Source organism: Micromonospora musae, assembly GCF_003626545.1.
Classification (GTDB): Bacteria; Actinomycetota; Actinomycetes; order Mycobacteriales; family Micromonosporaceae; genus Micromonospora; species Micromonospora musae.
The window spans coordinates 623,926-681,596 of sequence record NZ_RAZS01000001.1; the positions used below are offsets into that span (position 1 = coordinate 623,926).

At 72.1% G+C, this 57,671-nt stretch carries 47 protein-coding genes, 1 tRNA gene and 1 pseudogene (1 of these 49 running past the window's edge); 21 read left to right on the top strand and 28 right to left on the bottom strand.

Annotated features, from left to right (window positions below):
* Positions 1–83, bottom strand: the 5' end (the start) of a protein-coding gene (locus D7147_RS02940; protein ID WP_120673664.1) for an HAD family hydrolase. Its footprint begins 508 nt before the window's first position; only the first 83 of its 591 coding nucleotides appear in the window; it begins with the start codon at positions 81–83; the stop codon falls past the left edge of the window.
* Positions 84–357: 274 nt separating this feature from the next.
* Between D7147_RS02940 and D7147_RS02945 the strand changes: the two genes are divergently transcribed.
* Positions 358–1,581, top strand: coding sequence for a hypothetical protein (locus D7147_RS02945; RefSeq protein ID WP_147434672.1), 1,224 nt, complete (start codon positions 358–360; stop codon positions 1,579–1,581).
* A gap of 231 nt (positions 1,582–1,812) precedes the next feature.
* A complete protein-coding gene (locus tag D7147_RS02950; RefSeq protein WP_120673666.1) occupies positions 1,813–2,082 on the top strand; it encodes a hypothetical protein in 270 nt (89 codons plus the stop codon).
* 395 nt (positions 2,083–2,477) lie between these two features.
* Here D7147_RS02950 and D7147_RS02955 read toward each other — a convergent pair whose 3' ends face one another.
* Together D7147_RS02955 and D7147_RS02960 are read right to left on the bottom strand one after the other, a co-directional pair.
* Positions 2,478–2,987: a hypothetical protein gene (locus tag D7147_RS02955; protein WP_120689343.1), complete on the bottom strand. Its 510-nt coding sequence runs from the start codon at positions 2,985–2,987 to the stop codon at positions 2,478–2,480.
* Positions 2,988–3,162: 175 nt separating this feature from the next.
* A tRNA-Thr gene (locus D7147_RS02960) sits at positions 3,163–3,236 on the bottom strand.
* A gap of 144 nt (positions 3,237–3,380) precedes the next feature.
* Here D7147_RS02960 and D7147_RS02965 point away from each other — a divergent pair.
* Positions 3,381–5,240 (top strand): metallophosphoesterase family protein, encoded by a 1,860-nt coding sequence (locus D7147_RS02965; RefSeq protein ID WP_407663300.1) that lies wholly within the window; start codon positions 3,381–3,383, stop codon positions 5,238–5,240.
* Positions 5,241–5,413: 173 nt separating this feature from the next.
* Here the strand turns inward: D7147_RS02965 and D7147_RS02970 are convergent, their stop codons facing one another.
* From D7147_RS02970 to tmk, 6 genes are all read right to left on the bottom strand, one after another.
* A complete protein-coding gene (locus tag D7147_RS02970; RefSeq protein WP_120673668.1) occupies positions 5,414–6,253 on the bottom strand; it encodes a PSP1 domain-containing protein in 840 nt (279 codons plus the stop codon).
* Positions 6,254–6,540: 287 nt separating this feature from the next.
* Positions 6,541–7,227: a hypothetical protein gene (locus tag D7147_RS02975; protein ID WP_120673975.1), complete on the bottom strand. Its 687-nt coding sequence runs from the start codon at positions 7,225–7,227 to the stop codon at positions 6,541–6,543.
* Positions 7,227–7,532 carry a hypothetical protein gene (locus D7147_RS02980; protein WP_120673669.1) on the bottom strand — a complete coding sequence of 102 codons (306 nt, stop codon included), beginning with the start codon at positions 7,530–7,532 and terminating at the stop codon, positions 7,227–7,229. The genes D7147_RS02975 and D7147_RS02980 overlap by 1 nt, the downstream gene beginning before the upstream one ends.
* Position 7,533: 1 nt before the next feature.
* Positions 7,534–7,863 (bottom strand): YbaB/EbfC family nucleoid-associated protein, encoded by a 330-nt coding sequence (locus D7147_RS02985; RefSeq protein WP_120673670.1) that lies wholly within the window; start codon positions 7,861–7,863, stop codon positions 7,534–7,536.
* A gap of 145 nt (positions 7,864–8,008) precedes the next feature.
* Complete coding sequence (locus tag D7147_RS02990; RefSeq protein ID WP_120673671.1) at positions 8,009–9,268, bottom strand: DNA polymerase III subunit delta'; 1,260 nt, start codon at positions 9,266–9,268, stop codon at positions 8,009–8,011.
* Positions 9,268–11,592 (bottom strand): dTMP kinase, encoded by a 2,325-nt coding sequence (gene tmk / locus D7147_RS02995; protein ID WP_267900747.1) that lies wholly within the window; start codon positions 11,590–11,592, stop codon positions 9,268–9,270. The genes D7147_RS02990 and tmk overlap by 1 nt, the downstream gene beginning before the upstream one ends.
* A 147-nt stretch (positions 11,593–11,739) precedes the next feature.
* On the opposite strand from tmk, the gene D7147_RS03000 reads away from it, so the two are divergent.
* Positions 11,740–12,948, top strand: a complete 1,209-nt coding sequence (locus tag D7147_RS03000; RefSeq protein ID WP_120673672.1) for an amino acid deaminase/aldolase — start codon at positions 11,740–11,742, stop codon at positions 12,946–12,948.
* Between the two features lie 128 nt (positions 12,949–13,076).
* Here D7147_RS03000 and D7147_RS03005 read toward each other — a convergent pair whose 3' ends face one another.
* Positions 13,077–13,652, bottom strand: coding sequence for a TetR family transcriptional regulator (locus tag D7147_RS03005; protein WP_120673673.1), 576 nt, complete (start codon positions 13,650–13,652; stop codon positions 13,077–13,079).
* Between the two features lie 225 nt (positions 13,653–13,877).
* On the opposite strand from D7147_RS03005, the gene D7147_RS03010 reads away from it, so the two are divergent.
* Positions 13,878–15,191, top strand: coding sequence for a D-arabinono-1,4-lactone oxidase (locus D7147_RS03010; protein ID WP_120673674.1), 1,314 nt, complete (start codon positions 13,878–13,880; stop codon positions 15,189–15,191).
* Between the two features lie 109 nt (positions 15,192–15,300).
* A complete protein-coding gene (locus D7147_RS03015) occupies positions 15,301–16,311 on the top strand; it encodes a DUF559 domain-containing protein (RefSeq protein WP_233562885.1) in 1,011 nt (336 codons plus the stop codon).
* Between the two features lie 61 nt (positions 16,312–16,372).
* On the opposite strand, the gene topA is transcribed toward D7147_RS03015, so the two are convergent.
* From topA to D7147_RS03045, 6 genes are all read right to left on the bottom strand, one after another.
* Positions 16,373–19,204, bottom strand: a complete 2,832-nt coding sequence (gene topA, locus D7147_RS03020; protein ID WP_120673675.1) for a type I DNA topoisomerase — start codon at positions 19,202–19,204, stop codon at positions 16,373–16,375.
* Positions 19,205–19,502: 298 nt separating this feature from the next.
* Entirely contained in the window at positions 19,503–20,159 is a 657-nt protein-coding gene (locus D7147_RS03025) for a hypothetical protein (RefSeq protein ID WP_233564997.1), read from the bottom strand.
* Between the two features lie 137 nt (positions 20,160–20,296).
* The gene (locus D7147_RS03030; RefSeq protein ID WP_120673677.1) at positions 20,297–20,839 is read right to left on the bottom strand and encodes a hypothetical protein; all 543 of its coding nucleotides are present in this window, start codon (positions 20,837–20,839) and stop codon (positions 20,297–20,299) included.
* A gap of 92 nt (positions 20,840–20,931) precedes the next feature.
* Positions 20,932–23,292, bottom strand: a complete 2,361-nt coding sequence (locus D7147_RS03035) for a sodium-translocating pyrophosphatase (protein ID WP_120673678.1) — start codon at positions 23,290–23,292, stop codon at positions 20,932–20,934.
* Positions 23,293–23,603: 311 nt separating this feature from the next.
* Positions 23,604–24,041 (bottom strand): ATP-binding protein, encoded by a 438-nt coding sequence (locus D7147_RS03040; RefSeq protein ID WP_120673679.1) that lies wholly within the window; start codon positions 24,039–24,041, stop codon positions 23,604–23,606.
* Positions 24,038–24,394: an STAS domain-containing protein gene (locus D7147_RS03045; protein ID WP_120673680.1), complete on the bottom strand. Its 357-nt coding sequence runs from the start codon at positions 24,392–24,394 to the stop codon at positions 24,038–24,040. The genes D7147_RS03040 and D7147_RS03045 overlap by 4 nt, the downstream gene beginning before the upstream one ends.
* Positions 24,395–24,562: 168 nt before the next feature.
* Here D7147_RS03045 and D7147_RS03050 point away from each other — a divergent pair, with 168 nt between their 5' ends.
* A complete protein-coding gene (locus D7147_RS03050) occupies positions 24,563–26,947 on the top strand; it encodes a DEAD/DEAH box helicase (RefSeq protein ID WP_120673978.1) in 2,385 nt (794 codons plus the stop codon).
* A 205-nt stretch (positions 26,948–27,152) separates the two neighbouring features.
* Entirely contained in the window at positions 27,153–27,731 is a 579-nt protein-coding gene (locus D7147_RS03055; RefSeq protein ID WP_120673681.1) for an LURP-one-related/scramblase family protein, read from the top strand.
* Positions 27,732–27,929: 198 nt separating this feature from the next.
* Here the strand turns inward: D7147_RS03055 and D7147_RS03060 are convergent, their stop codons facing one another.
* From D7147_RS03060 to ssd, 7 genes and pseudogenes are all read right to left on the bottom strand, one after another.
* Positions 27,930–28,298: an Rv3654c family TadE-like protein gene (locus D7147_RS03060; protein WP_233562916.1), complete on the bottom strand. Its 369-nt coding sequence runs from the start codon at positions 28,296–28,298 to the stop codon at positions 27,930–27,932.
* Between the two features lie 275 nt (positions 28,299–28,573).
* Positions 28,574–28,945, bottom strand: coding sequence for a TadE family type IV pilus minor pilin (locus D7147_RS03065; protein ID WP_120673682.1), 372 nt, complete (start codon positions 28,943–28,945; stop codon positions 28,574–28,576).
* Positions 28,942–29,070: a DUF4244 domain-containing protein gene (locus D7147_RS03070; RefSeq protein WP_208418639.1), complete on the bottom strand. Its 129-nt coding sequence runs from the start codon at positions 29,068–29,070 to the stop codon at positions 28,942–28,944. Before D7147_RS03070 ends, D7147_RS03065 begins: the two co-directional genes overlap by 4 nt.
* A 64-nt stretch (positions 29,071–29,134) precedes the next feature.
* Positions 29,135–29,980 (bottom strand): type II secretion system F family protein, encoded by an 846-nt coding sequence (locus D7147_RS03075; RefSeq protein ID WP_407663301.1) that lies wholly within the window; start codon positions 29,978–29,980, stop codon positions 29,135–29,137.
* Positions 29,980–30,759: pseudogene (locus D7147_RS03080) on the bottom strand (hypothetical protein); the annotation flags it as partial. The pseudogene D7147_RS03080 and the gene D7147_RS03075, both read right to left, overlap by 1 nt.
* A gap of 611 nt (positions 30,760–31,370) precedes the next feature.
* On the bottom strand, positions 31,371–32,579 hold the full coding sequence (locus D7147_RS03085; protein WP_120673683.1) for a TadA family conjugal transfer-associated ATPase: 1,209 nt from the start codon (positions 32,577–32,579) through the stop codon (positions 31,371–31,373).
* Positions 32,576–33,676, bottom strand: a complete 1,101-nt coding sequence (gene ssd, locus D7147_RS03090) for a septum site-determining protein Ssd (RefSeq protein ID WP_120673684.1) — start codon at positions 33,674–33,676, stop codon at positions 32,576–32,578. Before ssd ends, D7147_RS03085 begins: the two co-directional genes overlap by 4 nt.
* Positions 33,677–33,926: 250 nt before the next feature.
* Here ssd and D7147_RS33480 point away from each other — a divergent pair, with 250 nt between their 5' ends.
* From D7147_RS33480 to D7147_RS03125, 7 genes are all read left to right on the top strand, one after another.
* The gene (locus tag D7147_RS33480) at positions 33,927–34,136 is read left to right on the top strand and encodes a SigE family RNA polymerase sigma factor (RefSeq protein WP_199734056.1); all 210 of its coding nucleotides are present in this window, start codon (positions 33,927–33,929) and stop codon (positions 34,134–34,136) included.
* 293 nt (positions 34,137–34,429) lie between these two features.
* A complete protein-coding gene (locus tag D7147_RS03100; RefSeq protein ID WP_120673685.1) occupies positions 34,430–34,846 on the top strand; it encodes a hypothetical protein in 417 nt (138 codons plus the stop codon).
* A 65-nt stretch (positions 34,847–34,911) separates the two neighbouring features.
* Positions 34,912–35,079: a hypothetical protein gene (locus D7147_RS03105; RefSeq protein ID WP_199716633.1), complete on the top strand. Its 168-nt coding sequence runs from the start codon at positions 34,912–34,914 to the stop codon at positions 35,077–35,079.
* 350 nt (positions 35,080–35,429) lie between these two features.
* Complete coding sequence (locus D7147_RS03110; RefSeq protein WP_120673687.1) at positions 35,430–36,236, top strand: HAD family hydrolase; 807 nt, start codon at positions 35,430–35,432, stop codon at positions 36,234–36,236.
* A gap of 408 nt (positions 36,237–36,644) precedes the next feature.
* On the top strand, positions 36,645–37,583 hold the full coding sequence (locus D7147_RS03115; RefSeq protein ID WP_120673688.1) for an SRPBCC family protein: 939 nt from the start codon (positions 36,645–36,647) through the stop codon (positions 37,581–37,583).
* On the top strand, positions 37,580–38,944 hold the full coding sequence (locus D7147_RS03120; protein WP_120673689.1) for a methyltransferase: 1,365 nt from the start codon (positions 37,580–37,582) through the stop codon (positions 38,942–38,944). The genes D7147_RS03115 and D7147_RS03120 overlap by 4 nt, the downstream gene beginning before the upstream one ends.
* Positions 38,839–39,471, top strand: a complete 633-nt coding sequence (locus D7147_RS03125; protein WP_120673690.1) for a TetR/AcrR family transcriptional regulator — start codon at positions 38,839–38,841, stop codon at positions 39,469–39,471. The genes D7147_RS03120 and D7147_RS03125 overlap by 106 nt, the downstream gene beginning before the upstream one ends.
* A 19-nt stretch (positions 39,472–39,490) precedes the next feature.
* Here the strand turns inward: D7147_RS03125 and D7147_RS03130 are convergent, their stop codons facing one another.
* On the bottom strand, positions 39,491–40,237 hold the full coding sequence (locus tag D7147_RS03130) for a Fic family protein (protein ID WP_120673691.1): 747 nt from the start codon (positions 40,235–40,237) through the stop codon (positions 39,491–39,493).
* 222 nt (positions 40,238–40,459) lie between these two features.
* Between D7147_RS03130 and acs the strand changes: the two genes are divergently transcribed.
* The 5 genes from acs (at position 40,460) to D7147_RS03155 (ending at position 52,017) form a co-directional block, all read left to right on the top strand.
* Positions 40,460–42,451, top strand: coding sequence for an acetate--CoA ligase (gene acs, locus D7147_RS03135; RefSeq protein WP_120673692.1), 1,992 nt, complete (start codon positions 40,460–40,462; stop codon positions 42,449–42,451).
* Between the two features lie 266 nt (positions 42,452–42,717).
* Complete coding sequence (locus tag D7147_RS03140; RefSeq protein ID WP_120673693.1) at positions 42,718–45,510, top strand: immune inhibitor A domain-containing protein; 2,793 nt, start codon at positions 42,718–42,720, stop codon at positions 45,508–45,510.
* Positions 45,511–45,891: 381 nt separating this feature from the next.
* The gene (locus D7147_RS03145; RefSeq protein WP_199734057.1) at positions 45,892–48,198 is read left to right on the top strand and encodes an immune inhibitor A domain-containing protein; all 2,307 of its coding nucleotides are present in this window, start codon (positions 45,892–45,894) and stop codon (positions 48,196–48,198) included.
* Positions 48,199–48,518: 320 nt separating this feature from the next.
* A complete protein-coding gene (locus D7147_RS03150) occupies positions 48,519–50,915 on the top strand; it encodes an immune inhibitor A domain-containing protein (RefSeq protein WP_120673695.1) in 2,397 nt (798 codons plus the stop codon).
* Positions 50,916–51,084: 169 nt separating this feature from the next.
* On the top strand, positions 51,085–52,017 hold the full coding sequence (locus tag D7147_RS03155) for an alpha/beta fold hydrolase (protein ID WP_120673696.1): 933 nt from the start codon (positions 51,085–51,087) through the stop codon (positions 52,015–52,017).
* A 13-nt stretch (positions 52,018–52,030) separates the two neighbouring features.
* On the opposite strand, the gene D7147_RS03160 is transcribed toward D7147_RS03155, so the two are convergent.
* Positions 52,031–52,396, bottom strand: a complete 366-nt coding sequence (locus tag D7147_RS03160) for a hypothetical protein (protein ID WP_120673697.1) — start codon at positions 52,394–52,396, stop codon at positions 52,031–52,033.
* Positions 52,393–55,335 (bottom strand): SseB family protein, encoded by a 2,943-nt coding sequence (locus tag D7147_RS03165; protein ID WP_233562886.1) that lies wholly within the window; start codon positions 55,333–55,335, stop codon positions 52,393–52,395. The genes D7147_RS03160 and D7147_RS03165 overlap by 4 nt, the downstream gene beginning before the upstream one ends.
* A 151-nt stretch (positions 55,336–55,486) precedes the next feature.
* Here D7147_RS03165 and mycP point away from each other — a divergent pair, with 151 nt between their 5' ends.
* On the top strand, positions 55,487–56,752 hold the full coding sequence (gene mycP, locus D7147_RS03170; RefSeq protein WP_120673698.1) for a type VII secretion-associated serine protease mycosin: 1,266 nt from the start codon (positions 55,487–55,489) through the stop codon (positions 56,750–56,752).
* Positions 56,753–56,874: 122 nt separating this feature from the next.
* On the opposite strand, the gene D7147_RS03175 is transcribed toward mycP, so the two are convergent.
* Positions 56,875–57,168 (bottom strand): WXG100 family type VII secretion target, encoded by a 294-nt coding sequence (locus D7147_RS03175; RefSeq protein WP_120673699.1) that lies wholly within the window; start codon positions 57,166–57,168, stop codon positions 56,875–56,877.
* Positions 57,169–57,200: 32 nt separating this feature from the next.
* Positions 57,201–57,521: a WXG100 family type VII secretion target gene (locus D7147_RS03180; RefSeq protein ID WP_120673700.1), complete on the bottom strand. Its 321-nt coding sequence runs from the start codon at positions 57,519–57,521 to the stop codon at positions 57,201–57,203.
* Between the last annotated feature and the right edge of the window lie 150 nt (positions 57,522–57,671).

The following is a 57,671-nucleotide window of genomic DNA, read 5'->3' on the forward strand; positions in this document are numbered from 1 at the left end:
TGCAGCGGCATGGAGTCGGCGATGGTGCCGTCGCAGTCGAAGAGGTACGCCCGGTACTCACCGGCAGGCAGGGGCAGGATCACCCGTAGCAGGGTAGACGGCTTCGCTCTCGCCGGATTCGCAACTCGGCTCGGGGCTACACATTTCGCGCTTGTTCCCGGCCGCCTCCACCGCTTGGTCCTGGCTCTGACCGGTCAGATTTCTGACTGTGGACGGGGTGGCCCGGCCTCGGCCGCCAGTCGTGTTCGAAACTGTCCTGGATCTCCGTAAAGCCCGAAAATTCTCGGGGCGCGACGAGCCTCGGCTCGCCGCTACGATGCATCCTCCTGGGCACGTCGCACCGGGCGGAGGGCGCGGATGCTTGCAGCCAAGAGAACGGTGAGGACAAAGACGACCATCTGGCGCTACAAATTGTGGCGTTACAGGCTCACCACGGTGGGGCTGGTTCTAGCCTCGTTCGGCTTGGCGACATCTCTGGGAGACCCGTCCCGGCCAGTCAGCGTGGTCGCCGGCCTTGCCGGCGCTACTCTCTCCCTGATGGAGATCCGAGCCAACCGCCGCCGCTCGAGAGAGGTACGGTTCCAGCCGAGAAAGGGCGACACCTACCGGGATGTGATCAGTCATTCAGCCGACCTCGGACCAAGCGTGGAGAGCGCGCGCGACGTGGGTATTCTGCTGTCCCGCGAAAACATCGAACTGCGAAAGCGCCCCATCCGGGCCATTGTCCGGACTCCCGATTACAGGCTTCCACGTGATCTGAGGACATGGTCGCTCGACTACCTGAATTACCGCGCGAAGACCGGAAGGATCTATAACGACAGCGTGCTCTGTCTGGCGTCGGACATTCTGAGCGACGACGTCGTCAAGCTGAGAGCAGGACGCTACTTCGACTTCATGTGCAGCAACCTCCTCGCTCCACTGGACATCTGGGAGGTCGGGCGAAAGAGCCCTGCCCTTCGTGGGCGGGACCTCATCCTCGACGCTGAAGGCCGGCTGGTTCCCTTCAAGCGCAGTCGCCTTGCGAACCATATCGGCGTGTCGACGCTGGCTCTCACCACTGACGGGCAGTTGCTCCTCGTCGCGCAGACGGACGACAACATCGGCAGTCCTGGCTTGCTGGCTCCATCCGGTTCAGGGGCACTCGAGCCCAGGGACGTACCCCGCGACACGGACGACTACACGATCCAGCAGGTCGTGATCAACGGGGCCGAGCGCGAGTTGCGGGAAGAGTGCCACCTGACCGCACGGGAAATAGAAGAGAGTTCTCTCGTCGGCCACGGTAGGTGGGTCAGCCGGGGAGCGATGCCGGAGTTCTGCGCCGTAACCCTTCTTAACCTTTCGGGCGATCAGATGCTCGACCGGTCACCACGGCGGGTAGAGCAGTCGTACGTCCATGAATTCATGCCAGTCAGCCTCGCCCCGCTACGGCTTTGGGATCCCAACCGACCGCTAGAGATGCTGCCGCATCATCGGCAGGCGGTTTCCTGGCCCCTCGCACTCGGGCTCGCTTGTCTAGCGGAGTGCATCAAGGACGAGTCGTGGTCGCTGCGCAAGGCCGTGTTGGCGCGACTGGAGGGGTAGTCCGCTTCGCGCACAGCGTCGACCTACGCATTACGAGATCAAGATGCCCGTCCCGCCGAACTGCGCATCTGGCGGTCTAGCAGCGGAAACGCCTCTCGACATCTCACACCACTCCCCCGCCGTCCGTCGACCCTCTTGCGGACCAGATGCGGACTGCTCGCCTGCTGTCGACCAGCGTCGGTCGCTGCTCTCCGTCGAGTGGGCGCGGCCCGAGCCAGCTACGGTCGTCGCGTGAACGTGGTCAACGTGGTTCAGAAGTTCGGGGCGGACGACTTCCTCGAACGTTCCTGGGAGTTGCCTTCGGAAATGATCGAGCCGCTACGAGAGCACGTCAACGTCGGAGAAGATGGCTGGATCATCGATGCATGGCCCATGACGAAGCAGATCGCGGCCATCGTTCAGCCACGGGTGACCGAGCACATCGATGTCGCCTCAGGTGCCTGGTTCGTTGAATCGTGGTGCGGCCCTGAACAAGTACAGCTTCCCTGCCTCAGCCTCTAGCCTGCTAGCGGATCCCCCATGACACACCGCAGGCCCCTGCCTTGCAAAGATCAAGACTGCTGTCGGCCCGCGTCGCCTACTGCCGCTGATCTGCTCGACCTGTCGGCTGTCGCCGCTCATCACCTATGACTGACGGCCGGCTTGGCTGTACGGATGGCTGTACGGTCGCCATGGATCACCGAAGGCAACGGGGAGCGAGGATGGCCGACCCAGCTCGTGCGGTCGCTTTGGCGGCGTTGTCAGACCTGTGGGATCAGGGATGTCCCATCGCCTCACCCGATGACCGCGAGCGCCTCGTTGACGTCGGCCTACGCCGGTTGCGCAGCTTCCATCGACGGCACCCTCGTATTCGTCAGCCATCGCACGAGGCCAGGATTCGCGACCTGGTGCGCGGGTTAGTCGAGGCAGTCGAGCCGGAACCGCGGTTCGGCCTGGCGCCAGATGCTGATGAATTCTGACCGGGCGACGCTCAGCCGCATTTCCTCACCAACCGGCGGTGCCCACGGTGGCGGCTCACCCCACTCAGATCGAGGTCGAGTGCTGAAGGTGAACAGCACGGCAGACTGGCTCATCTCCACGGACATGTCCAGGTGGTCGAAGGTGTCCCCAAGGTGTAGCCGGCCCCGCCCCCGCTTGCTGCGGTGTTCGGCGATCTGGCACAGGCGGGAGAGATTCGCAATGTGCGGGTACAACGCAGTTGTGCTGGCGTCTCCGATCGGGATGCCCTCGATGTAGAGCTGGAACACGCCGAACCTCTTGTCGCGGCTAGTCGGCGTGAACTCCACCCGAAACGTGTCAGCGGTGCCTGCGCCCACCGTTGGAAAGAGCGACTCGCGGTCGTCGTCGTTCGTTCGAGCCATCGGGCGGATGTTACGGGTTGCGTCGTCAACCTGCAGATGGGCCACGGCCTGCCGTGTACGCCGGCCTCTTCGGTGACGACCTGGACGCGGTCGCCAACCGGCTGGACGAGGCGGTCGCCGCGCGGGATGCGGACTATTTGCGGACTGGCACGGCCGGCGGCGAGGTTGTCGACCTTGGAAAACGGCGAAGCCCAGGCCGATGACCTGGGCTTCCATACCGAGCCGCCTGACGGAATCGAACCGTCGACCTACGCATTACGAGTGCGTCGCTCTAGCCGACTGAGCTAAGGCGGCAACGATCGCCAAGTGTACGGCACCGGCCCGCCCCGGCCGAATCCGATACCCCGCTCGTCGCCTCGCCGTCACAACCCGGGCAAGGAGCGCGAAAGCGTCGTTGGCCGGACAGCGCTCTCGTTGTGGCCGGACTACGCTGCGGCGGTGACTGACGATCACGCCCGCCCCGACGACTCGGATCTTCCCCTCCACGGCCGGCGGGACGCCGCCGGCGCCGACGACCGGAGCGCCGGTAAGCAGAGCCCCGGTGAGCAGGACGCTGTTGAGCAGAGTTCCGGTGAGCGGACCGCCGCAGCACCGGCCGCCGGGGAGCCGGCCGGGGAGCGGGCGGCCCGCCGCCCCCGGACCACCGATCCGCTGGAGCTGGGCTTCACCCCGCGCAAGCCCGTCCCGTGGCTCGCGCCGTTCCTGCTGATCAGCACCGGTATCCGTACGCTCCTCGCGATGCTCTTCGGCGCGTACCTGGACAAGCGGGAGCTGCAGAACTCCCTGGAGTCCCGCATCGAACGGCAGGTCGGGCCGGACGGTGGGCTCTGGCTGGACTACGTGGCGGACCTTGGCGACGGCTTCAACGCCACCTACTCGGTCGCGTACCTGCTCGCCCAGCCGGAGCTGGAGGTCGACGGGCATCGGCTGCCGCGCGCGCAGACGCTCGTGATGGGCGGCGACCAGGTCTACCCGTCGGCGGCCTTCGAGGCGTACGAGGACCGGTGCAAGGGCCCCTACCAGGCCGCCCTGCCCATCACCCCGCCCGAGCAGCCCACCCTCTTCGCGGTTCCCGGCAACCACGACTGGTACGACGGGTTGACGGCGTTCCTGCGGCTCTTCGTCCGCTCCCGCGATCGGCACTTCGGCGGGTGGGGCACCGGCCAGTCCCGGTCGTACTTCGCGGTCGAGCTGCCCGGCGACTGGTGGCTGCTGGGCCTGGACGACCAGTCCGGCTCGTACCTGGACGACCCGCAGCTCGCCTACTTCGACGCGGTGGCGCAGAAGCTGGGCCCGCAGCACCGGGTGATCCTGGCGGTGCCGGCGCCGACCTGGGTCAAGGCCGCCGACCACCCCACGGCGTACGACTCGATCGACTACTTCATCCGTACGATCGTCGCGCCGACCGGGGCTCAGGTACGGCTCCTGATCTCCGGCGACCTGCACCACTACGCCCGGTACGCCGGCCCGGACCGGCAGCTCGTCACCTGCGGCAGCGGCGGCGCGTACCTCTACCCGACGCACAAGCTGCCCGAGCGGATCGAGGTGCCCCCGAAGGACACCCTGGCGCGGCGGGCCAGTGTCTCCCGCCCGTACGAGCTGGCGGCGCGCTACCCCGAGGCGGCCCGCAGCCGCCGATACGGCTGGGGGATCTTCCCCCGGCTGCCGCTGCGCAACCCGGGCTTCACCACCCTGCTCGGCACCCTGCACACCCTGCTGATGCTCGCCATGTCCGGCGTGGCGGCGAACCGGGTCGGTACGACCGAGCAGCGGCTGTTCAGTGTGCCGCTGGTGCTGATGCTGCTGGTGACGCTGCTCGGGGCCGCGTTCTTCGCGAAGCCGCCGAGCGCCAGCGGCAAACGGCACGCCCGGCACTGGATCCTCGGCGTCGGGCACGGGCTGGCCCACCTGGCGTTGGGCGCGGGCGGCACGTGGGTCTGGCTGCAGCTGCCCTTCGCCGACTGGCCGTGGCCGCTGCCGGTGGTCGCCGCCGCGGTGGTCTACGGCCCGATCAGCGGGCTGGTGGCCAGCCAGCTGGTGGCGGCGTACCTGCTGATCGCCGGGGCGTTCGGGGTGAACCTCAACGAGCTCTTCGCCGGTCAGGGCATCGAGGACTCGAAGGCGTTCCTGCGGATCCGGATCGACCCGGACGGCGCGCTCACCATCTATCCGATCGCCGTGGACCGGGTCGCCCGCGACTGGCAGGTGAACCCCGACGAGACCCCCACGGCCTCCTGGCTCACCCCCAAGACACCCCTGACCCCCCGCCTGGCCGAACCCCCCATCCACATCCCCTAACCCACCCACCCACCGGCCCCCCGCTCCCACTCCCACCCCGAAGTTGATCAAGAGCTTTGCGTCATGCAGGAACCGGATTCTGACGCAAAGCTCTTGATCAACGGGAGAGCCGCCGACGGGGGAGAAGCCGGCGGCGGGGGACGCCGGCGGGGGAGATCCCCCGCGGCGGGGGGCTAAATGGTGTAGTGCTGGTCGTGGGCCTGGCGGGGGGCGCAGACCGACGCGCGGGAGCAGGAGCAGCGGGAGCCGTCGGCGTCCAGCCGGACCGTCACCGAGTCGCGCGGAACGCTGTGGCCCACCACCCGACCGTCACCCTCCGGTGTGGAGACCCGCGCGCCGACCGCCGGCGCCGATTCCTGGAACCGCTGGTACAGCGGGTGCTCGTACTTCAGGCAGCACATCAGTCGTCCGCACGCCCCGGAGATGCGCAGCGGATTGAGCGGCAGATCCTGGTCCTTCGCCATCCGGATGGTGACCGGCTCGAAGTCGGTGAGGAAGGTCGCGCAGCAGAGGTCCCGCCCGCAGGAGCCGATTCCCCCCTGCACCCGGGCCGAGTCCCGGGCCGAGAGCTGGCGCAGCTCCACCCGGCAGTGCAGGGTCGCCCCGAGATCGCGGACCAGCGAGCGGAAGTCCACCCGGTGCGGGGCGGTGAAGTAGACGGTGGTGCGCTCCCCGCCCGCCTCGGCGGAGCCGAGCACATGGTCGACGGCCACCACCTTCATCGGCAGCCCGTGCGCCCGGATCAGCCGCTTCGCGGCCACCTTCGCCTCGGCCTTGCGGCGGCGCAGCGCCTCGTCACGGCGGAGGTCGTCCTCGCCGGCCACCCCGGCCAGCTTGGGGAAGCCGTCCGTCTCCTCGCTGACCCACTGCGCGGCCCAGACGCACTCCGCCACCTCGGGCCCGTCGTCCGTGGGCACCAGCACCTTGTCACCGACCTGCGGGCGCAGCTCGCCCGGGTCGAGGTAGTAGAGCCGCCCGTACCGGTTGAAACTGACCGCGCAGAGCATGCCCATGCCCCCACCCTACGACGAACCGGCGCCCCGCGTCGGGGCCACCGTCGCCGCCCGGCTACACCGTGCAGTCATCCACCGCCGTCGAATCGAATGACTCGACGCCCAACCCGTCGTGCCGTTGACCCTCGCCCGGACGGTTGAATCCGCGCCACGACGGGCGACAAACGACCGGCGGGCGCGTTGAGTGGAGACCAGACCTGCGGGGGGTGCAGGGGGAAGACCACGGCGTCGCCGACGGCAGCGGGCTCGGCCCGATGCCCGAACGCGACGCCGTGGACTGTCCGGGGTCACCACCCGACGCGGGTGGTCCCGTCGTAGCGGGGGCGGCCCACCACCGAGGGACGCCACGTCGACTCGGCGAGACTCGGCCCCCACTGCCGCAGCAGCGTCTCCGCCCCGTCGTACGCGACGCAGAGCACCGCCAGCACCCGCGCGGCGATCTCCGCCGCCTCCATGACGCGCGGACCGGCGGAACCCGGTCGGGCTGCCGCCCCGCTCAGCACGGAGGTCGCGGCGACCACCGCCACCGCCTCGGCCGAGCGGAGCACGTCGGCCAGCGCCCGGGCCAGCGCGAGCCGGCTGCCCTCGATCCAGTCGGCGAGCGCGTCGGCGTAGCCGGCCGTGGACTCCAGCCGCCCGACGAGGCTCTCCGGCCCCTCGTCGAGGTGGTGCAGGAGCGCCGCCCGCGACTGCCCGTACGCCTCGGCGGCCGACCCGGACCAGAGCACCGGATCGGTCAGCGTGGTGGAGACGTCGTCGTAGCCGCGTACCAGCCGTCGCACCCCGTGACCCGCATCGGCGAGCGGCGCGGGGCGCAGTTCCAGGAAGTGGCGTACCGCCTCGCCGGGGAGCACCTGCATCCGGCGCAGCAGCGGCCAGACCCGATGCTCCTCGGGAGCGCCGGCGGCGAGCAGCGTGTCCACCCGGCGCAGCAGGTCGAGCCCCGGTTCGGCGAGGCGGTCCAGGGCGTCCATCACGCCTCCCCGGCCAGCCGCCGCCGGACCCCCCGGTCGACGTCGACGTAGTGGTCGGCGGCCTCGCGTACGGCTGACGCGGCGGCGGTGAGCCGCCCGGCGGCCACCCGGGCCTCCCGGGACCGGCTGTCGGTGGCCGCCGTCCACTGCCGGTGCAACGCCCGGCCGATCTCGCCCGGCCGACCCGGCGCGTCGGCACCGAACGCGGCCTGCGGCGGGTCGTTCGCGGTGACGGTGTGGGAGAGCGTGGTGAGGGCGGCGGTGGCCTCGTCGAGGCGGGCGGCCAGAGCGCGCAGAGCGTCCATCTCAGGCCCCCGCGAGCGGCCGGTAGGCGGCGAAGGTCTCGTTGTGCAGCTTCTCCCGGGCCCACTCGGCCGCGTCTGCGGCGGCGGTGACGGCGGCCTGCACCGAGTTGGCGACGTCACGGGGGTTGCGGGCGTGCAGCGGACCGAGGAAGCGGACGTCGGTGATCCGGCCACCGGCGGTCACCACGACCTCGACCAGCCCGTCGGGCGAGCGCACGGTGACCTCCACGGTCGACACCGCCTGGTCGAACTCGGCCTGGAGTGACTCGATGCGCCGGTAGCGGCGCACCGCCTCCTCGATCCAAGCCTCGTCGATCTCCCCCCGTGGCATCGGCGGACCCCTCCCCCGGCTCATCCTCACTGAGCGTGGCTTCCCCGTCACCACGGCATTCCCGGGACCGTACCGCATGGAAATCGCACCTGTCGATGCCCTGTGGACGAGCGGTCCGGCGGGCGGGATCGGTGCCGGCTGCCGGTCAGCCCTTCCAGAGGGCGAGCATCATGGCCTCGACCGCGATCCGGGGCTTCACGTTCGCCTCGATGGCGGTGCGGCAGGCGAGCACCGCCTCCAGCCGGCGCAGCGCCCCCTCGGCGTCCCACTTCTGCGCGGCCGCGGCGGCCACCTCGGCGGTGTCGGTGTGCACCGGCGCGACCGACGCGCGCAGCGCCATGGTGAGCGCGTCCCGGTAGAAGCCGGCCAGGTCGACCAGCGCCCGGTCCAGCGCGTCCCGCTGGGCCCGGGTCGCCCGCGACTTCTGGCGCTTCTCCAGCTCCTTGAGCTGCCCGGCGGAGCCCCGGATGGCGCCGGCCGCGCCCCGGCCGGTACCGCCCGCGCCGAGCGCCGTCTCCAGGGCCGCCCGCTCGGCGGCGTCGGCCTCCGCCACGGACGCCTCGGCCTCCGCCTCGGCGGCTTCGATCAACGCGGACGCCGCGTCGAACGCCGCACCGACCGCGGTGAGCCGGCGCGGGACCGCCAGCACGGCGTCGCGCCGCTTGCGGGCCTCCGGGTCGCGGGCCAGCCGCCGGGCCCGGCCCACGTGCCCCTGGGCGGCGGCCGCCGCCCACTGGGCCACGTCCGGGGCGACACCGTCCCGGCGGACCAGCACCTCGGCCACCGCGGCGGGCGACGGCTGCCGCAGCGGTACGACCCGACACCGCGACCGGATCGTCACCGAGACGTCGTCCGGGTGGGTGGACGGGGCGCAGAGCAGGAAGACCGTACGCGGGGGCGGCTCCTCGATCGCTTTGAGCAGCGCGTTGCCGGCCGCCTCGGTGAGCCGGTCGGCGTCCTCGATGATCACCACCTGCCAGCGCCCGCCGGACGGGGTGCTGGCGGCCCGCAGCACGAGCGCCCGCATCTCGCCGACGCCGATGGAGAGCCCCTCCGGCACCACCAGCCGGACGTCCGCGTGGGTGCCCGCCATCGTGGTGTGGCAGCCGGGGCACTCGCCGCAGCCCGTGCCGTACGCGCACTGCAGGGCGGCCGCGAAGGCGCGCGCCGCGACCGAACGCCCGGAGCCGGGCGGCCCGGTGAAGATCCAGGCGTGGGTCATTCCGGCGCCCGGGTCGGCGGCGGGGGCGGCCCCGTCGGCCGGGGTGCCGCCGTCGACGGCCTCCGCCGGCACGAGCGTCCGCTCGGCGCCGTGCCGCAGCACGGCGGCCGCCGCCGCGGCGGCCCGGCGCAGCGTGCCGACCGCCTCGTCCTGGCCGACCAGGTCGGCGAAGACGTCCGGCATCAGGTCCGTTGCTCCATCGTCACCAGCTCCTCGTCGGATAACTCCGGTTGCACCGAGGTGTCCGGCCCCTGCGCCCGGCGCGGGTGCACGATCCCGGCCGGGTCGCCGAGCAGCTCGTCGATCCGCTGCGCCACCAGCCCGGCGATCTCCTTCAGCGGCCGGCCGGCGTCGAGCACCAGGTAGCGCTTCGGGTCGGCGGCGGCGAGGTCGAGGAACGCGTACCGGACCCGCTCGTGGAAGGCGACGGACTCGGCCTCCAGCCGGTCGGCGGACTCGCCGCGCGCCGCCACCCGGGAGAGCCCGGTGCGCGGGTCGACGTCGAGCAGCACCACCAGGTCCGGCTTGAGCCCTCCGGTGGCCCAGGAGGAGAGCCAGGAGACCTCGTCGACCGGGAGCGTGCGGCCCGCCCCCTGGTAGGCCAGGGAGGAGTCGACGTACCGGTCGCTGATCACCACCCCGCCCCGGGTCAGCGCCGGGCGGACCACCGTGGCCACGTGGTGGGCGCGGTCGGCGGCGTAGAGCAGCGCCTCGGCGCGCGGCGACGGGGCCTCGCCCTCGGTGGTGTCGAGCAGCAGCGACCGGATCCGCTCACCCACCGGGGTGGCGCCCGGCTCGCGGGTGACCACCACGTCGCGGCCCTGCGTGCGCAGCCGGTCGGCGAGGAGGGCGAGCTGGGTGGACTTGCCGGCGCCCTCGCCGCCCTCGAAGACCACGAAGAGCCCGTTGGAGACGAACGGCTCGGCGGGCATGAGCGGACGACCCCGGATCGAGCCCCAGAGGTCGGCCAGGACGGGTACGCCCTTCTTGTCATCCATCTGCCCGAACGCGCTGATGCCGGCGAAGATGCCGGCCGCACCGGCGGCGAGCAGCAGCAGCCGGGTGGAGGAGATCGAGAGGCCCAGGTCGGCGATCTCCAGCTTGCGGGAGCCGCCGACACCGGCGAGCAGGCTGCTCAGCGCGATCGCCAGGATGAGCACCAGCCGGGTACCGATCTGCACGACCGCGAAGACCCGTCCGCGTACCTCGTCGGCGATCTCCCCGCCGAGCAGCGTGGTGCCGGCCAGGAAGGCCATCCCCGCGCCGGCGCCGACCAGGATCGCGCCGACGATCGCCATCGACAGGTGGATGGCGAAGGCGAGGGTCATCACCGCCGCGCTGGCCAGCACGATGCTCATGCCGAACCAACGGCGCCGGGACATCTCCTTGACGATCATCGGGCCGAGCCCGATACCGAGCGCCAGGCCGATGAAGATGGCGCCGAAGAGCAGGAAGAAGGCGGCGTCACCGGCGCCGAGCGAGTTGGCGAAGAAGCGGGCGGTGCCGATCACGATGCCGCCACCGGCGAACGCGCCGAAGATGCCGAGCACCAGGCCCCGGACCAGCCGGGTCTGGGAGATGAACCGCCAGCCCTCGACGAACTGCCGGGTCATGCTCTGCTCGGCGTGCTCGTGCTTGCCACCCCGGGTCTGGCTGATCTCCTTGATCCCGAACGCCACCACCACGGCGGTGGCGAGCCGGGAGAAGGAGTTGAACCAGAGCGCCAGCTGGGCGGGCTCCGCCCAGCCGGGGACCTCACCGCCGGTCGCCGCCCGCACGCTGCGGTCGAGCCCCGCGATGGCGAGCGCCGCGAAGACCGGGGTCAGGCCGTACGTGGTGATGAGGGTGAGCTGGTTGGCCGTCTCCAGCCGGGCGCGCGGGATCAGGTTGGGTACCGCGGCCTCCTTGGCCGGGATCCACATCAGGGTGATCGACTCGATCAGGAAGGTCGCGATCGCCGCCCAGGTGACCACCAGGCCGCCGCTGGCCCCGGTGAGGGCGTACAGCGGGATCGAGGCGAAGAGCACGAAGCGCAGCAGGTCGCAGATGACCATGGTCCAGCGCCTGTCGAACCGGTCGGCGAAGACGCCGGCGAGCGGCCCGAGCACCAGCGCCGGCAGCAGCCGTACGGCGATCACCCCACCGAACGCGGCGCCCTGCGCCGTGCTGCCCTGCACCTGCGCGGCGGCGAAGACGGAGGTGGCCAGGAGGCCGAGCCAGTCGCCGAAGGAGGCGACGCCGAGCACGAGCCAGAGCCGGCGGAACGGCCGGATACGCAGCACCGAGCGGATCGCGCTGTAGCCGGATCGGTCGGTCTGGGGCGGGGTGCCCGGTTGGCTCGCGGCGCCGCCGACCTGCCCCTCGGCGCTGCCGAGCGGAGCGGTGGGACTCTCGGCCGGGCCCTGCGGGCCGTCGGGCTGGCTGGCGGACGGCGACACGCCGGGCGACTCGCCGTTGTTCTGGCTTTCGATGGCCGTACCTCCACGTGCCGGCCCATCGCTGGGCATCCCCGGTGGAACACTCTAGACCCGGTGGGCAGCGGTCCCACCCTGACATTCTCCTGCTCGCCGAGCCTAGGCCGCCGGGGGTATCACCCGCAGCCGGGCGTACGCGAGGCTATTTCGCATTGACCGTCGGACAGTTAGCGTGCACACGTGGCCATCGAAAGCGACAAACTTCGCGAGCGCCTGGAACGGGCGACCGCCCACCTGGATCCGCCGTACGCCGTGGTCGACCTGGCCGCCTTCGACGCCAACGCGGTCGAGCTGGTCGGCCTCGCCGCCGGCAAGCCGATCCGGCTCGCCAGCAAGTCGGTACGCAGCCGCGAGTTGATCGCGCGAGCCCTGGCCCGGCCGGGCTGGCGGGGCGTGATGGCGTTCACCCTGCCCGAGGCGATCTGGCTGGTCCGGGCCGGTCTCAGCGACGACGTGCTGGTGGCGTACCCGAGCGCCGACCGGGGCGCGCTCGCCGCGCTGACCGCCGACCCCGGCCTCGCCGCGGCGATCACCTTGATGATCGACAGCACCGACCAGCTCGACCTGGTCGACGACGTGCGTGCCGCCGACCGCCGGCCCGATCTTCGGGTCTGCCTCGAACTGGACGCCTCCTGGCGGCCGATGGGCGGGCGGGTGCACGTCGGCGTGCGGCGCTCCCCGCTGCACGGCGCGGCGGCGGCCGGCGCGTTCGCCGCCACGGTCGCCGGGCGCGCCGGGTTCCGGCTGGTCGGCCTCATGGCGTACGAGGCGCAGATCGCCGGCCTCGGCGACACGCCGCCCGGGCAGGCGCTGCTCGGCCAGGCGATCCGCCTGGCCCAGCGCGGCTCGTACCGGGAACTGCTCGCCCGTCGGGGCGCGGCGGTGGCGGCCGTACGCGAGCACGCCGACCTGGAATTCGTCAACGGCGGCGGCACCGGGAGCGTGGCCGCGACCAGCGCCGACCCCGCGGTCACCGAGGTCACCGCGGGATCGGGTCTCTACGGTCCGACGCTCTTCGACGCGTACCGCGCCTGGCGCCCCACCCCGGCGGCCTACTTCGCCTGCTCGGTGGTGCGTCGACCCGCACCCGGCCTGGTCACCGTGCTCGGCGGCGGCTGGATCGCCTCCGGTCCGGCCGCGGCCAGCCGACTGCCCCGTCCGGTCCTACCGGCCGGCCTGAAAATGCTCGGCGCCGAGGGCGCGGGCGAGGTGCAGACGCCGCTCGCCGGCGCCGCGGCTGCCGCGCTCCGCGTCGGCGACCGGGTGTGGTTCCGGCACGCCAAGGCCGGTGAGCTCGGCGAACACGTCAACGAGCTGCACCTGGTCGACGGGGACACGGTCGTCGCGACGGTGCCCACCTACCGGGGCGAGGGGCACGCCTTCCTCTGACGCGGCTCAGCACGCCGGGTCGTGCGCCGCGCGTGCGGGATCCGCCGCACGCGCGGTCGAGCCGGCAGGACGGCACGGCCGCCCGGTCGGCCACGTCGGTCCGGGACCGATCGGGCCGACCGGGCGGTTCAGCCGGCCCGGGCGCCGTCGGTCGCGGCGTCGACCTGCCGGTGCAGGTACTCCCGGATCAGTGCCTTCGCCTCGGCCAGCACCCGGTCGTCCCCCTCGGTGGTACGACGGAACGCGAGCTTGATGAGCGCGTCGGCCGTCTCCACGGCGACTTCCAGGTGGAAGCGGAGCTCGGGGACGTCGGTGAGCCCGAAGCGCTCGGTGAGCACCCGGGCCAACTGGTCCGCGATCACCCCGTTGTTGTCCCGCTGCTCATCGAGCAGGTGCAGGTCGACCACGTCGCCGAAGTGCAGGGTACGGAAGCCCGGAACGGTGCGGTGCATCGTGATGTACTCGTCGATGCTCGCGTCGACGCCGTCCCACCAGTGGGTCAGGTCGTCCGAGGCGAACCGCTCGTCGAGCCGCTGGAGGTAGGACTCCATCGTGCGCAGGGTCAGCGCCTGCACGATTGCCCGCTTGTCCGGGAAGAACTGGTAAACCGACCCGATCGCCACCTCGGCACGCTCGGCGAGCAAGGTCGTGGTCAGCCCCTCGTACCCCACCTCGTCGACGAGTTCGGCGCAGGCGTCCAGCATCCGCTGGACTCGCGCGACACTTCGACCCTGCACCGGTACGCGCCGCAGCGGCCCGGTCGTGGCAGCTGGTGTGGACACTCGGCGCCACCCCCCTTCGACGGATGAACATATCTGCACGTCACTAGATCGTGACTACCGGTACAACGAGCGGACCTCAGTTGCGGTATTTACCAGCGACAACGTTCCTGATATGAAGTCACTTCATATTCACATCGAGGAGCGCGCATGGCCGGCACCGCACCGTCCACCGTCCCCTGGTCCAACTGGGCCGGCAACCAACGCGGTGCCGCCATCATCCTGCGCCCCGGCTCCGTGGCAGACGTCGTCGATACCGTTCTCGCCACCCGGGACGCCGGCGGACGGCTCCGGGTCGCGGGCAGCGGCCACTCGTTCACCCCGATCGCCCTCGCCGACGACCGGCGGCTGGAAATGTCGGCGCTGGACACCGGCGTACGGGTGGACGCCGAGCGGCGGCTCGTCACCGTGCCCGCGGGAATGACGCTGCACGCTTTGAACGACCTGCTCGCCCGGCACGGCCTCGCGCTGCCCAACCTCGGCGACATCGACGCGCAGACCGTCGCCGGGGCGATCTCCACGGGAACCCACGGCACCGGCGCCGGGTACGGCTGCCTCGCCACCTTCGTCGAGGCGATCACCCTGGTCACCGGCGCCGGCGAGGTGCTGCACTGCTCGGCCGAGGAGAACCCGGACGTCCTCGCCGCCGCCCGGGTCTCGCTCGGTGCGCTCGGCGTACTGGTCGAGGTGACGCTGCGCGTCGTGGACGCGTTCGTGCTGCACGCGCACGAGCGACCGGCGCCCCTGGACGACGTACTGGCCAGGCTGCCGGAACTCGTCGAGGCGCACGACCACGTCGAGTTCTACTGGTTCCCGTACACGGCCAGGGTGCAGGTCAAGGCGAACGACCGGGTGCCCGCCGACGATCGGCCGCTGTCGCGGCTGCGCGGCTGGCTGGACGACGAGTTCCTCTCCAACACCGTCTTCGCGGGCGCCTGCCGGGTCGGCCGGGCCGTGCCGGCCCTCGCCCCGACGATCTCCGCGATCTCCGCGCGGGCCCTCACCGAGCGCCGCTACACCGGGCGATCCGACGCCGTCTTCTGCACCTCGCGCCGGGTCCGCTTCGTGGAGATGGAGTACGGGTTGCCCCGTGCCGCACTCGGCGAGGCGCTCCACGCACTACGGCGGATCGTCGACGGGCTGCCGTTCAAGGTGCTCTTCCCGGTCGAGGTGCGCTTCACCGCCGCCGACGACATCTGGCTCTCCCACGGGTACGGCCGCGATTCCGCCTACGTCGCCATCCACCAGTACGTCGGCATGCCGTACGAGCCGTACTTCACCGCCTTCGAACGCGTCGCCGAAGAGCTGGGCGGCCGGCCACACTGGGGCAAACTGCACTGGCGCGACGCGGAGTCGCTCGCTCCCGCGTACCCCCGCTGGGCCGACTTCCGCGCCGTCCGCGACCGCCTCGACCCCGACCGGGTCTTCACCAATCCCCACCTGACCCGCGTCCTGGGCGCCTAACCCCGCGATCTTGGAACGAAAACGCCCCTATCGCGGCAGATTCGCACCAAGATCCACGCGCTGTCCACAGGGGCCCAGGCAGGTCGGGGGATTACGGCATGGTGGGGAGGTGGAGGGGCGTGAGCTACCGGGACAGGGCCGAGGTCGATGGGGCCGAAGCGGGTGGGCGGCGCTGCGCCGAGCTCTGCCGGCGGACGACGCCGATGACCTGACCTGGCTGCTGTTCCACCAGGATGATGTGATCCGCCTCGACCAGGCGCGCTGCCACCTTTCGCCGAGCGCGATCCGGCACCGGGTCGATACAGGTCGCTGGCGGCAGGTGCACCGCGCCATCTACGTCACCCACAGCGGTCCGGTCGGTCCCGAGCAGTTCCGGTGGATCGCCGTGCTCGCCGCAGGACCGGCCGCACTGCTCGGAGGGCTCAGCGCGGCACAGGCATGGGGTCTGCGCCGGTACGAGAGCGGGACCGTGCACCTGCTGACACCTGCCACGCACCGGGCCCGCTCGCTGCCCTCCGGCGTCCGCCTGCACCGCACCACCGTGCTGAGCGAGGAGGATGTCCTCCAGGTGGGGCTGCCGCCCCGCACTCTGCCGACGCGTTCATTGGTGGACGCCGCTCAATGGGCGGCCTCCGACGAGGAGGCCCGCGCGATCGTCGCCGCGGGTTTCCAGCAACGGCTGGTCGCCGGCGATGATCTCCACCGGGTCCTCGACCGGCTGCCACGCGCCCGCCGTCGTCGGCTCATCATGCGGACGGCATCGGACGCCGGCGGCGGCGCCCACTCCCTGGCCGAGCTGGATTTCCTCGGGCTCGTCCGGCGGGCCGGCCTGCCCGAGCCGTCGCGTCAGGTGGTCAGGTACGACTCGGCCGGACGGCGCAGATACCTCGATGCCTGGTTCGAAGAGTGGCGTGTCCACGTCGAGATCGACGGCGGACAACATCACGACCCGCGCGCCGCGTGGGCCGACATGCGCCGGCAGAACGACCTCTGGCTCGACGGTGACCGCGTGCTCCGCTTTCCGGCGTGGGCGATCCGTGCGCAACCCGAGGAGGTCATCCGCCAGATTCGAGCCGCGCTTCGCGCCGCCGGCTGGCCCGACCTGCCCCGACACGAGTGATCTTGGCACGAATCCGCCGCGATAGGGACACATTCGCACCAAGATCTGCTCGGGTCTGGGGTCAGTCGGTGGGGGTGGTGGCCTTGCGGGGGGCCGCCTTCTTGGCGGGGGTGGCCTTGGCGGTCGCGGTCTTCTTCGCCGCCGTCGACTTGGTGGCCGCCGCGGTCTTCTTCGCCGCGGTGGTCTTCTTCGCCGCCGTCGTCTTCTTCGCCGTGGTCTTCTTGGCGGCCGCCTTCTTGCGCGGCGCCGGGCCCTTCGCCCGCTTCTCGGCGAGCATCTGGGAGGCCTCCTCGAGGCTGAGCGCCTCAGGCGTCTGCCCGCGCCGCAGCGACGCGTTGACCTCCCCGTCGGTCACGTACGGGCCGAACCGGCCGTCCTTGATGACCAGCAGCTTCTCGGTCGCCGGGTCCGCCCCCATTTCACGCAGCGGAGGCGCGGCGGCCCGCCGCTGGCGCGTCTTCGGGGCGGCCAGCAGGGCCAGCGCCTCGTCCAGCGTGACGGTGAACATCTTGTCCTCGGAGTCCAGCGACCGGAACTCCTCGCCCTGCTTGACGTACGGGCCGTAGCGGCCGTTGTTGGCGAAGACCTCGACGCCGTCCGGGGCGACGCCGACCAGACGGGGCAGGCTGAGCAGCTTCAACGCCTCGTCGAAGGTGAGCGAGTCGGGCGTCTGCGAGCGCAGCAGCGACGACTTGCGCTCGCCGCTGGCCACGTACGGGCCGAACCGGCCGGACTTGAGCAGGATCGGCTCGCCGGTGGACGGGTCGTCGCCGAGCTTGCGCTCACCGCCGCCACCGAGGAAGAGCTCGTGCACCTTCTCCGGGGTCAGCTCGTCCGGCGCCAGGCCCTCGGGGATCGGCGCCCGGTCCCCGTGCGCGGTGCCCTCCTCGCCCTCCGCAGGTGCGACCGCCTCCTCGCCCGGAGTTCGCCGCTCGAGGTACGGGCCGTACCGGCCGACCCGGACGACCACGTCGCGGCCCTCGTCGTCGGCGAAGAGCGGTATCGAGTTGACGCTACGGGCGTCGATCTCGCTGAGGTTCTCGGTGACCAGCTTCTTCAGGCCGCCCGCGTGGGCGATCGTCTGGTCGCCGGTGCCGTTGGTGCCGCCGAAGTAGAACGAGGTGAGGAAGTCGACGGCGGCGTGGTCTCCGCCGGCGATCTCGTCCAGCTCGTTCTCCATGCTGGCGGTGAAGTCGTAGTCGATGAGGCGCGGGTAGTGCCGCTCCATCAGCCCGATCACCGCGAACGCCAGAAAGGTCGGGATCATCGCCTGGCCGCGCTTGTTGACGTAGCCGCGATCCTGGATGGTCTGCATGATCGACGCGTACGTCGACGGGCGCCCGATGCCCAGCTCCTCCAGCGCCTTGACCAGCGAGGCCTCGGTGTAGCGGGCTGGCGGCTGGGTGTGGTGCCCCTGCGCGGCCAGCTCGTCGGCGGTCAGCGCCTGGTCCTTGACCAGGGTCGGCAGGCGACGCTCGGCATCCTCGGCCTCGGCGTTCTCGTCGTCGCTCGACTCGACGTACGCCCGCAGGAAGCCCGGGTCGGTGATGGTCTTACCGGTCGCGCCGAAGTCGGCTTCCTCGCCGGTGTTGGAGAGGGCACGGATCCGCACCGACACGCTGGAGCCGACCGCGTCGGTCATCTGCGAGGCGATGGTGCGTCGCCAGATCAGCTCGTAGAGCTTGAACTCCTCGGCCGACAGCTCCTTGGCCACCTCGCCCGGGGTGCGGAAGTTGTCGCCCGCGGGGCGGATCGCCTCGTGCGCCTCCTGGGCGTTCTTCACCTTGCCGGTGTAGCGACGCGGCTCCGGCGGCACGCTGCGCTCGCCGTAGAGCTCGACGATCTGCCGACGGGCCGCCGTGATGGCGGTCTCCGACAGGTTCACCGAGTCGGTACGCATATAGGTGATGTAGCCGTTCTCGTAGAGCCGCTGCGCGGTGCGCATCGTCTGCTGGGACGAGAACCGCATCTTGCGGGCTGCCTCCTGCTGGAGCGTGGAGGTGATGAACGGCGCGTACGGGCGGCGGCGGTAGGGCTTCTCCTCGACCCGGGTGACCGTGAACGGGCGGTCCTGCAGCCGGGCCGCCAGGCCCCGGGCGCCGCTCTCGTCCAGGTGCACCACGCCCGCGCCGGGCTTGACCCGGCCGGTGGTCGGCTCGAAGTCCTTACCGGTGGCGATCCGGTCGCCGTTGAGGGCGATCAGCGTGGCGTGGAACGTACGGGGGCCCTCGCCGGCGTTCGCCACCGCGAGCGTGGCCAGGATGTCCCAGTACTCGGCGGTGCGGAACGCCATCCGCTGCCGCTCCCGCTCGACCACGATCCGGGTCGCCACCGACTGCACCCGGCCCGCCGAGAGCTTCGGCATGACCTTCTTCCACAGCACGGGAGAGACCTCGTAGCCGTAGAGGCGGTCGAGGATGCGCCGGGCCTCCTGCGCGTCGACCAGGTCGCGGTCGATCTCGCGCGGGTTCGCCACCGCCGCCTGGATGGCCGGCTTGGTGATCTCGTGGAAGACCATCCGCTTGACCGGCACCTTGGGCTTGAGCGTCTCCACCAGGTGCCAGGCGATCGCCTCGCCCTCGCGGTCCTCATCCGTGGCCAGGAAGATCTCGTCGACCTCCTTGGCCAGCTTGGTCAGCTTGCTGATCTGCTGCTTGCGGTCGGCCGAGACCACGTAGAGGGCGTGGAAGCCGTTGTCGACGTCCACCCCGAGCCGCGCCCACGGCTCGCCCTTGTACTTGGCCGGTACGTCGGCGGCGTTGCGCGGAAGGTCCCGGACATGGCCGAAGCTCGCCTCCACGACGTACCCCGGGCCGAGGTAGCCCGAGATCGTCTTGGCCTTCGCCGGTGACTCGACGATGACCAGACGGGTGGTTCCCGCGTTGCTCGGCACGTCTCTCCCTGACCTAACTCCTGCTCGTGACCGCTCGGTACCCGTTTCAGGCCGTGTTCGACCTGCCAGACCCCGGCGGTCCGGATGTCCAACGTAACGCGCCGTCCGCGTTTCGGGTTTCGCGGGCGGCAAACCACCCCGGCGTGGGGTGGATGTGCCGGACGGCGCCACCGTACACCGTGGGTAGGGCCCCGAGCGGGTCACTGTGATGATGGCGGGCCTTCGATCAAGGCCCCAACTGCCGGTTTTATTCCGATATCTTCGCGCCGCCTGTCCGCCACCGGACAGCCCGGTCCGGTCAGGGCCAGGCCGTGGGCGGGGTGGCGCTCGGACGATCCCCCACCAGCTCGGCGAGGCGGCGCAACCGGTGCCGGCCACTGATCAGGTACGCGGGCCCGCTCGCCCCGGAGTCGAGCAGCTCCCCGGCGAGGCCGACCGCCGCGAGCGCCGCGCCGACGGGTTCCCACCACTGCCGGTCCGCTGCGCCCAGGTGCAGCCGGCACCCGGGCGGGTCGACCTCACCCGCCGCCGCCAGCCAGAGCCGCAGCCGCCGCCCGTTGAGATGGAAACCGGCCGGCGGCCGCTTCGCCACCCCCCGTGTCCACGCCACCGCGAGCGGCTTGAGCGCCCGGGTGTACGAGGTGCGTACCGCGTGCCGCTCGTCCTCGGTCGGCTCCCAGCTCGCCGAGAGTCCCCGCTGGGCCAGCTCGGCCACCAGCACGTGCACCCGCCACGGCGCATCCACCACGATCGAGAGCCGGGCGGTGCCCCCCATCCGGACCACCTCGCCGGGACCGGCGAGCAGGCCGGCGAGGTCGGCCACGGCCGGCTCGACCGTCTCCGCGCCGAAGAAGACCAGTTGCCGCCCCGCCTCGTCGACGCTCCCGCGTGCGGGACGGGCCGCCGCACCTGCGGTGGCCGCCCGCCCGGGGTCCCCGTCGGCCGCAGCGGCCATCGGATCGCTCGCCCCGACGCCGGGACCGCCGGCCGCCCCCGCGGAGGGCGATCTCCGGCGGCGGCTCGGTGCTGCCGGTTCGGGCACCGGGAAGAGCGTCGGGAGCTGCTGCGCTCCCGACGGTTCGCCGAGCCCGTCTAGCGACACTCCGGCACCTCGTCGAAGGCTTGTCTCAACTCCTCCGAGTTGAGACGGCTCGTGTCCAGCGTGCTCGCGTCGTACTCCTTGTTGAGCGTCTCCACCGCGGCCCGCACGCCGTCGTAGAAGGTGGTGGGCTCGCCGGTGCTCAACCCTCCGACGGTGTCCGCCGCACGGCCGTAGGCGTCACGCATCTGCCCCAGGGCCGTGCGGAAGCCGACGGAGATCTCCTCGCCGTGCTCGGCCTCCGGCACACCGGCCTCCTCGACCTTCCGCCGGGCCGTCTCGCTCGCCTTCTCGGCCCCGTCGAAGAGGCGGACCAGGTTCTCCTTCGCCTGAGCGGGAGTGGTCTGCGCCGTCATCTGCTGGTCGGTGCTGCTGGTCAGCCTGCTGATCTCCGACCGCCACGGGGCGAGCGCGGAGCAGACCGAGGACGCCCACGCCCGGGGGCTGGGACCGCCACCGCACCCGCCGACCACCAGGACGAGCGTGGCCAGGACCACCGTGAGCTTTCCGGCGGCAGTCGCCCGGCACGTACGCATGCGTTGCAGCGTACGGCCTCCGTCGAACGCAGGCACCGTTCAGGTTTGCGTTCGGCCCCGGCCGGCGACGGACGCCGACCGGGGCCAGTCGATCAGGCCGGAACCGTCTCCGACCGCTGGTCGGCGCTGCCCGAGCCGGTGCCGTCGCCGGCGTCCGTGTCGGACATCGCCACCCCCTTGCGCTTGCTGACGAACACGGCCCCGACGATGACCAGCGCGGCCACCACCGCGATGGAGATCCGCAGGCCGGTGTTCTTGTCGTCACCGATGCTCCAGGCCACCACGGCCGGCGCGATCAGCAGCGAGACCAGGTTCATCACCTTGATCAGCGGGTTGATCGCGGGGCCGGCGGTGTCCTTGAACGGGTCGCCGACGGTGTCGCCGATGACGGTGGCGGCGTGCGACTCGGAGCCCTTGCCCCCGTACGCGCCGTCCTCGACCAGCTTCTTGGCGTTGTCCCAGGCGCCACCAGAGTTGGACAGGAAGACCGCCATCAGGGTGCCCGCCCCGATAGCGCCGGCGAGGTACGACGCGAGCGCCCCCGGGCCGAGGCCGAAGCCGACCGCGATCGGCGCGAGGATGGCGAGCAGGCCGGGGGTCATCAGCTCGCGCTGGGCGTCCCGGGTGCAGATGTCGACGACCTTGCCGTACTCCGGCCGCTGGGTGCGGTCCATGATGCCGGGCAGCTCACGGAACTGCCGGCGGACCTCCATGACGACCGCGCCGGCCGAGCGGGAGACCGCGTTGATGGCCAGCCCGGAGAAGAGGAAGACCACCGCCGCACCGATGATCAGGCCGACGAGGTTCCGCGGGTTCGCCACGTTCAGCGAGTTCAGGATCTCCGACCCGACGTCGCCCACTCCGGCGTCCGCGTACGCGGTGCGCAGCGTGTCGGTGTACGAGCCGAAGAGCGCGGTCGCCGCGAGCACAGCGGTGGCGATCGCGATGCCCTTGGTGATCGCCTTGGTGGTGTTGCCCACCGCGTCCAGCTCGGTCAGCGTCCGGGCGCCGTGCTCGTCGATGTCGCCGGACATCTCCGCCACGCCCTGGGCGTTGTCGGAGATCGGGCCGAAGGTGTCCATCGCGACGATCACGCCGACCGTGGTGAGCAGACCGGTGCCGGCCAGCGCCACCGCGAAGAGGGAGAGCGTGATGGAGCTGCCGCCGAGCAGGAAGGCGCCGAAGACGCCCGCGCCGATCAGCAGCGCCGAGTAGACCGCCGACTCCAGGCCGACGCTGATGCCGGCGAGGATGACGGTGGCCGGACCGGTCTGCGAGCTCTTGCCGATGTCCTGCACCGGGCGCTTGTTGGTCTCGGTGAAGTAGCCGGTGAGCGCCTGGATCGCGGCGGCCAGCACGATACCGATGACCACCGCGCCGATGGCGACCATCCGCGGGTTCTCGCTGACGTCGGTGAGGCCGCCCTCCAGCTCGGCGAAGGTCGCCGGCAGGTACGCGTACGCGGCGATCGCCACCAGCACCGCCGAGATCACCGCGGAGAGGTAGAAGGCCCGGTTGATCGCGGTCAGACCGTTGCGGTCGGAGGTGCGCAGCCGGGTGATGAAGACACCGATGATCGCGACGAGCACGCCGATCGTGGAGATGATCAGCGGGAAGACCAGCCCGTCCTCGCCGAACGCGGCCCGGCCGAGGATGAGCGCGGCGACCAGGGTCACCGCGTACGACTCGAAGAGGTCGGCGGCCATGCCGGCGCAGTCACCGACGTTGTCGCCCACGTTGTCGGCGATGGTCGCGGCGTTGCGCGGGTCGTCCTCGGGGATGCCCTGCTCGACCTTGCCGACCAGGTCGGCGCCGACGTCGGCGGCCTTGGTGAAGATGCCACCGCCGACCCGCATGAACATGGCGAGCAGCGCGGCACCGAAGCCGAAGCCCTCCAGCACGGTCGGGGCGTCGCCGCGGAAGACCATGACGACCAGCGCCGCACCGAAGAGGCCGAGGCCGACGGTGAGGAAGCCGACCACGCCACCGGTCCGGAAGGCGATCTTCATGGCCGCCTCGCGGCCCCCCTGCCGCTCCCGGGCGGCGGCCGCGACCCGCAGGTTGGCGCGGGTGGCGAGCCACATGCCGGCGCCGCCGATGAACGCGCTGAAGAGCGCGCCGACCACGAAGAAGGCCGACCGGCCGATCTTCACGGCGAGCTCGCTGCCGTCGGTGTCGTGCACCGGCAGCAGGAAGAGCAGTACGACGGCGATGACGACGAAGATCGCCAGGGTGCGGAACTGCCGGAGCAGATACGCCGACGCGCCCTCCTGGACCGCGCCGGAGATCTCCTGCATGTTGGCGGTGCCCTTGCCGGCCGCCAGGACCGCCCTGGTCAGGGCGGCGGCGAAGACGAGCGCCACCAACGCGATCACCGCGGCGATGACGACGTACGTGACGTTGGCTCCGGTAAGGGAAAGCCCGCCGCCCTCGGCGGCCAAGGTCTCGGACATCTGTGTCCTCCTGTACCGAACACGCACCGGTCGGTGGAGACGCACCACCCGGCGCCTGAATGCGGACTCGCAAGCACTCGCCGACCCCACCGAACGGAGCAGCGACGAACACCAGTTCCCGCTGGCTGCGGGATGGATCACTTGCTGACAACCCGGGTACTGTAGCCCTCCGCAGTGTCCGAGGTCACACCGAGGGTCCACCCCGTGTCGATGATCTTCGTCGCTGTGTTATGAGGAAGAATCTGATATAGGAGCTGGTCCATACCGAACAGGCCGCGCCCGATCGGGCGCGGCCTGTGTGGACGGTGGAGTCAGCGGCCTACCGGCCAGACCATGCGCACCTCGGTGCCGATACCCTCGTCGACCGGACGGACCTGAAGGTCCTCCACGAAACCGGCGAGCAGGGCGAAACCCACACCGGTGGTGAGCGCCTCGTCGGTGAGAGACTCGTCGGCCAGCTCGTCCGGGGGCAGCGCGGCGAGCCCGATGCCCGCCTCGATCGGCGCCCGGTCGACGACCCGCACGGCGTACTGCCCGGAGTCGGACATCTCCATCAGCACCGGCTCGCGCAGGCCGTACTGACGGTGCAGGGCGACGGCGCGGGTGCACGCCTCACCGATGGCGAGACGTACCTCGTCGAGCAGGTCCTCGCGGACCCCGGCCCGGCGGGCGACCGCGACGCCCACCAGGCGGGCGGTGCGCACGTGCACCGGCGCCGGGGAGAAGGAGAGACGAACCGTCGCCATCACGCTCCGGCACCCGTCGAATCGGCGGCGATCGCCGCGTCGACCGTCGGATGCAGCGGGAAGACCTGGTCGAGCGCGGTGATCCGGAAGATCTTGAGCAGCGGCTCCTTGTCGCAGACCAGAGCGAAGCTACCGCCCGCCGCGCGCAGCCGCTTCAACGCGCCGACCAGCACCCCGAGGCCGGTCGAGTCGAGGAAATCCACCCGTCCGAGATCCACCACCACGCGCCGGGCGCCGCCGTCGATCAGTTCGAGGAGCCGTTCACGCAACCGGGGGGCGGTGTAGACGTCCACCTCACCACCGACCTCGAGCACCGTGTGCTCCCCCACGGCCCGGGTCGCCAGCGACAGCTCCATCTGTCCTCCTCGCAAGAGCCGTAAACTCTTCTGGGCATCTAACCACTACCGCCGCAAGACGCAGCGGTCACCGGCGGGCCTCCCCCATACCCCGGCCCCCGGCTTTTCATCTCCGAACACCAGTGCGAAAGTTCTCCAGTGACCCACGACAGCTTCAGCTCGGCGCGGCTGGCGCCGCGCCATGACCTGGAGCCGTCGACCCCCGCCACCGTAGCCGCGGGTCCCGGCCCCCGGCACGCGCCGGCCGAGCTGCTGGCCCGGCTGCGCGCCCGCGCCGACACCGACCCGGTCACCCACGTGGAGCGGGTACCGGCCCGGGCGGGCGTGCCGGCGCCGTGGCCGCAGTGGGTGCCGGAGGAGCTGCGGGCCGCGTTCGCCGGGCGCGGGGTGACCGCGCCCTGGCGGCACCAGGCCGAGGCGGCCGCCCTGGCGTACGACGGTCAGCACGTCGTCGTGGCCACCGGCACCGCGTCCGGCAAGTCCCTGGCGTACCAGATGCCGGCGCTCGCCACCCTGCTCGCGGACCCCCGGGCCACCGTGCTCTACCTGGCCCCGACCAAGGCGCTCGCCGCCGACCAGCTGCGCGCCATCGCCGAGCTGGAGCTGGAGGGGGTACGCCCCGCCTGCTACGACGGGGACACTCCGCGCGCCGAACGGGAGTGGATCCGGCGACACTCCCGGTTCGTGCTGACCAACCCGGACATGCTGCACCACGGCATCCTCCCCGGGCACGGCCAGTGGTCGGGCTTCCTGCGCCGGCTGACCTACGTCGTGATCGACGAGTGCCACACCTACCGGGGCGTGTTCGGCTCCCACGTCGCCCACGTGCTGCGCCGGCTGCGGAGACTGAGCGGCGCACCCGGCCGGGGCTCCGCCGGCTCGCGGACCAGCCCCGTCTTCGTGCTCGCCTCCGCGACCTCGGGTGACCCGGCGACGGCGGCGCAGCGGCTCACCGGCCTGCCCGTGGCCGCCGTCACCGAGGACACCTCACCCCGCGGCGGGGTGACCTTCGCGCTCTGGGAGCCACCGTTGCTGCCCTCGGCCGACACCTCGTCCGACGCGGTCGACCTCGCCCCCGTACGCCGGTCGGCGCTGCGGGAGACCGCCGACCTGCTCGCCGACACGGTCGCCGCGGGCGTACGCAGCCTCGCCTTCGTCCGCTCCCGCCGGGGCGCCGAGGTGGTGGCCGCGAACACCCGGCGCGCCCTCGACGAGGCGGTACCCGGCCTGGGCGACCGGGTCGCCGCCTACCGCGGCGGCTACCTGCGCGAGGAGCGGCGGGAGTTGGAGCGGGCGCTGCTCCACGGTGACCTGCTCGGGCTGGCCTCGACCAACGCGCTGGAGCTCGGCGTCGACCTGGTCGGTCTCGACGCGGTGCTGATCTGCGGCTACCCCGGTACCCGGGCCTCGCTCTGGCAGCAGGCGGGGCGGGCCGGACGCTCCGGGCAGGAGGCGCTCGCCGTGCTGGTGGCCCGGGACGACCCGCTCGACACCTACCTGGTGCACCACCCGGAGGCGGTCTTCGGGCGGCCGGTGGAGGCGACCGTGCTCGACCCGGCCAACCCGTACGTCCTCGCGCCGCAGCTCGCCTGCGCCGCGGTGGAGGCCCCGCTCACCCCGGCCGACCTGGCGCTCTTCGGCGACGGGGCGAAGGAGGCCGTCGACGAGCTCGTCGCGACCGGCGCGCTGCGGCAGCGCCCGACCGGCTGGTACTGGCGGCACCGCGAACGGCCTCAGGTGGACCTGCGGGGCGAGGGCGGTGCGCCGGTCGCCGTGGTGGAGGCGGCCACCGGGCGACTGCTCGGCACGGTGGACGGCGGCTCGTCGCACTTCCTGCTCCACCCCGGCGCGGTCTACCTGCACCAGGGCGTCTCGTACGTGGTGGACGAGCTGGACCTGGCCGACGGGTGCGCGCTCGTGCACGTCGAGGAGCCGGACTGGTCCACGCACGCCCGGGACGTCACCGACGTCTCGGTGGTGTCGGTGCGTTCGTACGTCGACGCCGGACCGGTCGGGATGTTCCTCGGCGAGGTGGACGTGACCAGCCAGGTGGTCTCCTACCAGCGACGGCGGATCGCCACCGGCGAGGTGATCGACACTCGGCCGCTGGACCTGCCGGCCCGTGAGCTGCGTACGGTCGCCGTCTGGTTCACGCTCTCGCCGGAGTCGTTGGCCGCGGCCGGCGTCGACCCGGGGGACGTGCCCGGGGGGCTGCACGCCGCCGAGCACGCGGCGATCGGGCTGCTGCCACTGATCGCCACCTGCGACCGCTGGGACATCGGCGGGCTCTCCACCGCGCTGCACCCGGACACCGAGGCACCGACCGTCTTCGTCTACGACGGACACCCGGGCGGGGCGGGCTTCGCCGAGCGCGCGTACGGCACGGCGGCGACCTGGCTCCGGGCCACCCGGGACGCGATCGCCGAGTGCGCGTGCGAGACCGGCTGCCCGTCGTGCGTGCAGTCCCCGAAGTGCGGCAACGGCAACAACCCGCTCTCGAAGGCGGACGCCGTCCGGGTGCTGGACGTGGTGCTGGCCAACCTGCCGTCCTGACCACCCGCTGGCCGACAGGGCCGCCGGGTCCGGGCCGGCACGGCCGCCGAGCGGGACGGGTCGGCAGGTCCGAGTACGGGCGGTGGTCGGCTCTTGCCGCAGCGTACGGGCCACGGCTGAGCGGCCGGAGGGCGGGCGATCGGGGAGGGTGCGGGGTGTTGTGGTGTGCAACACTCCGGCGTCCCTAAACAAGGAGAACACGAAAATGCAGCCCGACATGTTGCAGGCTCAGCAGCGTTTCCACATCCGCCAGCGGGTGCGGCTGATGGTCAACCAATACGAGGTCCTCGCGGTGGCGCCGGACGGCTCGGAGGGGCAGCTGCTGGCTTTCGCCCAGCAGAAGCGGCTCGCCTTCAAGGAGCAGGTCACCCTCTACACGGACGACTCGAAGCAGCAGCCCGTCCTCGGCTTCAAGGCCCGCCAGGCCCTCGACCTCGGCGCCACGTACGACGTCACCGATGCGACCGGCAACCCGGTCGGCCTGTTCCGCAAGAACTTCGCGCAGTCCCTGCTGCGTTCCACGTGGCACGTCGAGCAGGCCGGCCTGCCGGCGGTCACCGGCCAGGAGCGCAGCCTGCCGGTGGCGCTGCTGCGGCGCTTCGTCGACTCGCTCTCCTGGCTGCCGTACCACTTCGACTTCACCGCCGACGGTCAGCCCGTCTTCTCCGTGGTGAAGAAGTGGGGCCTGCGGGACCGGTACGTGGTCGAGATCCAGCACCCGCAGATCGACCGGCGGCTCGTCATCGCCATGGCCATCGCCCTGGACGCGCTCCAGGCCCGCTGAGCCCGGCACCGCCCCGGTGAGGCCGCCGGTCAGGCAGCGTCATCGGGGCGCGGCCCGCGCCCTGGCCGTGGCGGCTGACGTCGAGCGCTCAACCTCGCAGCCGGCCGGCCGGGGAGCTGGCCGTGGCGACCCACGCCGAGCGCTCAGCCGCGCAGCGGGCCGGCCCGGGCGCCGGCCGTGGCAACCGACGTCGAGCGCTCAGCCGCGCAGCGGGCCGGCCCGGGCGCTGGCCGTGGCGACTCGGGTCAGGCCGGGCAGCACGGTGACGCTGACCTCGGCGGTGACCAGCACGTCGAGGTCGTCGAGCCGGCAGACCAGCAAGCGTCCGCCGTTGCGCCCCGCGATCTCGGCCGCCGCCGAACACGCCGCCTCGTCGCCGTCGAGCGCTCGCCCGGCACCGGCCAGCGCGCCGAAGTCCGCCGCCACCGCCGCCTGCTGACGCGCCGCCCGAGCCGCGCCCACCGCCGCGCCGAACATCCCGGCCAGGACGAGCGCCAGACCGACCACGAGCAGGCACACGCTTGCCCCGCCCCGCTCCCGGTGCGGCTCCTCGACCGACCGACACAGCCGGTGCGGCTCCTTGACCGGCCGGCACGCGCGGCCGCTGGACGCGCCGCGCGTCACGCGATCGGCGCCCGCGTCCGCCTTTCGGCCCGGGCCCAGACCGCGTCGCACACCGCCGCACATCCGGGAGTCGGCACCCACGCCCTTTCCACGCCAGGGACCGGGGCCCCCGCGATCGGCGCCGGCCGCCGGCCCGCGCCTCGCGGGGATCACGAGGGGTCCGCCTCCGCGATGCCGGTGTTCCGCGCCGGTGACGTTCGGCCGCTGGTCGGGGCAGCTCACGACGGGGCCGCTTCGGCCGCACCGGGCTCGATCGCGGCCACCGCGGTCGCGGTCACGGTGATCCGGGGCAGCCGAGCGCCGAGCGCGCGGACCGGCGCCCGGACGGTCACCTGCACCCGCCCGCCGCCGATGGTGACGGTGAACTCCGATCCTGCGGGAGCTGCCCGGGCCCCGGCGGCGGGACCGTCCTCGCCGCGGGAGGCGGCCAGGGCCGCCTCCCGCGCCGCGTGCAGGCAACCGGCTCGGGTGCTGACCGCGTCGACGGCCGTCAGCCCGGCGAGTAGGAGCAACAGCAGCGCCGGCAGGCCGGCCGCCAGTTCGGCGGTGAACGAACCCCGGTCACGGCCGGCCAGCCGGCGCCGGATCACTTGAGCGCCCGGTCGATGACGGCCGTCAACGCGGACTGGACGTTCCCAGACGTCAGGACCTTCAGCAGGATGCCTGCGAAGGCGACCGCCGCCAGCGTGCCGACGGCGTACTCGGCGGTGTTCATCCCGGCGTCCCCGCGCAGGCGGGCCAGCAGTTTGCGCACGTTCGTACCCCTTCCTCGATGTTTCTCAGAGCACGTCGCCGAGAACGGCGACGATCACCGGCACCAGGCCGGCGAGAATGAAAGCCGGCAGGAAGCAGAGCCCCAGCGGCAGCACGATGAGCACGCCTGCCCGCCGGGCCGACGCCTCGGCGGCGGTGGCCCGGTCGGCGCGCAGGTCGTCGGCGAGCCGGGTCAGCGCGCCGGCCAGCGCCGCACCGCTGTTCGACGACCGGTACGCGGCAGCGGCCACCCGCTCCGCGCCGGGCACCCCGTCGAGCGCCGACCACGCCTCCTCCGGTCCACCGCCGAGCAGCAGCGTCCGGCCGACCCTTCCGAGTCGAGTCGCGAGCGGGCCGTCCAACGCCTCGGCGACCGCGAGCACCGACCTGTCCACGGGTGCCCCCGCACGCATCGCCGCGGCCAGCAGATCCGCAGCGAGTGGCAGGTCGGCTGCCTCCCGGAGCCGACGGTTGCGGTCGGCGGGCGGCTCGATCCGTCGTAGCAGCCGATCCAGCAGGATCGTGGCCGGCACGGAGGCGAGCAGACCGAGCCAGTTGCCCGCGACCACGACGACCGCCAGACCGCCCAGCACCGAGGCCAGCCGGATCAGGTCGGGACGCCGTCCCCGTTCGGAGCCGGCACCGTCGCCCGCCGGACCGCCCGCGCTCACCGTGCTGCCCCCGGAAGACCGCGCCGGGCGGCCGAACCCGAGCCACCACCGACGCGCCCCCGACTCGTCGTGCGGCAGAGCTGACCCGGGCGGGCGGGAGTCGCGGAGCGCCCGCAGCCGGTCCAGCGGCCGGCGGCCCGTCGTCGCGGCGAGCAGGGCCGCCGCGGCCAGGAGAGCGGCGGCCAGGACGGCCCGAGACATCAGGCACCCCGGGCCGGTGCGGCGCTGAGCCGTTCGGCCCAGAAGAGCCCAGCGGCTTGGAGCGCGACGGCGAGCACCGTACAGGCGCCCCCGATCGGCGTGCGCAGGAGCACGTGGACCGGGTCGACGCCGATGCCGTACCCGAGCCCGATGCCGCCGAGCGGAAGTGCTGCCAGCAGCCAGGCGGTGGCTCGTGCCCCCGCCGCCTGCGCGGCCGCAGCGGCGAGCCCTCGATCGGTCGACCGGGCGTCGGCCTCGATCCGCTCGACCAGGTCGGCGAGCGGCGCGCCGGTCCGGTCGGCGAGCCGCACGGCGGCCGACGCGAGCCGGTGAAGACGGTCCGGCCCGTCGGGCTGCTCCGCGGGGTCGCTCAACGGCGGGACCGGAAGCCCGGCCCGCAGATCGGCGGCGAACCCGCAGAGCTGATCCAGTCGCCGCCGGCGAGCCTGCTCGACGTGCCGGGTGGCACTCCACCGAATGGCCGCGCGCATGCCCAGAAGTGCGTACCCCGCCAGCGCCACGGCGGCGACCGGGCCGCCGAGCAGGCCGCCCAGACCGGCACCGGCCAGCCCGGTCAGGAGCAGCGTGCGCCGAGGTGCCCGACCCAGCACGCGACCCCAACGGGGACCGCCGCTCAACGGTGTCGCCCCCGGTTGGCGTTGGAGGGTGACGCTCGGCTCCGGAGTCCCGCCCAGCCCCGCGGGACCCCTCGCGTCCCGTCTGGCGGGCGGGCTCGACGGCCCGGGCGCCCGTCCCGGCCCGGGGCCCTGCCGGGTGGGGCGGGACCCGCGGGGGGCCACATCCCGGCCGGGCGGCCACCCCGCGCTGCCGCCGTGGCCGGTTGCCCGCTCGCGGCGACCCGACCCGACCGGTGACGCCTGGCCCGGTTGATGCGGACGGCGGGCGGAGCGCCGGCCGGCCGTCTCCTGCGCGGCGTCGGTGGGGACTGTCACCGGGCTCGGCTCGGTGTCGAAGCCCGACCATCCGCTGGGCACGCCAGGTCGGTCGCCGCTGGCCGGCTGGCCGGGCGGGGCAGCGTCCGCGTCGTCCGGCGAGCGCCGGGGCGACCCGGCCGGCTGCGACCGCACCACGGACGGCACGGCATCGGCGGTGCGACTTGCCCCGGCCGTCCCGTCACGCTGCGGAACGACGCCGCCCGGTCCCGTGCGCTGCCCGGGTCGGGCGTTCAGCGAACCGGGAGGGTCGTCGGAAGTGTTCCCGAGTTCGGTGACCCAGGCGATGAGCGCCTCGTCCGCCGAGCGGCGTGCCCGACGTCCCGCGCCGCCGATCGTGGACACCACCGCGCGGCGGCGGGCCCGGGCGCCGCGCAGCGGCCAACCGACCAGGACGGCCGCCACCAGCAGCGCCAGCGTCGACCAGAGCGCCGGGCTCATGCCGGCCCCGCCGATCCGGGCCAGGGCTCGCTGAGGATCGGCGGCACCGGCACGTCCCGCTCGCGCAGCAGCGTGGCGAGCGCCCGGGCGGCCGGGCCCGCGCCACGTCCACGCGCCCAGGCGGGCACCACCGTGATCAACCGGTCCGGTTCCCCGGGCAGTAGCAGACAGACCGACTCCAGCACCCGACCGCGGTCACTGCGGCGCACCTGCAGGAGCACCTGCAGCGCGGCGGCGACCTGGGCGTGCAGCGCGGCACGCGGCAGCCCACCGAGCATTCCCAGCGCCTCCAGGCGGGCCGGCACGTCGGTCGGGGCGTTGGCGTGCAGCGTCCCCGCACCACCGTCGTGGCCGGTGTTCAGAGCGGCGAGCAGATCCACCACCTCGCCGCCTCGGCACTCACCGACGACCAGCCGGTCGGGTCGCATCCGCAGCGCCTGCCGGACCAGGTCGGCCAGGCCGACCACCCCGGATCCCTCCACATTGGCGGTTCGCGCCTGCAGCCCGACCACGTGCGGATGCCTCGGCCGCAGCTCGGCGGCGTCCTCCACCAGCACGATCCGTTCCGTCGCTGGTACGAGCCCGAGCAGAGTGTTGAGCAGGGTCGTCTTGCCCGACCCCGTGCCTCCGGTCACCAGGTAGGCGAGCCGGGCCGCCACCACGGCGGAGAGCACGGGCGCGACCGATCGGGGCACGGTGCCGTGCTGCACCAGCTCGTCCAGGGTGAAGGGCCGCTGCCGGAAGGTGCGCAGCGACAGGTACGGCCCGTCCGTCGCCACCGGAGGCAGGACGGCGTGCAGCCGGGTGCCGTCGGCGAGCCGGGCATCCGCGTACGGGGAGCCGTCGTCCAGCCGCCGGCCGGCGCTCGCGGTGAGCCGCTGCGCCAACCGCCGTACGTCGTCGACCGAGCCGAGCGGGACCGCCACCTGATGCAGGCCCTGCCCCCGGTCGACCCACACCCGGACGCCGTTGACCAGCACGTCGGTCACCTCCGGGTCGGCCAGCAGCGGGGCGAGCGGACCGGCGCCGACGAGCTCGTCGCGTACCCGGTCGGCCATCCGCAGCACCGCCGTGTCACCGAGGACGGCGGCGGTGGGCTCGGCGCGGACGGCGGAGACGATCGCGGCCGGGGTGACCGGGGTCGCGGAGGAGGCCATCCGCTGCCGCACCCGGGCGGGGAGACCGCCGTCCGACCGGCCGCTCACGCCGCACCGGCCGTGGGCGCGCCGGTGAGCTCGGCGACGATGCGCTGGCAGAGGGTGGCCAGCGGCCCCCGCCCGGTGGCGGCCGGTGCCTCTCCCCGCTCCAGCCCCCGCACGATGGCGGGCTCGGGTCGGAGCGTGCCGGCCAGCGGAAGTCCGAGTGCCCGCGCCACCTCACCGGCCCGCAGCCGCCCGGGGGCCGGCCCGCGCACGATGACCGAGAGGTCGGTGCAGTGCAGGGCGGCGGCCGCCGCGACCCGGGACGCCGCCGCGATGGCGCGCAGCTCCGCCGGGACGACCAGGTAGGCCCGGTCGGCGGCCTGCAGGGCGAGGACGGCCGCGTCGTCGAGCTGCCGGGGCAGGTCGACGGCGACGAAGTCGCGGCCGCGCCGGGCGGCGTCGAGGGTGGCCGCCATCGCCGGGGCCGGCAGGGCGAGCAGGTCACCCCGATCCCAGGAGAGCACCACCAGGTCGCCGCGGCGGGGCAAAGCCCGGACCAACGCGGGGGCGTCCACCCGGCCGTCGGCGTCGGTGAGCGACGGCCAGCGGAGCCCGTCCAGCTGCTCCCAGCCGAGGACCAGGTCGAGCCCGCCGCCGAGCGGGTCGGCGTCCACCAGCAGCGTCCGCAGTCGGGTACGGGCCGCGGTGACGGCGAGCCCCCCGGCCAGGATGCTCGCCCCGGCGCCGCCCCGGCCGCCGAGCACGGCGACGATCCGGGCGGCGGCTCCCGGTGGGTCGGCGCCGTGTTCGGCGAAGCGGTCCACCAGCCACGGCTCGGCCGCGGGCAGGGTGGCGACGTGCTCGGCGCCGATCAGCTCGGCCACCTGCCAGCCGGGATCGAGCTCACCGGCGCGGCCCACCAGGACCAGGTGTTGGCGCTGCGGCAGGCGGGCCCGGAGGCAGGGCTGTGCCTGGTCGACGCCGACCAGCACGAGCGGCGCCGGCAGCCAGCGGGTGCGCGCGGCAGCCGGATCGGGGGCGAGGTCCACCTCGGCACCACCGGCGGCGGCGAGCCGGAGCAGGTCGTCGAGGAGTACGCCGTCACCGGTAACGACCAGCGGGCGCCGGCCGGGTGACGGGACGGAGGTACGGGGTGGCATCGCGGCCTCCAGCGGTCAGGGCTCGAAGTGCTGCCCGAGACGTTGCTCGCGATCCGGGCCGCCGGCCGCCCCACGGCGGTCGGCTGTGGACAACTGCGCCGGCTGTGGACAACGCCCGCCCCGGCAATGGATCTGCTAAATGAAGTCGCGCCCGGCCCAGGCGGCGTCCGCAGCCGACGGCGACGGCGACGGCCGAGCGGTGTCACATCCTTCGGCGCTCGTGACGTTCCATGGGGCAGGAGGTACGAGAGTGGAGAGCTTCGACGAGGTGATGGCCGCTCGGCTGCCGGCGCTGTCCCGCTACGCGGCCGTGCTGACCGGCGACCGGGACCTCGCGCAGGACGTGGTGCAGGACGCGTTGATCAGCGGAGCGAACCGCCGGCGGGCGCTCGCGCTGGTCGCCGCCCTCCCCCTCGCCCTCGTCATCTTCGTCGGATTCGCGCTGGCCGGCCGCTTCTGAGCACGGCGACACGACACGCCCCGCGTGGCGCAACCCGTAGAGGGGCGACCCCGTCGGGAGCTGCGGTCTCGCGCTGTCGAGTGGACCTTCGCTGATCGATGTCGGCGATTGGCGTTGGAGTGAACGATCTCCTGTTCTGTGCCGGCGTTCGCTGCTCGTCGCCGCGCGCCTCGATGACTACTTGCTGACTTTGAGCCTTGATGACGTAATGATTCTCGCGAGGTACCGGGGCCCCGGTCGACAGGTACGAGGGCTCAGACACGAGGCCGGCGTGGACGTGGAGGAGCGGGAACATGACGACGCATTTCCAATCAGTACCGTCCGGCGCACAACTAACCCTGCTCGGCGGCCCGCTCCTGGCGGCGGCGACGGTCGGCACCTGGCTCGCCTGGCTGAGCTGGAACACCGGCTACCGGACCGACCCGGAGACCGGCGCGGTCAGCGGCCCGTACGCGGTGTGGCAGGTAGCCGGGTGCGTGCTCACGCTCGCCGTGATCGCCGCCGCCGGCGGCTGGTGGCTCAGCCCCTGGCTGGTCGCGCCGGTGATGGCGGTCGCCTTCACGGTTCCCTGGGCCGTGCAGGCTGCGTCGAGCGATGACAGCGGGCTGTGGGGGGTAGGCGCGATGTTGGTGCTGGTAGGCACGGCGGCCGGCAGCGGGGTGGTCAGCCTGGGTACCCGCCTGCTCCGCCTGCGACTGACCGGGGCGTGACCCAGCAGTACCTACCCGCACACCACTCCTGCCGCGAGTGCCGCCGTGGCCCTTCGTTAGATGTCATGGGCCACGAGCAGGCGTCAACGACGCTCAACCGTTACACGCACACCCCGGACGACTACGCCGTCCGGGTCCTGGATGCCTTCACGTTGCCTGCTGACGATCTGCTGACTCCTGCAGAGGGAACAAACTCGGAAAGCACCCTCGACGAGGACGAGGAGGGGCTGTGACCTGGGCCGCAGCGCTTGACCCACAAAGGGACGACCCCCGTCGGGGGGAGACGGGGGTCGTCGGGAGGTTCGGCTCCGGGGGGGTCGAGCCGAACCAACTCAGCGGTCACGGGGGGTGCAACCGCTGAGGGTCTGCCTACTGTCGGATATGAGCACTCGTCGTGCGGACAAGTCTGCCTGAGCGGACCTGTTACGTCGAGTGGTGTTCACTCCACTCCCCGCGAATTTGTTTTCGCAGAGTGTGATCGCGGTCACGGTGCGCAGAGGTGACCGGGTCCGGCCGCCGATCTGGCGATCATTGGACCCCGGGCACCCGCCGACCATAGACCATCGGACTAGACTTTCGCGCCGTGGGCCGAGGTGCCGCTTTTTTCGATCTGGACAAGACCGTCATCGCCAAGTCGAGCGCGCTGGCGTTCGGCCGTCCGTTCTACCGGGACGGGCTGATCACACGTCGTGACGTGGTCAAGTCGGCGTACGCGCAGCTGATGTTCCGGCTGGGCGGCACCGACGAGCAGACCATGGCTCGCACCCGGGACTACCTGGCGACACTGTGCAAGGGCTGGCCGGTGGAGCAGGTCCGCCAGATCGTCGCGGAGACACTGCACGAGCTGATCAATCCGTACGTGTACGCCGAGGCGGCTGCGCTCATCGAGGAGCATCAGGCGGCCGGGCGGGACGTGGTGCTGGTCTCCGCCTCCGGCGAGGAGATGGTCCGCCCGATCGGTGAACTGCTCGGGATTACCGACGTGATCGCCACCAGGATGACGGTGGAGGACGGCCGGTACAGCGGCGAGGTCGAGTTCTACGCGGCCGGCCCGAGCAAGGTCGAGGGCGTGAACCGGCTCGCCGAGGAGCGGGGCTACGACCTGGCCGACTCGTACGCCTACTCCGACTCGTACAGTGACCGGCCGCTGCTGGAGTGCGTCGGTCATCCCACCGCGGTGAACCCGGACCGGCAGCTGCGCCGGCTCGCCACCGAGAACGCCTGGCCGGTGCTGGAGTTCCGCCACCCGATTCCGCTGGGCCGGCGGCTGCGCGAGCGTCCGGCGGTGCCGGTGGCCGCGGCGGCGCTCGGCGTCGGCGTCGGGGTGGCGATCGGCATCGCCTGGTACGGGCGACACCGGCGCACCCGGGCGGACTCCACCGCCACCTGACTCGACCCCCTTCCGCCACCCGGGCGGTCAGGTCACGAAGACCGCACCACTGTCATGCCGGGCACCCGACCGCGCCACTTCCGGCCCGGCACCTCCACCGCGGGCTCACACCTACCGGCTCCTCCACCGCGCGACCGCCGGCCAGCCGGCGCACCCAGCGCTGACGGCCGCCGCCAGGCGTGCTGCGCATGCCGTGCGGAACAGACCGGAAGGCCCTGAGTCCATCGCGACCCGTCGCGGCGCAACCTCACCCGTCCGGCACCGAGCCGTGCAATCCACGGCCCCGGCCACGAAGGCCTGACCGCGCCCGGCCCACAGCCGGCTGCGCCGCCGTCAACCCACTTGAGCACTCGCTCAAATCTCCCTATGCTTCCGTCTTGAGCGAGTGCTCAAACACGGGGAGGAAACATGCCGGAGCAGGACGAGCCGAAGCCGGAGCAGGACGAGCCGAAGCCGGAGCAGGACGAGCCGAAGCCGGAAAGAACGATCGCCAACTGGATCCTGGCCGGTCTGATCACGGCCTTCGGCCTGATGGTCTTCACGGTGGCGGTACGCGACGGCCACGCCGACAGCGCCCTGCTCTTCGTCGCGCTCCCGGTGATCCTGGCCGCGGCGCTCGCCCTCACCCCCGGGCGCACGTCCCACGGCCGGGTCTTCGGCGTCACCACCATCGCGCTACTGCTGGCCGCTGTGGCGCTGCACGAGGGCGCGATCTGCGTCTTACTCGCCGCGCCGCTGGTCTACGCGGTGGCCCACGGCAGCACCGCACTCATCCGGGCGGTCCGTCGCTCCTCACGGACGTACGCCGTGATCGCCGTACCGCTGCTGCTCCTGCCCGGCCTGGAAGGTAGCGGGATCGGGCCGCGGATCGACCCCGTCCAGTCCGTCGAGGTGACCCGCGTCGTCGGCCTGCCGCCCGAGGAGGTGGCGGCCCGCATCGCGGCCGGGCCGCGACCGGCCGCCATCCGGTCCGCATCTCTGCGGCTGCTCGGCGTTCCGACACCCGGGCACGTCGTCGGCGACGGCGTGGAGCCAGGAGATCGCTGGGCCTTCGGATACCACGGCAGCGCGCATGGCCCGGGCGGCCACCTGCTCGCCGAGGTCGAGGTCAACGAGCCTGGACACCTCGGCTTCCGCTTCGTGGAAGACACCTCGATCACCGGCCGCTGGCTGACGTGGCAGCACGCCGACCTGCGCTGGCAGCCCGCCGGATCCGACCGTACGCAGATCCGCGTCACCGTGCGGTACGAGCGTGGTCTCGACCCGTCCTGGTACTTCGGTCCCCTGCAGAACGCGTTGCTCGGTGAGGGCGTGGAGCACCTGCTCGACATGATGACGCTGCGATGACGGCTGCCCGTTATCTCGCCCTGGCGGTACCGCTGCTGGCGGTGCTCGCAGCCGCAGGGTTCGAGCGTGGTCGCGACGCCCGAGCCGCCGCTCTGCTGGCCTTCGTGGTCAGCATGATCGGGATCGCCGCCCTCAACGACGCCGCCCGGCTGGCCGGCTGGTTCGCCTTCGCCCCGGTCGGCGGCGCCTGGCGCGGAATGCCGGTCGACCTGTGGATCGGCTGGGCTGCCCTGTGGGGCCCACTGCCCGTTCTGCTGCGCCGGGTGCTCCCGCTGCCGCTCACGCTCGGCCTGCTGCTCTGGCTCGACGCGGTCGCGATGCCCGCGCTGACGCCACTGGTCCGGCTCGGACCGCACTGGCTGGTCGGCGAGGCGGTCGGCCTGATCGCCGTCGCCCTGCCGGCGCAGCTGCTCGGCAGGTTCAGCGCCGATCGCCGCCACCTGCGTACGCGGACGCTGCTCCAGGTCGGTCTCTTCAGCGCGATGCTGCTGTGGTTCCTACCCACGCTGGCCTTCGAGCTGGGCGGCGGGTCGTGGGCCCGGCTCAGCGCGATGCCCATGCCCCTGTTGCTGCTGGTCGCCCAGGTTGGACTGCTGGTCGCCGCACCGGCACTCGCGGCGGTGCGCGAATTCGCGGCCCGGGGCGGCGGCACGCCCTACCCGTGGGACCCGCCCCGCCGGCTCGTCACCACCGGCCCCTACGCCTACCTGGCGAACCCCATGCAGCTCGGCGCGGTGACGCTCGTCCTGGTCGTCGCCGCGGCCACCCGAAGCCCGGCGCTCGTGGCCGTGGCGGTGACCGCGGTCGCCTTCAGCGCGGCCGTGGCCCGGCCACACGAGGAACACGACCTCGCGAGGCGGTACGGCCTGCGTTGGCGGGACTATCGGCGGCAGGTGCACGACTGGTGGCCGCGCTGGCGACCGTATGCCACCGGCGCTTCCGCGGTCCTCTGGCTCGATGACGACTGCGGCCCCTGCGCGGCGGTCTGGCGCTTCCTCGACCGCCGGGCCCCGGTGAACCTCACCATCGCACCCGCGGCGGAGCACCCGCAGGTGCTGTGGCGGGCCGGGTACGCGGGCGGCGACGGCCACACGGATCGGGGGGTGGCCGCCGTCGCCCGCGCACTCGAACACGTCAACCTGGGCTGGGCCCTGGTGGGCTGGACGCTGCGACTGCCGGGGATCACCTGGCTGGCACAGCTGGTCAGCGATGCGATGATCGCACCGCCCCATCCGGCGAGTCGGCGAGGAGAGCGATGTCCGACACCAAGCAACGGCTGCTCGACGGGACGATCACCGCGATCCGCCAGTACGGCATCGCCGGTGTGTCGGCCCGTACCATCGCCGCGGCCGCCGGGGTGAACCAGGCGCTCGTCTTCTACCACTTCGGCACCGTGGACGACCTGCTCACGGCCGCCTGCCGGGCGAGTACCGCCGAGCGGGTGCGGCACTGGTCGGCCAGCCTGGAGCAGGTCCGCTCCCTCCGGGAGCTGCTCGCGGTCGGGCGCGAGCTGCACGAGCAGGAACGGGAACTGGGCAACGTCTCGATCCTGGCCCAGATGCTGGCCGGCGCACAGGGCGACGAACGGCTCGCCGCGCCCACGGCGGCGTCGCTCCAGCTCTGGGTGGACGCAATCAAGATCGTCCTGCTCCGGCTCCTCGACGGGTCCCCGTTCGCGGAGGTCGCCGACGTGCCCGGGCTGGCCCGGGCCGTGTCCGCCGCGTTCATCGGCCTGGAGCTCTACGACGGGGTGGACCGCGCGGGCGCCGACCAGGCGCTGTCCGCGCTCGACCAGCTCGCCGTGCTCATCGAGGTCGTCGACGACCTCGGTCCGATCGCCCGGCGAGCGCTACAGGGCAGGATCAACCGGGCCACGCGACGGAGCTGACGGCCGGATCGCCTCCTTCTCAGGACGCCGCCAGCACCTCGTCGCCGATCCGGGTGAGTTCGTCCGCGGCCACCTCGACCGCCGTCATGTAGTGCCGCAACCAGGAACGGAGCCCGTCCGGGGTGCCGGTGGCGAAGGCCCCGGCCGAGCCGACGTACTCGGGTTCCCGTTCGTGATGGCCGACGTCCACGGCGAGCAGGCCGCGCGGGTCGGTGCCGCTCGCCAGCAGCACCAGTCGGGCCGCGCCGCGGGCGACCACGCCGGACGGGCCGGCGAACGGCCGCAGCGCCAGCAGTTCGCCGTGCACCACGGCCGCGAGCACCAACGGGGAGACCCGGGTGCCGCCGGCCACGAGCGCCGCGAGGTTGTCCAGGCGGGCGGCGACCACGGCATCGGCCACCGGCCGTCCCAGCTCCGGTTCGGGTACGAGGTCGCGGGCGGCGAGGACGTGCAGTCTCGCCAGTGCCTGCCGGGGCGCCTTCGGCCAGAGCTCGGTCAGCCCGGGCAGCGCCCCGGCGACCCGCAGCGCGCCCTGGAGCACCGGGTCGGTGACCGTACCGGCGCGGACCGCCTCGCGGTCGTACGCGTACCCCTCGAGGGCGGCGCTGGCCACCGCGGACCGGAGGCTCACCTCGCCGGTGACCTGTCCCCCGTGCCGGCGCAGCGCGCGGTGCCGCAACGCCTCGTCGAACCGTTCCCGGGCCCGCTGCGCGGCGGGGGCGACGTCGGCGAGTTCGAGCAGCGGAGCGAGCGGGTCGGTGGTCACCCCGTCACGCTAGCGACCCCGGTGGGGGCGACGGCGGCCAACCGCCGCCGGGGCGAGCGACACCACCGGAGACGGACGCGCCGGGCACACCCACGGGTGCAGTTGGGCGCGCGACGTGGGCCGTTGGGCGCGGGGGCGGACTCCCGGCGGTCGCCTCGCCTGGCCAGCCGGACTAACCTCTCCTGACGAGACTCAGGTCACCCCGAGCGACGAGGAGCACGGATGAGCGAGGCATTGGCCAACTTGCTGAACGAGACGCGCCAGTTCCCGCCGCCGGCCGAACTCGCCGCGAACGCCAACGTGAAGGCCGACGCGTACGACGAGGCGGCGGCCGACCGGCTGGCTTTCTGGGAGCGACAGGCCGGGCGGCTGACCTGGTCGCAGCAGTGGGAGCAGGCGCTCGACTGGTCGAACGCGCCGTTCGCGAAGTGGTTCGTGGGCGGCCGGCTCAACGTGGCGTACAACTGCCTGGACCGGCACGTGGAGGCCGGTCGGGGCGACAAGGTGGCGATCCACTGGGAGGGCGAGCCGGGTGACACCCGCACCCTCACCTACGCCGACCTGCACAAGCTCACCTGCCAGGCGGCAAACGCCCTCACCGAGCTGGGGGTGACGGCCGGGGACCGGGTGGCGATCTACCTGCCGATGATTCCGGAGGCGGCCGCCGCGATGCTGGCGTGCGCCCGGATCGGCGCGACGCACAGCGTGGTCTTCGGCGGTTTCTCCGCGGACGCGCTGACCAACCGGATCCAGGACGCCAGCGCCAAGGTGGTCATCACGGCGGACGGCGGCTACCGGCGGGGCAAGCCGTCGGCGCTCAAGCCGACCGTGGACGAGGCGGTGGCGAAGTGCCCGTCGGTGGACCATGTGCTGGTGGTCCGCCGCACCGGCCAGGAGGTCGCCTGGTCGGAGAAGGACCACTGGTGGCACGAGACGGTGGAGACCGCCTCGCCGGAGCACACCGCGGAGTCGTTCGACTCCGAGCACCCGCTCTTCATCCTCTACACCAGCGGCACCACGGCCCGGCCGAAGGGCATCCTGCACACCACCGGCGGCTACCTGACCCAGGCGTCGTACACCACGCACGCGGTCTTCGACCTGAAGCCGGAGAGCGACGTCTACTGGTGCACCGCGGACATCGGCTGGGTGACCGGCCACTCGTACATCGTGTACGGGCCGCTCTCGAACGGCGCCACCCAGGTGATGTACGAGGGCACCCCGGACACCCCGCACAAGGGCCGATTCTGGGAGATCGTCGACAAGTACCAGGTGACGATCCTCTACACCGCGCCGACGCTGATCCGCACCATGATGAAGTGGGGCGAGGACATCCCGGCCGGGTACGACCTCTCGTCGCTGCGGCTGCTGGGCAGCGTCGGCGAGCCGATCAACCCGGAGGCGTGGATCTGGTACCGCCAGCACGTCGGGCGGGGCGAGCTGCCCGTCGTGGACACCTGGTGGCAGACCGAGACCGGGGCCATCATGGTCTCGCCGCTTCCCGGGGTGACCGAGGCGAAGCCGGGCAGCGCCATGGCGCCGCTGCCGGGCATCGTGGCCGACGTGGTGGACGACCAGGGTCAGTCGGTGCCGAACGGTGGCGGCGGCTACCTGGTGCTCAAGGAGCCCTGGCCGTCGATGCTGCGCACCGTCTGGGGCGACGACAACCGTTTCCTCGAGACGTACTGGTCCCGGTTCGGGGCCGGCGCGGGCGGCGGGTCGGGTGACTGGGTCTACTTCGCCGGTGACGGCGCGAAGAAGGACGACGACGGGCACATCTGGCTGCTGGGCCGGGTCGACGACGTGATGCTGGTGTCCGGGCACAACATCTCGACGACGGAGGTGGAGTCGGCGCTCGTCTCCCACCCGTCGGTCGCCGAGGCGGCGGTGGTCGGCGCCACCGACCCGACGACGGGACAGGCGATCGTGGCGTTCGCGATCCCCCGGGGCAGCGTGGAGAGCGGGGGCGAAGCGGGCGAGCAGCTCATCGCGGATCTGCGTAACCACGTGGCGAAGACCCTCGGCCCGATCGCCAAGCCCCGGCAGATCCTGCTCGTGCCCGAGCTGCCGAAGACCCGCTCCGGCAAGATCATGCGTCGGTTGCTGCGGGACGTGGCGGAGAACCGGTCGCTCGGTGACGTCACCACGCTCCAGGACTCCTCGGTGATGGACCTCATCGCGTCCGGCATGAGCGGTGGCAAGTCCGATGAGGACTGACCTCTGACGTACCGGATGGAGGGTGGTGGCCCACGGGCCGCCACCCTCCGTCATTTCTTACGGGTTGCGACACCACCCGATACCCGGTGTCACATCGGTCGGTCGGGTGAACCGAAAAAAGCTGAATGGACACAGGGGGCTCCGACCCCTGTCGCTCGGGTGCTCTCGTGATTTACGTTCACGCCGGCCGCGCCCGCTTCGATGAACATCACATCGATGGCGGGCCGGCCGTGGTCCCGCCATCCCATGCCCGAGATCGGAGCGGCATGAACAAACGACCCCAGTCCCGCGGGCGTCGACGGCTACTCGTCGCGCTGCCCGCCATCGCCCTCGCCGCCACGTCACTGACCGTGACGAGCAGCGCCTCCGCCGAGACCAGCTCGGCACCGCGGGCGGTGATCGGATCCGACGAGTACTACATCAACTACGCCGAGCCGGAGGTTCAGCCGGACACGGATGGCCGCGAGGTCAAGGGCAAGGACGGCGTCTACGCCCCGGCCCACGAGAAGATCCGTGAGTTCGACCGCAAGCACGCTCGCGGCAACCCCGTGACGGCACGGGAGCTGGCCAAGATCGAGGCCAAGTCGATCAAGAGCGGCAAGAACCCCCGGAAGATCAAGCAGGCGCCGAGCACCCAGAAGGCGAAGCTGCTGACCCTGCTGGTGGAGTTCAACGACCAGGCCAACGACGACTTCACCGACGTCATGGTGCCGCGGACGGTCTTCGAGGACCGCACCTGCGTCCCCGGCACGGTGCAGAACGGGCCGAAGCACAACAACCTCCCGAACCCGGCGAAGCTGGGCTACGAGGACAACAACACGATGTGGGTGCCGGACTTCTCGCCCGCGCACTACGACAAGATGCTCTACACCACGACCGGTATCACCGAGCGGGTGCGCAAGGACCTGAAGGGTCCGGACGGCAAGCGCGGCATCGACCTCTCCGGCCGCACCATGCACAACATGTACCTGGAGATGTCGAAGGGCGCGTACACGGTGGACGGGCAGGCCAGCCCGTGGATCACCGTGCCGCACTCGGAGGCCTGGTACGCGGCGAACCGCTGCTTCCAGGACGAGAACGGCAACTGGGTCGCCGGGCGTGAGCAGTCGATGAACGGCCACCCGGACAACCCGGCCGGCGCCGGCCGGCTCGCCACCGACGCGATCACCACGCTGGCGACGTCCGACCCGGACTTCCCGTGGGCCGACTACGACATCGAGGACCAGGCCGACCGGGACGGGGACGGCAACTTCTTCGAGCCCGACGGCGTGATCGACCACCTGGTGCTGGTGCACGCCGGCAAGGGCAAGTCCTCCGGCGGCGGCGCGCAGGGCGTCTACGCGGTCTGGGCGCACTCCTCCTCGGTGCCGGGCGGCTTCACCATCCCGGGCACCGACCTCCAGGTGTCGAACTACATCGTGCAGCCGGAGGACGCCGGAGTGGGCGTCTTCGCCCACGAGTTCGGCCACGACCTCGGCCTGCCGGACCTCTACGACACCTCGGGCAACGCCGACTCGGACGTGGACTTCTGGGACCTGATGGCCTCGGGTTCGCACTCCGGTGAGATCTTCCAGGCGCTCCCCACCCACATGGGTATCTGGGACAAGTGGGTGCTCGGCTGGGCCGATCCGCTGACCGTCGCCCCGGGCTCCCGGCCGCAGTACGTGGAGCTCGGGCAGACCTCGCGTACGCCGGTCGGCACCGAGGACGGCATCAAGATCGACCTGCCGGACAAGGTCAGCACGCTGGCCGAGCCGCACAGCGGCGCGAACATGTGGCACAGCGGCAACGACCAGGAGTGGGCCGACGTCAGGCTGACCCGTTCGGTGGCGGTTCCGGCGGCGGCCGACGCGAAGTTCTGGATGTGGAACAACTACGTCATCGAGGCGGACTGGGACTACGGCTTCGTCGAGGTCTCGACCGACGGCGGGACCACCTGGACCGAGCAGAAGGTCTACGACGAGGCCGGCAACGTGGTCACCACGCCGGACAACTACCCGGACCCGAACGGCCGGATGAACGACTTCGGTGGCAAGAAGTACGGCCTGACCGGCAGCACCGACGGCTGGCGGCACGACTACGTCGACCTGTCGTCGTACGCGGGCACGACCATCCAGCTGCGGCTGCGCCAGGCCACCGACGAGGCCTTCGAGGAGCGCGGCTGGTTCGCCGACGACTTCTCGGTCACCGGCGGCGGCGCCACCACCTGGAGTGACGATGTCGAGAACGGCGCCAACGGCTGGACCCCCGCCGTCGGCACCTGGGTCGACACCACGGGCGAGGGCTGGAACATCGACAGCGGCACCATGGTTCAGGCGCACTACTACCTGGCCGAGTGGCGCAACTTCGACGGCTTCGACGAGGGCCTGAAGTACGCGTACGACACGGTCTACTCGCGCGACGCGTGGAAGGTCGACCGGATCTCGTACAACGCCCCGGGCATGCTGGTCTGGTACCGGGACACCGCCCTCGGCGACGTCAACCACGTCACCGGGCAGCTCACCTCGCTGCCCAGCTACGGCGCGAAGGGCGGGTTGCTCATCGTCGACTCGCACTTCGACCCGCTGCGGCGCAAGGGGACGGCGGCCGTCAAGGACCCGTCGGTGACGGACAACCTGCCGAGCCGTCCGCAGTCGTCGAACGCGGCGTTCTCGCTGAAGCCGACGTACCCCTTCCAGGAGTGCCTGGAGGCGGCGGGCGAGCCGTACAGCGCGTACTGCACGAAGTTCGGTGCGGAGCCGGCGGTGAAGACCTTCACGGACGCCAAGGGCTGGTACCCGGGCATCGAGATGCGTGACGGTCAGCCGTACGCGCGGGACAGCGACGCCTCGGTCGTGCTGCCCTCGCGGAACAACGCGGCGTACACCACCCGGGTGACCCGCCCGAACGGGAAGCCGGCGCCGGAGTTCTACGGCATGACGTTGGGCGGTGGCGCCATCACGCTGGGCACCGGTAACCCCGGCGACATGCGCGTCAACTACGGCGTCTCGATCAAGATCGAGAAGAGCGCGAAGGACAATTCGGCCGCGTGGGTCTACGTGACTCCGTCCAAGCGGTGACCTGACCGTTCTCGTCGCGGCCCGTCCGGAGCTCGGCTCCGGGCGGGCCGCTTCGTTTCCGGCGGTGGACTGTCACGTCGTACGGCCATCGACGAGGTATGCGAGTGACGCCCTCGGGGGTGCCGACGCTCTCCCTTGGGGACCGCATAATCACCCGCTGCGCGAAGCCCCCGTGATTGAAACGTAATGTTAAAAGTTGCTTAGGGCTACAGATACCTTGGGCGGATTTGTGACTAACAAATCCGCTCAAAATAGATGATCATTCCTTCCCGGCAACTCGTGACATGCTCCGCCTCCTCTGTAAGGGTGGTTGACGCAATTCATGACAGTCGTTTGCACGTGTGCGGCCTGTCATGTAACAGATCCACAAAGGAGGACCCTTTGAGGAGACGAGTCACAGCCGGCCTGGCGACCGCCGCGGCCGCGCTGCTGGCGGCGGGAGCCGTGGCGACGCCGGCCTCCGGCGCCCCGGCAGCGAACCCGACCCCCTCATCCGACCGGGCCGAGCACGGCCCGGACAACCTTCCCGACCCGAAGGCCGACCAGCAGCGCGCTCTCCGGAAGCAGGCCATCGCCGACCTGCTCACCGGCAAGGCCAAGCTGGAGACCCGGCACGGTTCGAAGGTCATCAAGATCAAGGACAAGTTCGTCGAGTACCAGCAGCCGCCGAAGGTCGACCCGATCTTCACCATGCTGGTCAACTTCGGCGACAAGGTCGACCCGCGGACCGGCGGCGCAGCCGGCCCGGTGGTGAACCAGATCCCGGAGCCCGACCGCAAGTACGACGGCGGCGCGACCGACGACAACAGCACCACGTGGTCGGCGGACTACGACCGCCAGCACTACCTCGACATGTTCTACGGTCGCCGCGGCGAGTCGATGCGCGACTTCTACCTGGCGCAGTCCGGCGGCCGGTACACGGTCGGCGGCGACGTCAGCGACTGGGTCACCGTGCCCTACAACGAGGCCCGGTACGGCAGCAACGCCATCCCGGAGAGCGACGGCTCCTGGAACTTCATCAAGGACACCGCCACCTCCTGGTACGACGCCCAGGTCACCGCCGGCAAGACGCCCGCCCAGATCAAGGAGTACCTGGCCCAGTTCGACATCTGGGACCGGTACGACTTCGACCAGGACGGCAACTTCAACGAGCCCGACGGCTACGTCGACCACTTCCAGGCCGTGCACGCCGGTATCGGTGAAGAGGCCGGTGGCGGCGCCGAGGGCGAGGACGCCATCTGGTCGCACCGCTGGGGCGCGTTCACCAACCTGGCGGGCAGCGCCGGTCCGGAGGGGAACAAGGCCGGTGGCGTGCAGATCGGCGACACCGGCATGTGGATCCGCGACTACACCACCGAGCCGGAGAACGGCGGGCTCGGGGTCTTCTCCCACGAGTACGGCCACGACCTCGGTCTGCCCGACCTCTACGACACGGTCGGCGGCGACAACGGCGTCGGCTTCTGGAGCCTCATGTCGTCCGGGTCGTGGCTGAGCCACGGCAAGGAGGACATCGGCTCGACCCCGGGCTACATGGACCCGTGGTCGAAGCTCTTCCTCGGCTGGCTGAACTACTCCACCGTCGAGTACGACAAGGGCACCAGCCAGGTCACCCTCGGCCCGGCCGGTGACAGCGACGGCCCGCTGGCCCAGGCCGTCGTCGTGAACCTGCCGGCACAGGAGCAGACCACCGCCTACAACACGCCGTTCGGCGGGTCGTACGAGTGGTGGGGCGGCAGCGCCGACGACCTGAACACCACCCTCGCTCGGCAGCTCGATCTGACCGGCGCCACCACCGCCTCGATCAACGCCAAGGCCTGGTACGACATCGAGGAGGACTTCGACTACCTCTACGCCGAGGTGTCGACCGACAACGGCGCCAGCTGGACGCAGCTCACCAACTCGCTGGTCGACGCCGCGGAGACCGGCGTCGACGGCTCGTCCAACGGTGCGTGGGTGGACCTGAACTACGACCTGTCGGCGTACGCCGGCAAGGCCGTCCAGTTCCGCTACCGCTACCAGAGCGACGGCGGGCTCCACCTCGCCGGCGCGTTCCTGGACAACGTCTCGCTGGTCAAGGACGGCGCCGCCGCCTGGACCGACGACGTCGAGACGCAGGCCGCCGAGTGGACCGCCCGGGGCTTCACCCGGATGGGCGGCAAGGTGACCGCCGAGTACCCCCGCTTCTACATCGCGGAGAACCGGACCTACTTCGGTTACGACGAGACGCTGAAGACCGGTGGCTACAACTACGGCTACACCAACACCCGCCCCAACTGGGTCGAGCGGTACGCCAACCAGCCCGGCATGGTGGTCTGGTACGTGAACTACGCCTACGGCGACAACAACACGTCGGAGCACCCGGGCTACGGCCTGAACCTCCCGGTCGACGTCCGGCCGGGCCCGATCACGGTCCCGGGTCAGGGCACCATCACCAACCGGCGCAACGGCTTCGACGCGGCCTTCAGCCTGAAGCAGAAGCCGGCGCAGACCTTCCACCTCAACGGGGTGCCGGTCACCCTGCCGAAGCTGAAGGCCAACCCGGCCTTCGACGACAGCGTGGTGGACCGCTACTGGTCGGCGCAGAACGAGCAGAACTCGGTGAAGGTGGCCGGAACGGGCACTCGCATCGAAATCGTGAAGCAGGGTAACCACCCGGCCGACAAGATGGTCGTGCGAGTTAGCAACTGATCCATCGATCATCTTCGGGGCCGGTGGCGGAAACGCCGCCGGCCCCTTTTTCGTACCTTCGAACAGGGTTGATCGATATGCGCCGCCGTCTGGGCTCGTAGCCGGATCCGGCCTGCTCATGTCCGTTGCGGGACCTGCCGGAGTATGACGGCTGAAGGCAGTGTCAACAAATACTTGCAACAAATCGACGCGCCTGTCTTCCCCCTCGACGCAGCAGTGTCTATGTTCACCAGTGGCCCCTCAGGGGGCCGAGTCAGCCGGCCCGCAACCCCGGGGGGCCGGTTCCCTCACATCGGAGGTACCACGTGCGCAAAGTCGCAGTGGGTCTGCTCGGGCTTTCGCTGACGGCGACGGGACTGGTGGCTGGCGCCTCCGCCAGTGCGGCGCCGAAGCTGCCGACCGCCGCTCCGTCGGTGGCCGAACCCGCCCATGTGGACCACGACCTGCCCAACCCGCTTGAGGACAAGCGGCGGGCGATGCGCCAGGAGGGTCTGACCGACGTCCTCTCTGGCCGGGCCGAGGCCCAGAAGATCAACGGCAGCACGGTGGTCAAGGTCGGTGAGACCGCGGCCGTCGGCGGCGCGGCGAGCCGCTCCGCCAAGACCACCAAGGCCGGCAAGGGCGCGACGAAGGACCAGTACGTCGAGCTCGGGCGTGAGACGACCGACAAGATCTTCGTGATCCTCGCCGAGTTCGGCAACCAGCGGCACCCGAACTACCCGGATCAGGACACCGACCCGGACACGGCGGGCCCGACCCGCTTCGACGGGCCGCTGCACAACGAGATCCCGCAGCCCAACCGGGCGATGGACAACTCGACCATCTGGCAGCCGGACTTCAGCGCCGATCACTTCCGGCAGGTGTACTTCGGCACCGACCCGGGCGACGAGTCGCTGAAGCAGTACTACGAGGCGCAGTCCTCGGGCCGCTACAGCGTCGAGGGTGAGGTCACCGACTGGGTCAAGGTGCCGTACAACGAGGCCCGCTACGGCCGCTCCGGCGGCTACCCCTGCGCCTCGAACGTCTGCACCAACACCTGGAACCTGGTCGCGGACGCCGCCAACCAGTGGGTCGCCGACCAGAAGGCCGCCGGCAAGACTGACGCTCAGATCGCCGCGGACGTCAAGTCGATGGACCAGTGGGACCGGTACGACCACGACGGCGACGGCAACTTCAACGAGTCGGACGGCTACATCGACCACTTCCAGATCGTCCACTCCGGCGGTGACGAGGCCGACGGTGACCCGCACCAGGGTGAGGACGCCATCTGGAGCCACCGCTGGTACGCCTTCGCGTCCGACCAGGGTGTCACCGGCCCGCCGAGCTTCCCGGCCGGTGGTACCCAGATCGGCAACACCGGCATCTGGATCGGCGACTACACCATCCAGCCGGAGAACGGCGGCCGCAGCGTCTTCTACCACGAGTACGGCCACGACCTCGGTCTGCCGGACGACTACAACGTCATCAACAGCGGCGACAACAACAACGAGCACTGGACCCTGATGGCCCAGAGCCGGCTCGGCGCCAAGAACGACGAGGGCATCGGTGACCGGGGCGGCGACCTCGGCGCCTGGAACAAGCTCCAGCTCGGCTGGCTCGACTACGAGGTGGTCGTGGCCGGTCAGAAGCGGACCCTGGAGCTCGGCCCGCAGGAGTACAACTCCGACAAGGCGCAGGCTGCCGTGGTCGTCCTCCCGCAGCGGGAGTACACCTTCGACCACGGCGCGCCGTTCGCCGGTACGAAGCAGTTCTTCTCGGGTAACCGGGACGACCTGAACAGCACCATGACCCGGACGCTGAACCTCACCGGCAAGACCAGTGCCGCGTTCAGCATGAAGGGCCGCTACAGCATCGAGGCCGACTTCGACTACCTCTTCTTCGAGGCGTCGACCGACGGCCAGTCCTGGACGCCGCTGCCCGGCACGGTCAACGGCGCGCCGCTGAAGGAGATCTCGACGGGGCGCTACGCCCTGGACGGCTCCAGCGGTGGCCAGTGGGTGGACATCAACATCCCGCTGAACGCCTACGCCGGTCAGAACGTGCAGTTCCGGCTCCGCTACCAGACCGACGGCGGTGTCTCCGAGGGCGGCTTCTACGGTGACGCCATCACCGTCACCGCCGACGGGCAGACCCTGCTGAGCGACGGTGCCGAGGCCGGTGCCGCGGGCTGGACGCTCGCCGGTGGCTTCGAGATCGCCGAGGCGTCGTACACCCGGCTCTTCGACAACTTCTACATCGCCGGCAACCGGTCGTACGTCTCGTACGACAAGTACCTGAAGACCGGGCCGTACTTCTTCGGGTACACGAACACCCGGCCGGACTGGGTGGACCACTACGCGTACCAGGAGGGTCTGCTGATCTCGTACTGGAACACCCGGTACGAGGACAACGACACCTTCGAGCACCCGGGCGAGGGTCGCAACATGATCATCGACGCCCACCCGCGGCCGATCTACAACCTGACCGGCCAGCCGTGGCGGGCCCGGGTCCAGGTGTACGACGCGACGTTCAGCCTGAAGAAGGCGGACTCGTTCACGCTGCACCTGAACAGCCAGCCGCAGTACATCCGCGGCCAGGACGCGGAGCCGCTCTTCGACGACACCAAGAAGTACTTCTACGAGGAGCTGCCGAACCACGGCGTCAAGCTCCCCGCGACCGGTGTCAAGATCAAGGTGCAGGAGCAGAAGGGCACCTCGATGAAGATCCGGATCTCCTGATCCGCTGATCCCCGCACCACCACGCGATGCCCGGGCAGGCCACCTGCCCGGGCATCGCCCTTTTCGTAGCCCTCCGCCCGCAATCGTCGAGGCCACCGCGGTACCGCATTGCCCACCCCCGCCCCGGGCACGGGCACAGTGCCCGAGGCGGGGGACCTAGGCTGGGCTCATGACCGACCAGTACGGCGGACCCGTCGACGAGTCCTGCGTCCTCACCGAGGGGCCCTGGACGCATCGGTTCGTCGGCGCGAACGGCAGCCGGTTCCACGTGGTCGAGGCGGGCGCCGGACCGATGGTGCTCTTCCTGCACGGCTTCCCCGAACACTGGTGGGCCTGGCACGAGATGTTGCCGGCCGTCGCCGACGCCGGTTTCCGGGCGGTCGCCGTGGACCTACGCGGCTACGGCGCCAGCGACAAGCCACCCCGGGGATACGACGGGTACACTCTCGCGGCCGACATCGCCGGGCTGATCCGTGCTCTCGGTGAGCGTTCCGCCACCCTGGTCGGCACCGGCGCCGGCGGCCTGATCGCCTGGACCGTCGCCTCGTTCCACCCGGCCCTGGTGCGCCGGCTGGTCGTGCTCGGCGCGCCGCATCCGCTGCGGCTGCGCGCCGGCATCTTCGCCGACCCGCGCGGGCAGTTCGCCGCCTCCACGACCGCGCTCAAGTTCCAGCTGCCCCGCTTCGAGCACGTGCTGACCCGCGACGGCGCGGCGCTCGTGGAGGAGCTGCTGCGCCGTTGGGGCGGGCGGGACTGGGTGGCCGGTCCGAGCTTCGCCGAGTACGCCGAGCGCTGCCGGGAGGCGATGCGGATCCCGCAGGCGGCGTTCTGCGCCATGGAGGGCTACCGCTGGGCGTTCCGCTCGGTGCTGCGGCTGCACGGCTACCGCTTCGTCAAGCTGATGCAGCGGCCGCTGGTCACCCCGACCCTGCAACTGCACGGCGCCGCCGACGTCGCCGCCCTGCCGCGTACCGCCCAGGGCTCGGGCCGCTACGTGGTCGCACCCTACGAGTGGCGGCTCCTCGACGGGGTGGGGCACTTCCCGCACCTGGAGGCGCCGGACGTGGTGCTCGGCGAGATCCTGCGCTGGACGAAGTCCTGACCCGGCCGGGCCGTCAGATTCGCTGCTCGCGCAGGTCGGTCACCTCGGCGGCGGGCGCCCAGCCCTGGTAGACGCCGAAGTCGAAGACCTCCAGCCGCATCGCCTGGGCCACCGGCCACCGCCCACCGGTGTACTCCACCCGCAGCCAGCCGTCGTGCTCGCCGAGCACGACGAACGGCTGCCCCTGCCACCTGCAGGTGGTACGCACGTACGCCAGGTCCTCGACCTCGCTCGCCGGCAGCACCTGCACGTACCGGCCGGGCCGGACCTCCTCGAAGCCCTCACCCGTCTCCGGCTGGTAGAGGCGCACGTCGTCGCCGTCCGGGCTGGCCTGGTACTCCCGGCCCCGCCAGCGGGCCACGTAGCCGTCCCGGATCACGCCGCTCCCACCTCCCGCCAGCGCAGCGCGTCGCTGTCCAGGATCGCGACGACCCGCTCGCTGCCGTCCGCACCGACCCGCCAGAGCTGCGCGCCGTGCGGCAGCCGGGCGCTGTCCACCTTGAACTCCGCCACCACGTCGCTGCTCTCCCCGGGCGCGAACCCGTTGCCCCGGAACGGCGGGCGCTCGATGACCCAGCCCTCCATGGCCCGCATGGCCGCCTCGTTCTGGCCGCCGTAGGGGATCCGGTAGAGGCTCGGGCGGTACGCCGGCCAGCGCAGCACGTAGATCTCCTCGGCGTCCCGGGAGAACGGCGACTCGGGGTAGTTGAGCCCGAGCGCGTCGTGCAGCTGCGCGGGCGTGTTCAGGTGGGCCAGTTCGTTGGCCCGGTGCACGAAACCGGAGACCCGGTCGTAGCCACGTTCGAGGTAGTAGGCGACCTGGCTCGGGGCGACCGCCTTCTGCATCATGACCGGCCGGGACGGGTCGACCGGCTTCGGCGTGGTACGCGGCTGCTCGGCCGGGGCGTCCGGGGCGGCGGGCTCCTCCGCCTCCACGTCGTCGCCGAGGCCGACCTCGGCGGCCCAGTTGGCCAGCCCGACGATCTGCTCACCGGGCAGCTTCGCCCCGACCGGCGTACCCGGGTTGACGGCGAACGACCACGCCTCGTCCGGCCAGCGCCGGATGAGCTGGACGAACTTGAACTGGGCGGTCTCCAGGTCGCCGTCGACGCGCTCGGTCAACCGCTCCGGGGAGGTGTAGACCACGACGAAGGTCTCCCCGTCCAACTCCTCGGTACGCCAGACGAAACCCGGGTCGCCGGGTCGACTGCCGGGCACCGACTCGGCGGCCACGGGCAGGAGCACCCGGGCGAGCAGCAGCGTGGAGAGGAAGGTGTCGGTGCTTCCCGCCCCGGCCGCGCCCAGCAGGTCCTCCTCCACCGCGTTGGCCGGCTGGAAGTCGACCGCCGGCTCCTCGACGGGCGCGGTCGACTCCTGCGGGACAGACGATTCGGCGTAGGTGGAGCCGCCGTCCGCAGCGGTGGTCGCGGCGCTCGCGGTGGTGTGCCGCTCGGCCGGCACCGGTGCGGTGTCGACGGTCGGCTCCGCCGCGCCGGGCGTCGGCCGCCCCGATCGTGGCGTCCAGAGGTCCGGGACGGAGTCCGGCACCCGCCCGACAGCGTCTGCCGGGGCGGTGCCGCTTCCCGCCGTGGTGCCGGCCCCGCGCAGGTCGAGCGTCACGTCGGCCGTGGAGTCGGTCGGCGGATCGGGGACGCGCGGGTTCCCGGTCGTCTTCGGCCGCATCCAGGGGCTGCCCGATCGGGACGTCCACGGGTCGCCCTGCGGGCCCGGGTCGGGCGCGGGGGCGCTGCCGGGTCGGGACGGGGACCAGCGGTCCGTGCCGACGTTCGAGCCGGCCCACGGCTGCGGCGCGCCCGCGCGGTCGACCTGCCCGGTCGTCGGCGGGGTGCCGGCGCTCGCCGCGGTGGAGCCGAAGCCGGCCCGTCCGGGGGACGGCGCGCCGAACGGATCCACCGATCCGGCCGACCCGGCCGCCGGCAGGTCGAGGTCCCGGGATTCGACGACCGTGCCCTCGATCACGATCGGCGTGAAGCCCCGGCGGGGTGCCGGCGGACCGGAGACCGGCTCCGCCGCGGACGTTGGCAGCTCCTCGGCGGGCTCCGGTCCCCGGGGCTCCGGACGGGAGCGCGGTGGCAGCGGCTGCGTCCGTTCGCCCTCCGCGTCGGTACCGGTCGCCGCCGGTGCGCCGAAGACGCCGAAGGCACGCGTGGGCTCCTCGGCCCGCGGATCGGGCCGGCGGGGTGGCAGCTGCTGGGTCGCCTCCACGCCCTCGACCCGGCTCGCCGCCGTCCGCTGCGCGGCCTGCGACGGGCGCGGCGACGGCGTCGGTTCACGGGCGGCGGAGAAGAACGCCTGAGTCGCCTCGGGGTCTTGTGGCCCGTCGACCGGACCGCGTCGCGGAAACGGCTGGTCGCTGCGGCCGAACCGGGACGGTGGTGCGGCCCGGTCCCCGGACCGGAGCGGACTGCGCGGCGCCGACCCGCGGCCGGAGGCCGGTTCGAAGAAGGAACGGCGCGGCGTCTCGGCCGAGTCTCCCGAGGCGGACGGCCCGTTGCCGACAGGAGCCTCGACGGCGCCGGGACGCGCCGAGGGGGGCTGGCTCCGTTCCCGGCCGGCCCGGTCGGCGGCGCTCGGGGTGACGGGCGCAGCGGGACCCGGCTCGCCACGCCTCGCCCGGGACGAATCGGCGAAACCGCCCGGCCAGGCCGTCGGCACCGCCTCGGAGGGCCGTCGCGGCAGCGCCACGGAGGCCGGCGGGACCCGCGTGGGCGCTCCGCCGGCCTCGCCGCCCGGTGGCGGCCCGATGTCGGGCGCGGTGGCGCGGAACGACGTCCGCGTGGGCGACCCCGCCGTCGCTGCGGCATCGGGACGACCGGCGGCCGGTACCGCCGAAGGATCCCGACCGGACTCGGCGGCCCGGGCACGGGCCAGCGACTCGGCCCGCTCAAGCCGGGCCCGGGCGCCGAGCGTACGGCCGGGCAGCCGCACCTCGCCGCGGGAGAGCTGGGCGACGTACCAGGCGGGCAGGTAGCCCTCGACGGGCAGGCCGGGGTTGATCGCCAGCCACCACTCGGGATTGGGCCAATCGGCGGCCAGGTCGGCGAACGCGATGCGGCGGTGGGCGCCCGCGTTCTCGCCGACGCATGAGCGCAGGGCGGTGGCGGAGCTGAACGCGAGGACATGGGTGCGTCCGCCGCTGGTCCAGGTGCCCCAGCCCGCGGGGCCGGCCACCGGCTGCGTCGTCGGGAGGAGGAGATCGGTGCGCGCCAGGATCCGGAAGTATCTTTCCTGGTCGCTGGCGCGTAAGGCGTCCCGCATCGCCGCCTCGGCCTCCGTGGCCGGCTCCCATTCGGTCACGGCCACCTCTCCTCCCGAGAACAGGCCATAGGCATCGCCTACAACCTACAAGGTGGTAACAAGATCACAATGCCACCGGTCGGCGGTGCGCCGAGATACCGCGCGGGCGATAACATCCCGTACCGGAGCCGACACGATACGGAGGCGGCCGATGTCCCCGTCGATGGCGCGTCCGGCCCTGGCGGCGCTCGCGGCCGTGCTGCTGACCGTCGCGCCGGCCGCCCAGCCCGCGGCCGCGACGACGCGCGAGGCGGTCGCCGAGAACCAGGCCCTCGGGGTGGTGGCGGCCGCCCCGGGCCGCTGGGCCGCGCCGGGTTGCGCCACCCCGCCGGCTCCTGCCGGAACCGTCGCCGGAACACCTTGGGCACAGCAGCGGTACGCCCCCGAACGGCTGGCCCCACTGGCGACCGGGTCCGGAGTGACGGTGGCGGTGATCGATTCCGGGGTGGACCGGGAGCACCACCAGCTCGCCGGTCGGGTGCTCGACGGCACCGATCTGCTCGACCCCGGCGGCGACGGTGGCCGTGACTGCGCCGGCCACGGCACCGGCGTGGCGAGCATCATCGCCGCCGCGTCCCGACCGGGCGTGGCGTTCCGCGGCCTGGCACCGGAGAGCCGGATCCTCCCGGTCCGGATCAGCGAGCAGCAGGTGGTGGCGGGCCGCGAGGCGGGGCGTACGATCAGCGCCGGCGAGTTCGCCCGGGCGATCCGGTGGGCGGTGGACCACGGCGCGGACGTGCTGAACCTCTCCGTCGTGCTCTACGCCGACGATCCGGCCGTGCGGTCGGCGGTCGGCTACGCGCTCGCCCGGGACGTGGTGTTGGTCGCCGCCGCCGGAAACCTGCACGAAGCCGGCGACCCCCGGCCCTACCCGGCGGCCTACGACGGGGTGCTCGGGGTGGGCGCGATCGGGGCGGACGGCACCCGGGCGCCCTTCTCCCAGACCGGCCCGTACGTCGACCTGGTCGCACCCGGCAGCGACGTGTTGATGGCGGCTCCCGGGCGGGGCCACCACCGGGCCGAGGGCACCAGTTACGCGGCCCCGTTCGTCGCCGCGACGGCGGCGCTGCTGCGTGAGTACCGCCCCGGGCTGAGCGCCGCCGAGGTAGCCGAACGGATCGTGGCCAGCGCGGACCCGGCACCGGGCGGCGGGTACGGCGCCGGGGTGCTCAACCCCTACCGGGCGGTCACCGAGACGCCCGGATCGGCGGCGGGCGCGCCGCGTCCGGTCGCTGCCCTGGCCGACGACCGGGCCGACCCGGCGCGACAGGCGCAGCTGGCCCGGCGGGCGGCCGCCCGGGAGCGGGCCCTGGCGGTGGCGGCAGCCGTCGGCGGGTTGGCCGTCGTCGTCGTGCTGCTCGCGCACCTGCTGCCGCGCGGCGCTCGCCGCCGCTGGCGCCCGGCTGATCCCGGCTAGCGGTCAGCCCAGGAACCCAGGCCTGACGCGCCGACGGTGGTGCGGGCCCGGAGCGGGCCCGCACCACCGTCGGATGGATCACCGCCAGGCCGCGACATCGTCGAGCAGCCGGCGGCACCGGGTCACTGGAAGAGGCCCACGTTCTTCTTCTCGGTGTCCAGATAGTCGGCGGCGGAGTCGTCCACCGCGAACTTGATGTCGCGCAGCATGGCCGAGAGGTCCTGCGCGGCCGTACGCCAGCGCGCCTGCCGCTGCTCGTAGGCCTGCTGGGCCTCACCGGTCCAGCCGGCGACCAGCGGGGCCGCGTCGCGCTCCAACTGGCCGAGCTGCGAGTCGAGCGTGTTCAACGCCTTCTGGATGTCCGCGCTGGCCTGCTGCAGCGCGGCGAAGTTGACGACGAGTACGCCGTTGTCCATCTGCGGAATCCCTCCCCCTGGATCGGAACCTGTCAGAGCGGCAGCTGGATGCCACCGCGGTTGGTGCCGGCGACGCGGCCGGCGGCCTCGCTGTCGGAGGCGTCGTACTGCTGCCCGGTCGTACGGATCGCGCCGGCGGTCTCTCGCAGGGCGCGCTGCAACGCGGCCTGGTCCTGCGCCCACTGCTGCTTAACCTGCTCGAAGGATCGCCCGCCCGCACCGCGCCAGGCCTGCTGCAACACGGCGAGCTCGGCCAGCAGGCCACTGAGCATCGACTGCAGGGACTGGTCCACCTGCTCGAACCTGGTCGCGGTCTGCTGCATCACGGCCGCTTCCGCCTGGGTCTGGGACACTTTCGGACCTCACCTCGTCTCGTGGTCTCGGCCGGCCTCGGGTGCGCCGCCGGAGAACGCACCGCTCGCGCCCTGGTCGTCGCGCACTACGGGCGCCGGGCTCAGCGGATTCGTGGCTGACGGTAGTCGTCCGGTAGCCGTCCTGCTACC

Bases quoted from the DNA above. Each gene is read 5' to 3' on its own strand.
- D7147_RS02945 (WP_147434672.1), top strand. From the start codon at position 358: ATGCTTGCAGCCAAGAGAACGGTGAGGACAAAGACGACCATCTGGCGC.
- D7147_RS02970 (WP_120673668.1), bottom strand. From the start codon at position 6,253: ATGGGCATGCTCTGCGCGGTCAGTTTCAACCGGTACGGGCGGCTCTAC.
- D7147_RS02975 (WP_120673975.1), bottom strand. From the start codon at position 7,227: ATGGACGCCCTGGACCGCCTCGCCGAACCGGGGCTCGACCTGCTGCGC.
- D7147_RS02980 (WP_120673669.1), bottom strand. From the start codon at position 7,532: ATGGACGCTCTGCGCGCTCTGGCCGCCCGCCTCGACGAGGCCACCGCC.
- D7147_RS02985 (WP_120673670.1), bottom strand. From the start codon at position 7,863: ATGCCACGGGGGGAGATCGACGAGGCTTGGATCGAGGAGGCGGTGCGC.
- D7147_RS02990 (WP_120673671.1), bottom strand. From the start codon at position 9,268: ATGCCGGACGTCTTCGCCGACCTGGTCGGCCAGGACGAGGCGGTCGGC.
- tmk (WP_267900747.1), bottom strand. From the start codon at position 11,592: ATGCCCAGCGATGGGCCGGCACGTGGAGGTACGGCCATCGAAAGCCAG.
- D7147_RS03005 (WP_120673673.1), bottom strand. From the start codon at position 13,652: ATGCTGGACGCCTGCGCCGAACTCGTCGACGAGGTGGGGTACGAGGGG.
- D7147_RS03010 (WP_120673674.1), top strand. From the start codon at position 13,878: ATGGCCGGCACCGCACCGTCCACCGTCCCCTGGTCCAACTGGGCCGGC.
- D7147_RS03025 (WP_233564997.1), bottom strand. From the start codon at position 20,159: ATGGCCGCTGCGGCCGACGGGGACCCCGGGCGGGCGGCCACCGCAGGT.
- D7147_RS03030 (WP_120673677.1), bottom strand. From the start codon at position 20,839: ATGCGTACGTGCCGGGCGACTGCCGCCGGAAAGCTCACGGTGGTCCTG.
- D7147_RS03035 (WP_120673678.1), bottom strand. From the start codon at position 23,292: ATGTCCGAGACCTTGGCCGCCGAGGGCGGCGGGCTTTCCCTTACCGGA.
- D7147_RS03045 (WP_120673680.1), bottom strand. From the start codon at position 24,394: ATGGAGCTGTCGCTGGCGACCCGGGCCGTGGGGGAGCACACGGTGCTC.
- D7147_RS03055 (WP_120673681.1), top strand. From the start codon at position 27,153: ATGCAGCCCGACATGTTGCAGGCTCAGCAGCGTTTCCACATCCGCCAG.
- D7147_RS03070 (WP_208418639.1), bottom strand. From the start codon at position 29,070: ATGAACACCGCCGAGTACGCCGTCGGCACGCTGGCGGCGGTCGCCTTC.
- D7147_RS03075 (WP_407663301.1), bottom strand. From the start codon at position 29,980: ATGTCTCGGGCCGTCCTGGCCGCCGCTCTCCTGGCCGCGGCGGCCCTG.
- ssd (WP_120673684.1), bottom strand. From the start codon at position 33,676: ATGCCACCCCGTACCTCCGTCCCGTCACCCGGCCGGCGCCCGCTGGTC.
- D7147_RS03100 (WP_120673685.1), top strand. From the start codon at position 34,430: ATGACGACGCATTTCCAATCAGTACCGTCCGGCGCACAACTAACCCTG.
- D7147_RS03105 (WP_199716633.1), top strand. From the start codon at position 34,912: ATGGGCCACGAGCAGGCGTCAACGACGCTCAACCGTTACACGCACACC.
- D7147_RS03115 (WP_120673688.1), top strand. From the start codon at position 36,645: ATGCCGGAGCAGGACGAGCCGAAGCCGGAGCAGGACGAGCCGAAGCCG.
- D7147_RS03120 (WP_120673689.1), top strand. From the start codon at position 37,580: ATGACGGCTGCCCGTTATCTCGCCCTGGCGGTACCGCTGCTGGCGGTG.
- D7147_RS03125 (WP_120673690.1), top strand. From the start codon at position 38,839: ATGTCCGACACCAAGCAACGGCTGCTCGACGGGACGATCACCGCGATC.
- acs (WP_120673692.1), top strand. From the start codon at position 40,460: ATGAGCGAGGCATTGGCCAACTTGCTGAACGAGACGCGCCAGTTCCCG.
- D7147_RS03140 (WP_120673693.1), top strand. From the start codon at position 42,718: ATGAACAAACGACCCCAGTCCCGCGGGCGTCGACGGCTACTCGTCGCG.
- D7147_RS03155 (WP_120673696.1), top strand. From the start codon at position 51,085: ATGACCGACCAGTACGGCGGACCCGTCGACGAGTCCTGCGTCCTCACC.
- mycP (WP_120673698.1), top strand. From the start codon at position 55,487: ATGTCCCCGTCGATGGCGCGTCCGGCCCTGGCGGCGCTCGCGGCCGTG.
- D7147_RS03175 (WP_120673699.1), bottom strand. From the start codon at position 57,168: ATGGACAACGGCGTACTCGTCGTCAACTTCGCCGCGCTGCAGCAGGCC.